The sequence below is a fragment of the Geodermatophilus sp. DSM 45219 genome, assembly GCF_900104025.1.
In the GTDB taxonomy this organism is placed as follows: domain Bacteria; phylum Actinomycetota; class Actinomycetes; order Mycobacteriales; family Geodermatophilaceae; genus Geodermatophilus.
The window spans coordinates 56710-113543 of sequence record NZ_FNIQ01000008.1; the positions used below are offsets into that span (position 1 = coordinate 56710).

The window sequence follows — 56834 nt, forward strand, 5'->3', positions numbered from 1 at the left end:
GGGCGGCGCGGGCCCCGGACTGCAGCGCGCCCTCCATGTACCCGAAGAACGGCATCCAGGTCTGCTCGCCCGCCAGGTACATGCGGCCGTGCGGCTCAGCCAGGGCCTGCCCAACCGTGGTGACCTCGCCCGGAGCGGGCACCGAGTACCCGGTCAGCACGCCCGGCGTATTCGGCCAGTCCACGAATCGTTCATCGACCGGCGCGTAGCCCGGAAAGATCGAGGCGAGCTGCGTCGGGTAGCTGCTTCGGTCACGGATAAATGTGCCGCCGGAGTAGACCGACAGCGCGAACTCCGCGTCAGGCGCAACAGGCTGACTATCAGTGCCCTCCCACACTGACCCGATGCCGTCCACGAGCGCATTGGGTGTGAGTCCTGAGTCGTCCCAGAACGCGGTGACGAAGCTGTTGAGGTACTTCACGGCCGGCCCGTGGGTCATAGTGCGTTCGGCGGGATCCCACTCGAGGTGGGAGGTGATGGACGGCCATGCCGTCGGCGGCACCGCAAGCACGAGATAGTCGCACGTCCCGGTGCCCGATGCGGTGGTGAAGTCGACTCGGTCCTCCCGGACCGCGATGTCGGTGACTGGATCGTTCAGGGTCACGTTGTCCGCGTCGATGTCGCCGACCAGCATGGCTGCCAGCTGATCGTTGCCGCCGCTGCAGCGGAAAGTTTCGGTGTAGTCCCAGTAGCCGCGCAAGCTCGTCGTCTCGTCGCAATCATCGACGCGGCCCGCGCTTACGAGCGCGAGCAGCCCGAGGTAGCTCTGCTGCGAGGGTGGCGCGCAGTTGTCGTTGCCTAGTTGAAAGTCAATGACCGAGCGAGTCAGCGAGCCGGCGGCCCCGAGTAACTCGTCGAGCCGCTCGGCGACGGTCATCGCGTCGAAGGCGGCGGCGCCTGGCGAGAGCCACGGATGTACTGGGTCGATGTCCTTCGCGTCCTGACCGATCACGTCGATGACGTCCAACAGTTCGTCGTACACCTGCTTCTTTTCATCGTGGGTGAGGTCGTGGTCTCCGATCCGTACTCGGGGGTCGGACTCGCTAACCTCGATGAGCTGCAATCCGAAGGTGTCGGCCAGGTCGTTCCACATGGGATGGTTCGCCCCGATCAGCTCGGCGCCCGCCTCGACAGTCCTGTTCGCAACAAAGTCCCGGTCGGTGCGCACCCGACCGCCGAGCCGCTCCGAGGCCTCGAGTACGGCGACCAGCACCCCACAGCGGTTCAGGTACCAGGCCGCGGAAAGTCCGGCGAACCCACCGCCCACGACGACGACATTGATGTCTTGCAATTCCTCGCTGGAGTGCACGGCCTCGAGGTCGAGGGCGTCGGGCATCAAGAAGGAGTCCCGCAGGGCCTGCCGCTTCGATCTGGACAGATCCGCGAGACTCGATCCCGATACCGCTGAACCGACGAGTCTGTTCAGTTGCTCGAACACGTGTGCCGCCATTGTCAGTACCTCCGGGCGTGGGTTGGCCGGAACTGAAGGCAGGGGACCTGACACGCCTTTCGCGCTTGGTCGAGGCGTTCTCACTCATTCAATGCGTGGCGAGGGCGTGCGGGTTCGAGCCGAGTAAAGGACTGATCGCTGCATCTGCGGGCACGTGCCCCGTGGGGTCCGCGGACGTGACGTCGACACGCTAAGCACAAAAGTGAGACACGCGCTGTCTCCCCCCATTTCGCTCGACGACGTCTACCCCGCAGGCACCCAGTGGAACAACTCATGGGCCCGGCGCGCTGCGCGGATCCGAGTCACGTCGACCGGCTCTGCCGGGACCGTCCTGCAGCGCCGTCTGCTCGGCCCCTGCGACTGGTACCCGCCGAATACGTGGACATACCCGGCGACGAGGACGGTGTTCGAACGAGGGTTCCGACGGTGTCACCAGGGTAAGAGGCTCCGGGGTCGAGCAACCGACCGCACCGTTTGAGCTCGTCCGTCGGTCAGGCGAGATGCGTTGGGAGGGTCGTAATGCTCCATGTCGATCGCGGCACGGGCTGGGTTCCCACCGCCGCTCCTCTGCTGTTGCTGCTGCTGATCGTCGGACTGGTGGGGGCAGGGTGCGGCGAGGACGAGGCCGAGCACGGCTCGCCGTTGAGTCCGAGCGTGGGCCGTCCGGATCTCGACAGCGTCGAGGGGCAGGTCGGTGACCTGCGGCTGCTGCACGTGTACATCGCCTCGCCGGGTGAGCGGGGCAGCACCCACACGCCCGAAGGCGGCGCGGAGCTGCTGCTGACGGTGGCCAACGACGGCGACGCCGACGACACGCTATCCGCTGTCAGCAGCGAGGAGGCCGCCGAGGTCGTCCTCCGCCAGGGCGGGGAGGCCGCGACGTCGTCGATCGACGTGCCGGTGCCGGCCGGCGGGGTGGCGGACCTGCAGGACGTGGCCGGCCCGCACCTGGAGCTGACCGGGCTCAGAGAGGAGCTGCGCAGCGGGACCAGCGTGGAGATCACCTTCACCTTCACCGGCGCCGGGTCGGTGACGCTGCAGGTGCCGGTGGCGACCTACGACCCGGCGGCGGTCTCCAGCACGCCGGCCGACCCGTCATGAGCCGTCCGGACTCTTCGCCCCGGGACACACATGTCGACCGCACCCAGGGCTTTCCGCCGATCGAGGACTACGCGCTTCTCGCCGACGGGGAGACCATCGCCCTGGTGACCTCCCGCGGTGCGGTGGAGTGGCTGTGCGCGCCGCGGATGGACTCGCCGAGCCTGTTCGCCGCAGTCCTCGACCGCGACGCCGGCACCTTCACGCTGGCCCCCACGGAGACCTCGGTACCAGTCACCCGACGCTACCTGCCGGGCACGCTCGTGCTAGAGACGACGTACATGACAAGCTCCGGCTGGTTGACGGTGACCGACGCGCTGCTGGTCGCCCCCTGGGACGACGACGCCTGCGGCGACCTGCCGCCCTACCGCCGCGAGGCCTCAGGCCAGCGGGCCGCGCACGTCCTGCTGCGCACCGCCCGCTGCGAACATGGCAGTGTCGAGCTGAGCGTGGACTGCACCCCCGCCTTCGACTACGGCCGCCATGCGCCGGCCTGGCAGCTGGATCCCGCCACGCAAGGACAGGCGTCGGCGAGCGACCCCGTTTCAGGGCTCTCGCTGCGTCTGACCAGTGACCGGCCGCTACTGGCGGAGGGCGCCCGCGTGGGCTGGCGCACCGTCCTGACCGCCGGTGAGGAGGCCGTCGTTGCCCTGTCCTGGGCCGGCGCCGCACCACCTGGCTCGGTGGCCGAGGCACACGAGCGGCTTGAGTACACGGGCACGTACTGGCGAGACTGGCTGGCCGGCGGCACCTTTCCCGACCATCCCTGGCGGGCGCACATGCAGCGCAGCGCCCTGACGCTTAAGGGGCTGGTGTACGCGCCCACCGGCGCGATGGTCGCCGCAGCGACCACCTCCCTGCCCGAGGAGCTCGGCGGGCAGCGCAACTGGGACTACCGCTACACCTGGATCCGCGACGCCGCCTTCACGCTGTGGGGCCTGCACACGCTCGGGTTCACCGCGGAGGCGGGCGACTTCTTCGACTTCATCGCCGAGGTCGCCGGCGGGGAGACCGACCGACTGCAGATCATGTACGGCATCGGCGGCGAGCGGACGCTGACCGAGGTCGAGCTCGAGCACCTGTCCGGCTACGCCGGCTCCCGTCCGGTGCGGATCGGCAACGGCGCCTACGATCAGGCCCAGCACGACGTTTGGGGTATGGTGCTGGACTCCATCTACCTGCACACCACCGCCGTGGGCGCCCTGCCCGACCGGCTGTGGCCGCTGGTGGAACGGCAGGTCGAGCAGGCGCTGGTGCACTGGCGGCATCCCGATTCCGGCATCTGGGAGGTCCGCGGCGCGCTGCAGCACTTCACCTCCTCGAAGGTGCTCTGCTGGGTGGCCGCCGACCGCGGCGCCAAGCTGGCTGACCTCTGCGGCGCCACTGAGCAGGCCGCGCGCTGGCGCGCGGCCGCCGAGGAGATCCACGCCGACGTCTGCGCCTCCGGCGTCGATGAACGCGGCGTGTTCACCCAGTTCTACGGCAGCACCGCGCTGGACGCCTCGGCGCTGCTAATTCCGCTGATGGGCTTCCTGCCGCCCGAGGACCCGCGGGCGCGGGCCACCGTGCTGGCGATCGCCGACGAGCTCACCGAGGACGAGATGGTGCTGCGCTACCGGGTCGAGGAGACCGACGACGGCCTGTCCGGCGAGGAGGGCACCTTCGTCATCTGCTCGTTCTGGCTGGTCTCCGCGCTGGTGGAGATCGGCGAGACCGCCCGCGCCGACGACCTGTGCCGGCTGCTGCTGCACCACGCCAACGACCTGGGGCTGCTCGCCGAGGAGCTGGACGCGCACAGCGGCCGGCATTTGGGCAACACCCCGCAGGCATTCTCTCACCTGGCGCTGATCAACGCCGTCATGCACCTGATTCGGGCCGGCGGGGCCGCCCCCGGCCGCTTCAGCCCCATTGGCCGGCGCGGTCGCCCGTGAGCGGGCCGGCCGACTGGGGGGGTGGGGGCTACGCGAGCTGAGCGGATCACCCGGACGCCGGTCGGGCGGATCCGCGTCGGGCGGGTGCTCCTGCTCACGGTGATGGGGGTAGCGCTGTACCTGTTCGCGCCGCAAGTCACCGAGGTCTTCGCGTCCTGGCCGAAGCTGTCCGACATCGCCCCAGGGTGGTTCGCCGCCGTCGTCACCGGGCAGGTCGCCAGCCTCTGCTGCCTGCTCGTGCTGCAGCGGATGGCGCTGCGCACCACCGCCTGGTTCCCGGTGGCGACCGCCCAGCTGTCGGGCAACGCGTTCAGCCGGGTCGTGCCCGGCGGCGCGGCCGCCGGCGCGGCGCTGCAGTTCCGCATGCTCGGCCGCGCCGGCATCGAACCGGCCACCGCGGTCACCGGGCTGACCGCCTTCTCCGTGTTGCAGACCGCCAGCGTCCTCTTCCTGCCGGTGCTGGCCCTGCCCGCGGTGCTCACCGGCGTCTACGTACCCCGCACCCTGCTCCAGTCAGCCATCCTCGGTGGGGCCGTCTTCGTGCTGGTCGCCGCTCTCAGCGCGGCCGTGCTGGTCGCCGACCGGCCGCTGGTCGCCGCGGCCGGAGCCGTGCAGTCCCTGCGCAACCGGCTGGTCCGCCGCCGTCCGCCGTCAACGGGGCTGCCGCAGCGGTTGCTGCAGGAGCGCAACGCCGTGCGCGCGGTACTCGGCGCCGGCTGGTGGAAGGCGCTGCTGGCCGTGGCCGGCAAGCTCGGCTTCGACTACCTGTCCCTGCTGGCGGCCCTGGCCGCCAGCAGCAGCCGTCCGCACCCCTCGCTGGTGCTGCTGGTCTTCGCCTCCGCCCTGCTGTTGGGGATGATCCCCATCACCCCTGGCGGGCTCGGCTTCGTCGAGGCCGGCCTGTACGGAACCCTCACGCTCGCCGGCGTGGCCACCGGTCAGGCGGTCCTGGCCACGCTGATGTATAGGTTGGCCTCCTACTGGCTGCCCATCCTCGCCGGGCCGGTCGCCTACCTGCTCTTCCGCTCCCGATACGGACCCCGCCGGAAGGCCGGTGGGCTCGCCGGTAGCACGCCAGGGAGCGCGGCATGAGGCCGGTCGCCCGCGGGATCGTCTGGCTGGCGGTGTTCGTCGGGATCTGCCTGGCTCCGCTGGTGTTCGCGCTGGTGGGCACCAACCGGGCGGGACAGGGCTTTTGGACCGACTTCTCCGTCGCGCTCGGCTTTGTCGGGCTGGCGCTGATGGGGGTGGAGTTCGCGCTCGTCGCCCGCATCCGCGCGGTGGCTGAGCCGTTCGGCACCGACGCGGTGGTCCAGTTCCACCGGCACATCGGCTACATCGGACTGACCTTCGTCATGGTCCATGTGGCGCTGTCGGCGGACTGGGGCCTGGTCGCCGCCCTGTTCTCTCCGGACACGCCGTGGCGGGTCCGGTTCGGGGTGGCGGCGGCGCTCGCCCTGCTCGTCCTGGTAGCGACGTCGGTGTGGCGCCGGCGGCTGTGGCTGTCCTACGAGGCCTGGCAGCTGACGCACGCCGTCCTGGCGGTCGTTGCGGTCCTCGCCGCCCTGATTCATGTGTTGCTGGTCAATTATTACGTCGACAGCGTCGGGAAGCAGGTGCTCTGGGGCCTGATGTCGGCGACGTTCGTCGGGCTGCTGATCTGGGTGCGGATCTTGCGGCCGTTGCGGCTGCGCCGCCGGCCCTGGACCGTGGACCGGGTCGTCCCCGAGCCCGGAGGCACCACCGTCCTCGCCCTCCGCGCCGAGGGGCACGACGGACTGCAGTTCGCCCCGGGGCAGTTCGCCTGGATCACCGTCGGCCGGTCCCCGTTCACCGTCACCTCCCACCCCTTCTCCCTGGCCTCCAGCGCCGAGGACGGCGGCACGATCGCCGTCGCCATCAAGGCCGCCGGCGACTTCACCTCCACCGTGGGCGGGGTGGCACCGGGCACCACCGTCTACGTCGATGGCCCGCATGGGGCGTTCTCGATCGACCAGTACGAGGGTGCCGGGTACGTCCTGATCGCCGGCGGCGTCGGTCTCGCCCCGGCGATGAGCATGGTTCGGACGCTGGCCGATCGCGGCGACGTCCGGCCCGTGGTGCTCTTCGCCGCCAACAGGGACTGGGACAGTATCCCGTTCCGTGCGGAACTCGACGAGCTGACCGACCGGATGAACCTGCGGGTCGTGCACGTGCTCGAGCAGCCACCTTCGGATTGGACTGGGGAAACCGGGTACGTCACCGTCGACGTGCTGCGCCGCCACCTGCCTTCCGGGTACCGGCGGTTCCAGTTTTTCGCCTGCGGCCCCAACCCGATGCTCGACGCGATGGAAGCCGCTCTTCCCACGATCGGCGTGCCCGCCGACCGCATCCACACCGAACGGTTCGCCTGGGTCTGAACGCTTACGACGGAGGAACGACCATGCGCCACGCCTACATGGCTCGCATCACCCTCGGCGCCGGCCTGCTGTTGACCCTGGCCTGCCTGGCGTTTGCTGCCATCCAGAATTGAGCGGCCCCGGCGCAGCGGACCAAGACGCGGAGAGGTAGGACCGGTGCCCTCGACCCTGTTGCTCCTCAGTGCCGGCGGTGACCTGAGCAGGCGCTACCTTCTGCCGGCCCTCGCGCATCTGCAGCGCGCGGGCCGACTGCCCGACGCCCTCACCATCATCGGCGTCGGCCGTGAGGATGGGGACGATGACGCCTTCAGGCAGCAGGCTGCCGCTGCACTCGCCGAGCACGCCGCCGAGGTCGACTTCGCCCATCGGGCGGCGTTGTGCCGCCAGCTGCGGTATGTGGCCGCCGACGTCACCTCCGCCGAGGACCTGCGGCCGATCGTGCGGTGCGCCGACGGGCCAGTCCTCGTCTACCTCGCGCTCCCGCACACGCTCTTCGCGGCCACCGTCACAGCCCTGCTCGCCCTCGGCGGCGACTCGTTGACCGGCTTCGCCCTCGCTCTGATCCTCGGCACCATCGCCGGCACCATCTCCACGGTGTCGGTCGCCGTCCCGCTCACCGTGGCTTTGGACCGACGCTGGCCGCCGCGGCCCGAGGCTCCGGTCGCCGCCGGGCGGCGGACCTCCAGTCCGCGTCGCGAGGACGGCGCTGTGGTCTGACTGTTAGGTGAGCAAGGCCGTCCACCGGACCTGTGGGTCTGGAGCGCACCCAGTTACAAAATCATCACGGAGGACGACGCTCCGGTCGAGATGTCGAGCCTGCTCGTGGTCGAGGCATGCGCTCGGGGGGCCGCCGCCAGCCAGGAAGTCACCATCGGCGACGTCGCCCGCGTGGCCGACGTGGCGCCCTCCACGGCCAGTCGGCTCGTCGACCGAGCCCAATCGACCGGTCTCCTGCGTGTTCCGTCCACGCTTGACGCTCGAAGAACCGCGCTGATCCTCACCGCGGCCGGCGCGGGATTGCAGGCTCGCTCCATTCGGGCCCGGCTCGCCTGGTTGGCCGATCGGCTTGACGAGCTTTTCCGCCTCAGGCTGGAAAGACGGCGAGGGCGCGGACCGGGCGGAGGGCAGCCAATCGCCTCGACTGGTGGTGTTGTGTGCCAGCGTGTGTGCCACAGCATGGCGTTCACGGTCATCCAGCACCGTTCGCCCCCGACCGGCCTGCCTCGTTGACCTGCACATCCGTACGGGGGCGGACAACCGCGAACCGCACACCAGCGAACTCGCAATCTGGCGGTTGGTGATTCTGTCCTCGGCAGTAACGTAGCGACAGGTGGTCAATGGCCGGAGCGATACGCATCTCGACGATGGGCGACATCGACGACGGTCACCGTGTGGATGTCCTCGTCAATGCGGTAGATGACCCGGTAGGTGCCGCGGCGCGCGCTGTGCCGGTCCTCGAGCGGGGGACGAAGCCGCTTGCCGACCCGATGGGGGTTGTCCAGCAGCGGGCCGGTGATGAACTTATATGCGGCCGCGGCGACCGCCTCGGGCAGGTTCTCGGCGAGCTGGCGGCGGGCGGTCGGCGTGATCGCTAGGTCGTAGTCCGCCCGCTCCTCGGTCACGAACTGGAGCCGAGGCGCCGACGCATGGCCGCGTCCAGCTCCTCGCGCGTCTCCACATCGCCACGGGCCAGCTCGGTATCCGAGGCGTGCAATCGCCGCATCGTCTCGGCATCGGCCAGGATCTCGATCGTCTCCTCAAGCGACTCGAGATCCTCCGTCGCCACCAGGACGGCCGACGGCTTGCCGTGGACCGTCACGTAGACCCGCTCGTGCTGGCCGCTGACCCGGGCCACAAGGGCCGACAGGTGCGCCTTGGCGTCCGCGAGCGACAGAGTCGTCATGGTCGGAAGTATGACCAAATAGCCGTGCATCGTCCAGGTGAGCGCATCACGAGCCCCGAGGTGAGGAGGCCGTCCGATCGTCAGCTGCTCAGGCGGCGCTCAACGGTCGGTCAGGCGGCTGCCGTGTGGTGCCACCATGGTGGCCTGACGACGGTATTCATGGTCGTCCGCAGGAGTCCGCAGATGACAACGCAACCTTCTGACCTGCGCAAATGAACTCTGGCGTACCGCCCTGGACCCCACTCAGCCGCCCTGGCAGTGTGGGGGTCAGGGGTTCGAGTCCCCTCGGTTCCACCCGATGACCAGGCCGTTCTCCCTCTGCAGAGCGGCCTGAGTCATCCCTGGTCGTAGTCCGCCCACCCTCACCCGGCAGCAGCAGGCCGCCCATCCGGTCGGCGGCCTCGCGGGCCAGGGCCGGCATGACGTGGCTGTAGACGTCCATCGTCGTGCGCATCCGGCTGTGGCCGAGCAGCTCCATGACGACGCGCGGGCGGACGTTCTCGCCCAGCAGCAACGTGGCGGCGCTGTGCCGGCCGTCGTGCAGGCGGACGTGCCGGACGCCGGGGCACCGGAGCAGACGGGCCCAGTCGTCGTGGTCGGGCTTCCTGTCGACCGGCCGGCCGTTGGGCCGGGCGAAGGCCAGGTCCTCGTCCTGCCACTCGCAGCCGGCCAGCATCCGCTCCCCGAGCTGCGCGGCCTTCGGGCTCTTGCCCGCGCCGGGCAGGCCGGTCACGAGCAGCCGGGTGCGTCGGCGGGCCACGGCCGTCGGGGACACCGGGTCCTCGTCGTTGCCGGGGACGGTGACGCGCAGCTGTTCGGCGAGGTCGTCGACGACGAGGGGCTGGAGGTCCTCGTCGAGCACGGTGAGGTCCACCCGACCGGGCTCGGCCGCCAGCGCCGACCGGTACTGCTCCACGGCGGCTGTCCGGGCGCGGACGGCCGCCGCGGCCGGGCCGGCGCAGTCGGCGTACACCGGGACACCGCGGTCGACGAGCTCGCGCACCCAGGGGTCGACGTCACCGCCGTAGGCGTGTGGAACTGCCGCTCGAGGTGGGACAGGGCGGTCGCACCTTCTTCCGCCGGCACCACCGTTCCCTAGAGCAGGCTGGCGGCGACGTCGTGCCGGGGGCCTCCGTCGGCCGTCGTCAGTCCGGCGTCCGCGAGGCCGTTCCGCTCCACGGCCAGCACGAGTGCGGGGGACGGGTCGCTGACCCGCTGCCTCAGGTCCGCCGGAGCGCCGCGACCTGCTCGGGCGTCAGCGGCCGCGTCCGCCGCCCGTGCAGCAGCAGGTGGATGCGGGCGGTCTCCTCGAGCTCCTCGACGGCATCGGCGGCCGACGCGAGGTCGGCGGCGGAGACGACAGGCCCGTGGTTGGCCAGCAGCATGGCGTGCGACGTGCGGGCCGTCCGTTCCGCCAGCTCCGCGAGCGAGCGGTCGCCCGGAGCGTGGTACGGCAACAGCGGCAGCCGCCCCACCCGCATGACGTAGTAGGCCGTCAGGGCCGGCAGCACGTCGCGCGGGTCCAGGTCGGCCAGGCAGGACACCGCAGCCGCGTGGGTGCTGTGCGTGTGCACCACCGCGGCGTCCTGCGGCCGGGCCCGGTAGACGGCTGCGTGCAGGAACGCCTCCTTGGAGGGCCGTGGCCCGTCGAGGTGGCACCCCTGCAGGTCGACGAGGCTGAGCTGGTCGGTCGACAGCTGCCCGAGGTTCGACCCGGTCGGGGTCACCAGGAAGCCGCCGGGTACGCGCACGCTCAGGTTCCCCGTACGACCGGCGGTCAGGCCGCGGGCGAACAGCGACGCACCCAGCGCGACCACCTGCCCGCGCAGCTCCGGATGGTCCGCCACGTGCTCACCCCTCGTCTGCTCGGGGCTGCGGTGACCGCGTACCGAGCAGCAGGGCCAGCTCCTGGACCAGTTCGCGCACCCGTCCGAGTTCCTCGCCCCCGCCCGCTCCGGGCGGACGGGGCCCGACGTGCGCGTCCACGTCGAACACGGTGTCCGGCCGGTGCCAGGCGGTGAACCACTCGAGCCCGCGCCCGTACTGGTCCCGGGTCACCCCCTGCAGGAGGAGGACCGGCACGCCGACGCCCAGGTCCAGGTGGGTGGCCACGGCCTCGTCCGCGGGCACCGCCTGCAGCTGACGCGGTCCGCCCTGCGGCTCCACACCCCGGGCCCGCATCCAGTCGTGCAGGGAGCCGCCGTCGAGGTCCTCGGCCGACAGGTGCGGGAAGAGCTCCCTCGGCAACCACGTGCGCATGAACACCAGCGGCTCGTCCTCCACCCGCCGGATCCGCTCGAGGCGCCAGGTGTCGGTCACCCCGAGCGCGACGGCCGCGGCGGACGGAGCTTCGTCGACCGCCAGCCCGACGATCTCGGTGCGCAACTGGTGGCCACTGGCCTCCACCTGCTGGCGGAGGCCCCCGGCCTGGTCGGCGCGCCGCCGGTGCTCGGCGCGTGGTGCGACGACGCTGCCGCGGCCGCGCTGACGGACGATCAGTCCGAGGTCGGCGAGGTCGCCCAGCGCCTGCCGGACCACGCTCCGCGAGACGCCGTAGCGCGCCTGCAGCGCCTCCTCGGTCGGCAGCGGGGCTCCGGGCGGCAGGGAGTGGCTGTCGATCTGGTGCCGGAGCGCGTCGCGGATCTGCGCGTACAAGGGCACACCGGCGGTGCGGCCGAGCTCCGGCGGCGGCGGGACGTCGTCCGTGACCTCGGACGCCATGGACCCCTCGACGGACATCCCGCCCTCCTCCCGTTGAGCGCCGCGGCGACGCACCGGCGCCGTCCCTCCCAGCATCGTGCCCTGTCCGGCACAGGGGGTTGACGGCGTGGCGCACGTCACCTTACCTTCGTACGGATAAATTGTACGGACACATTGTCCGGACCCATGGAGGTCACCGTGAGCGATGTCCTGCGGACGAGCCCGTCCACGTTCCCCATGTTCGAGGCGATGCGGCGGGTCCCGGGCGGCCTGATGCTCATCCCGCTGACGCTCGGCGTTCTCATGAACACCTTCGCGCCGGACGCACTCGGGATCGGGGGCTTCACCACCGCCCTGTTCAAGGAGGGCGCCCTCGCCCTCATCGCCCTGCTGGTCCTGGCCACCGGGGCGTCCATCACCGGCACGCACAACGGCAAGGGCGCCGCCGGGACGACGCTGGTCGTCCTCCTCGCCAAGACCCTCATCCCCATCACGCTGTGCGTGGTCCTCGGACTCACGGTCGGCGTCGACGGGATCCTCGGCGTCTCGATCCTCGGGCTGATCGCCATCTTCGGGAACAGCAACGGCGCCATGTGGCTCGCCTTCGCCGGCGAGTACGGGGACGAACGGGACCGCGGCGCCTACGTCGCCAGCGCCTTCGACGACGGCCCCTTCCTCGCGCTGGTGTTCCTGGGCGCCTCGGGCCTGGCCGACATCCCCCTCCTGGCGCTGGTCGCCGCGCTGGTGCCCTTCCTCATCGGCCTGTTCATCGGCGCGGTGGACCGCGAGTGGACCAAGGTCCTGGACGCCGTGCCGAACGTCGTCATCCCGTTCATGTCCTTCGCGGTGGGTACCGGCATCGACCTGCGGACCGTCCTCACCGGGGGTGCCGCCGGCGCCGTCCTGGGTGTCGGCGTCGTCGTCCTCACCGGCGGGCTCACCTACCTCGGCTACCGGTTCCTGCTCCGCCGGGGCCGCGAGAGCGGCATCGGCTTCGCGGCCGGCACCACCGCCGGCAACGCGGTGGCCGTTCCCGCCGCCGTCGCCGCCGCGGACCCGAACTTCGCGCCCTTCGTCGCCTCCGCGTCCGCCCAGGCCGCCACGGCCGTCCTCGTCACGGCCCTGCTGGCCCCCACCGTCGCGGCCTGGGTCATGAAGCGGGCGGGAGCCCTCGAGCCCGTCCCCCTGCCCGTGGTCCCGCCGAAACCCCACCACGCGTGACCGCGCCATCCCACCCGCACCGATCGGAGGACCCCGACATGCGCGACCCCCGCCGTATCCGCTGCACCTACTACATCGAGGCCGTCGACGTCGCACGGGCCGCGGCCGCTCTCGCCGGCGAGCAGTCCAGCGGGACCTTCATCGCCGTCCCCGGAGAGTCCGACCGGATCCGCGAGCGCCATGCGGCCCAGGTCGTGGAGATCCGCGAGCTCGGCGAGTGCCCGCCCTCCCTGCCGTCGAGGCGCCGGCCGGAGCGGGTGACCGCGGCCGAGGTCGTCGTCGAGTTCCCGATGGAGAACACCGGTACCGACATCGCGACCCTGCTCACCGCGGTCGCCGGCAACCTCTTCGAGCTCGTCGACCTGTACGCCTGCCGGCTGCAGTCGATCGAGCTGCCCGACGAGTTCGTCGCGGCCCACCCCGGCCCCGCCTTCGGCGTGGCTGGCACCCGCAAGCTCATGGGCGTGCCGGACGGCGTGCTGATCGGCACGATCGTCAAGCCGAACGTCGGCCTGGTGGAGGACGAGTTCCGCGGCGTGGTGCGCGAACTGGCCCGCGCCTCGATCGACCTGGTCAAGGACGACGAGCTGATGACCGATCCGGCGTACCTCCCCCTGGAGACCCGCGTCCGCGTCGCGCTGGAGGAGATCCGCGACGCCGAGCAGGTCACCGGGCACCGGACGATGTACGCCTTCAACATCACCGGGGACCTCGCCGGCCTCCAGCGCCGCCACGACCTGGTGGTCGAGGCGGGCGGGAACTGCGTGATGCTCAACGTCCCGGTCATGGGCCTGCCGGCGCTCGCGTGGCTGCGCGGGTTCGCCCAGGTGCCGGTCCACGGCCACCGGGCCGGACTGGCCGCCTCGATGCGCTCTCCCGCCCTGGGGGTGGACTTCACGGTCTGGCAGCAGCTGGCCCGCCTGGCCGGCGCCGACCACGTCCACGCCAGCGGGCTGGGCAGCAAGTTCTACGAGCGGGACGAGCAGGTCGCGGCGAACATCCGCAGCCTGCAGGCGCCGCTGGGGACCACGATCGCCCCGCTGCCGACGCTGTCGTCCGGGCAGAACGTGCACACGCCGGGTCCGACGTTCGCGGCGGTGGGGTCGACCGACCTGCTCATGCTGGCCGGCGGTGGGATCGCCGCCCACCCGGACGGGCCGGCCGCCGGTGTCCGCAGCCTGCGCCAGGCGTGGACCGCGGCGGTGGGTGGGAACCCGTTGGCGGACGCGGCCGCGGCGCACGCGGCCCGTGGTGACTCCGCCCTCGCACACGCGCTGCAGACGTTCCCGGCAGGTGCCTGATGGCCCGCTTCGGGTTCCTCGCCGACGACCTGACGGGCGCCAGCGACGTCCTCGCGCAGGCGCACGCCCACGGGCTCGACGCCGTGCTGGTCCTCGACCCCGGACGGTCGGTGCCGGACGACGCCGACGTCGTGGGCATCGCCGGACCGGCCCGCTCGCTGGCCGGCGACGCACTCGACGAGGCGGTGCGGTCCGGTCTCGCCCCGCTGGCGTCCCTGGACCTGTCCGTGCTGCTCTACAAGGTCTGCTCCACGTTCGACTCCTCGCCCACCGTCGGCAGCATCGGGCGGGGCATCGAGCTCCTGCACGAGCGGTTCCCCGGGCACGGACCGGTGCCCGTCGTCCCCGCGCAGCCCGGCTTCGGTCGCTACACCGCCTTCAGCCAGCACTTCGGCGTCCACGCGGGGGAGGTGTACCGGCTGGACCGGCACCCGGTGATGGCACGTCACCCGTCCACGCCGATGCACGAGGCCGACCTGCGGCTGGTCCTGGCCGGACAGCTCACGAGCGGGCGCCCCGTCCCGGGCCTGCACCTGCCGGCCCATGCCGACGGCACCTTCGACGACCGGTGGGCGCAACTGCGCGAGGCGGCGGACGCCGAGGCCTTCGTCGTGGACGCCGTCGACGAGGCGCAGATGGACACCGTCGCCGAGGCCCTGCTCCGGGACCCTCGTCCCGCCGGACCGGCGCTCGTCGTCGGTTCCGGGGGCATCATGGCCGCGCTGGCCCGCCTCCGTGGCGGTGCCCCCCGCAGGCCGCCGGCTCCCACCGCCTCCCGTGGCCCGACGCTCGTCGTGTCGGCCTCGGCCTCCACCACGACCGCCGGCCAGATCGACGACGCCGTCCGGCACGGCTGGGTCGACGTCCCGATCCCGGCCGGGGACTTCGCCGGCGACGTCACACGGAGGCCGTGGTCGGCCGCCGTCGAGGCGGCCCTCCGGGCCGGCCGGGACGTCGTCGCTCACACCACGCAGGGACCGGACGACCCCCGGCTGAGCGCCGGCTCTGCCACCGCCGCCGCGGTGGGCGGCACCATCGGCCGGCTCGCCGGCGACCTGGCCCGCCGGGGACTGACCCGGGACGTCGTCGTCTGCGGCGGCGACACCTCCAGCCACGCCCTGCTGGCCATGGGCGTCAGCGAGCTGCGGGTCACCGAGCAGTTCGTCACCGCCGGACCCATCTGCACCACCGATGACGCGGCCACCGTCGCCGGCTGCCGCGTCCTGCTCAAGGGCGGCCAGGTCGGCCCCCCCGACCTGTTCCGCCGCTTCGCCGGCCTCGTCTGAGCCGCGCGGGACACCCCACCGATCGACCAGGAGGACACCATGAAGGCCGTCGTCAAGCACGCAGCCGAGCGCGGCATCCAGGTCCGCGAGGACTGGGCCGAGCCCGTCGCCGGCCCGGGGCAGGTGCTGCTCGAGGTGGCCGCCGCCTCGCTGTGCGGCACCGACCGGGAGCTCTACGAGTGGACGCCCTCGGCGCAGGCGTTCGACCTCACCCCGCCGGTGGTCCTCGGCCACGAGGGCTCCGGCACGGTGCTCGCCGTGGGCGCGGGCGTCGAGAACGTGGCCCCCGGCGACCGGGTGGCGCTGGAGAGCCACCTCATCTGCGGCCGCTGCTACCCGTGCCGGACCGGCAGCGCGCACACCTGCGAGCGGACCGGCATCCTCGGCATGCACATCGACGGCGTCTTTGCCGAACGAGTCGCCGTCCCGGCGGACATCTGCGTGCCGCTGCCCGGATCGGTGTCGCTCGAGACCGGTGCCCTGCTGGAGTCGGCCGGGGTGGCCATGCACGCCGTCCAGCGGTCCGGGTACGCCGTGGCCGGGCAGTACGTCCTTGTCAACGGCTGCGGGCCCGTGGGTCTGGTCATCGCGCAGATCGCCCTCGCCCTGGGAGCGGCGGCCGTCGTCGCCGTGGAACCCAACCCGTTCCGCCGGAAGCAGGCGGAGTCGATCGGCGCCCGGGTGCTCGACCCGTCGGACGACGTCGTCGGCGTGTGCCGCGACCTGGCCGGCCCGCGCGGCGGCTTCGACGTCGCCTTCGAGGTCTCCGGCGTGCGCGGAGTGCTGCCGCCGCTGCTGGCGGCGCTGCGGCGGGAGGCCACGCTCGTGACGGTCGGACACCCGAGCGAGCCGGCCGCGATCGACGTCGCGGCGTTCGTGAACAAGAAGGGCATCACCCTCCGCGGCATCTTCGGCCGCCGGCTCTGGGACACCTGGGAGCAGTTGCTTCTCCTGCTGCAGTCCGGTCGCATCGACCTGGACTGGCTGATCACCCACCGCCTGTCCCTCGACGAGGCAGAGGCCGCGGTCGAACTGCTCACCGGCGATGCCGGGAAGGTGCTGCTCGTCCCCGGCGCGAACCGACGGTGATCCGGCGGGGTCGGGCCGGTACCCCGCCGGCCCGACCCCGTCCGCGCTGACGCACCGGCTCGTGGTGGTCGCAGTTCCGCTGTGGCGCACCGGGCCGCGGTCGCCGGCTCCGCCTGCCCTCGGTGCCCGGCCCGGGCCGGAGCGGCGCTGGTCGACCGGACCTCCTCGCCGTCCAGCGCGTCGCCGTGCAGGGTGCAGGCGTCCACGGGCGGAGCGGGAGCCGAGGTGGTGGACTCGGCCCGTCGGACGGCCGGTGCAGCTGCGGAGGTGGTGTCGTGCAGGTGCGGCCACGCGTGCTCGTCCTGCTCGTGGCGCTCGCCTCCGCCGTCGCCCAGGCCTTCGGTCGCTTCTCGTACGCGTTGCTGCTCCCGGCGATCAACCGCGACCTGCTGGGCTCGTACGCCGTCGCGGGGCTGGTCGCCACGGCCAACGTCACCGCGTACCTGCTCGGGACCCTGGCCGTGAGCACCCTCTCCCGCCGCGCTCGGCCGGCCGCGCTCATCCAGGCCGGCCTGGCCTGCAGCGCGCTCGGCCTCGCGCTGCTCACCCGGGCCGACGGTGCGGGGCAGCTGTCCGTCGGACTCACCCTGACCGGCATCGGCGGCGCCTTCATCTGGGTGCCGGCTCCCGGGCTCGCCGGCTCGGTCGTCCGCCCGTCGCGCCGCGGGGCCGCGATCGGCGTCGCGGGCTCCGGGATCGGCGCAGGGATCGTGTTCGCCAGCGCCCTGACCTGGGGTCTGCAGGCCCAGGGCGGTGATGCCTCCTGGCGCACGGTCTACCTGGTCGAGACGGCGATCGCGCTGGTCGCGCTCGTCCTGCTCCTGCTCCTGCTCCGGCCCGCGCCGCACCGCGACGACGACGCGCCCGTGCGCGCCGCCGCCCTGCGACGGGTCCCCGGCTGGATCGGTCTGACGAGCGGCTACGCGGCTTACGGCTTGGCCTACTCCGTCTACACCAGCTACCTGGTGACCGCGCTCGAGGACGACGCCGGCTTCTCGGCCGGCCACGCCTCGGCGGTCTACACCCTGGTCGGCATCGGCCTGACCGTCGGCGGCGTCCTGCTGGGACCGCTGTCCGACCGGTGGGGTCGCGGCGCCACGCTGGTCGGCGGCTACCTGGCCATGGCAGGGGCGATCCTGCTCGTGCCGCTGGGCCTGGAACCCCTGGCCTCGGTGTCGGCCCTGCTGTTCGGCCTGATGATGTCCGGGCTGCCGGCGGTCATCGCCGCCCACCTGTCGGACTTCCTGACCCCGCGGGAGTTCGCCGGGGCCTTCGGTCGCTGCACCCTGGCCTTCGGGCTCGCGCAGCTGTGCGGTCCTCCGCTCGGTGGCTTCCTCGCCGAGACGACGGGCGGCTTCCTCGTCCCCTTCCTCCTCGCCGGACTCGTCGCGGCGATCGGCGCCGGCGTCAGCCTCGACGTCCTCCGCGCCACGTCCACCCGCCGCCAGCCGAACGGCGTCCGCTCCTGATCCGCACGGACGGTCGACGTGCCGTCCAGTGCCGCCGACAGCGGCGGATCAGGTCGCGTCGAAGAGGGTCACCTCGTCCGGCTGGGCGGTGAACGGGTTGGCCCACTCCGACGGCGTGCCGGTGATCGGCTGGGCGTCGGTCACGACCACGAACGGCGTGCCCGGGTAGACGGCCAGCACCCGCGAGGTCGAGGACAGCGTCTCGGTGTGCTCGACCAGCTCACCCCGGCGCAGGGAACGCGTCGTCCGCCGGCCGGACAGCTCCTCACCGACCGAGGCGACCCACTGGGCGCCGTCCTGGCGGAAGGTGATCGACCGGACCCGCCGGCCCGGGGGAGCGGGCTCGCACCCGGCGAACTCGGCGAGCGCGTCGTAGAGCCGCTCCGCCTGCTCGTCGTCGCTCGCCCGCGGGATGAAGAACGCAGTCACGGGCGCAGTCTCACCGTCGCTACCGACGGGAGCGCGCGGGTGGTGGTCGCCGTACCAGTACCACCGCTGCGGTTGTTGCTCGGCGCACCCGCTGTGAGAGTGGCTCCCCGTGGACGGCATCGCGACCCTGAGTGCGTTCGTCGGGCGCTGGTTCGCGCTCATCGTCGTCGTGGCCGGCGGCATCGCACTCGCGACCCCGGACACCTTCGCCGGGGGCGGCGCGCTGGTGCCGTACCTGCTGATGGTGATCATGCTCGGCATGGGCATGACCCTGCGGGCGACCGACTTCGCGATCGTGGCGCGGCGGCCCTGGGCGCTCCTGCTCGGCGTCGCGGCGCAGTACGTCGTGATGCCCGGGGTGGCGTGGCTGCTGACCCAGGCGCTCAGCCTCCCGGCCGCCGTCGCCGCCGGGGTGATCCTGGTCGGGGCCGCGCCCGGCGGGACGGCGTCCAACGTGATGGTCTACCTGGCCAAGGGCGACACGGCCCTGTCCGTCGCGATGACGTCGGTGTCGACCCTGCTCGCGCCCCTGCTGACCCCGCTGCTGGTGCTGTGGCTGGCGGGGGAGTACCTGCCCGTGGACGCCGGGGGCCTGTTCACCTCGATCGTGCAGATCGTCCTGGTGCCGGTGCTGCTCGGGCTGGTCCTGCGGCTCGTCGTCCCGCGGGTGGTCGAGCGGGTCCTGCCGGCCCTGCCGCTGGTCTCGGTCGTCGGCATCACCGCGGTCGTGGTCGTCGTCGTGGCCGGCAGCGCGGACACGATCACGTCGGTCGGGCTCGTGGTCGTGCTCGCGGTGGTCCTGCACAACGGCCTCGGCCTGGCCCTCGGGTACGGCATCGCCCGTGTCACGGGCATGGACGTCTCGGCCCGGCGGGCCATCAGCATCGAGGTCGGCATGCAGAACTCGGGGCTGGCCGCGGGGCTCGCCACGGTGCACTTCAGCCCCGCGGCCGCGCTGCCGGCGGCGGTCTTCTCGGTCTGGCACAACGTGTCCGGGTCCCTGCTGGCCGGCCACTGGGCGCGCAGGGACCCCGCCGCCGGCCGGGTCGACGGCCGGGACGGGGTGCTGGTGCGGGAGACGGAGCGGTGAGGGCGGCCGGTCAGGCGGACTGCGAGCGCCGCGTCTCGGTGCGGTGCGTCCTGTTGTGCACCCACAGCACCAGGCAGCGCAGCGCCGCGTAGCCCTCCGCGGAGGCGTAGCCCTGCTCGAAGCGGGCCGCCTCGACGAGCTCGTCGCTGTCGACGGTCCCACCGGCGGCGAAGCGGTCGAGCACCTCGCCGGTCAGCGACGTGCTGCGGAACAGGCGGGCGATGCCGAGGGCCACCGAGTCGGACACCGTGAGGCTGAACGGCGGGTGCGCCATCGCCGCCCGGCGGTCCAGCAGCTGGGCGACCTCGCTGTAGACCTGGACGTCGGTGGCCGGCATCCCGCGAGCGGCGATGTTCAACGGAGGCTCCTCGCTGGTCGGTCCGTTCCTCTCGGTCAGGACATCGGCCGTGCGGAGCCGGTACTGAACCGGAACCCGGCCTCGCCCTCCCTCCGAGGGGGCGAGGCCCGTTGCGGTCAGGGCAACCGGATGGGCACCACGGGTCCGGGGGCGTGCGCCTGGGGTGGGACGTCGCCGCGACCCAGGCCCAGCGGGTCGGCGTCCTCACCGCGGTCGAGCACGTAGCAGGCGGCGATCACGCCGGCGCGGTCCTCCCGGATCGCCCCGATGATCTGACCGAGGCTCTCCCGGACGCAGTAGTGGGCCCCGTCGGTCGTGATGACGACGGTGTCCGCGCCCGCCTCGACCCGCTCGATGTGGTCGGGGTCCAGGCGGCAGTACTCGCCGGTGCGACGGGTGAGGCCGATCATCGCGGTCCTCCTGCTGGGCGGGGCATCGGGCCCCGGGGGCTGCCTCGGTGGTGAGGTGCCCGTACCTTCGGCGCCGACCGCGGACCGGTTGAGCCCGGACCGCGCAGTCCGCCCCGTCGGGGTGAGCCCCCACGGGAGCCCCGTGCCCGCCTCCGAGCGACTGGCCTGGGCCGCCGGGGTGGTGGCGGCGCGGGCGGGGGAGCGGGTGCTGGAGGCGGGCTGCGGCCACGGCGTCCTGGTGTCCCTGCTCGCCGACCGCGGGTGCACGGTGCTCGGTGCCGACCTGGGCGCGGGCCCCTTCGACGTGGTCGTGTCCTCCAACCTGCGGGCCTTCCACGACCCCCGGGAGGAGGCGGCCCGGGACGTCGTCGACCGGGTCCTCGCGCCCGACGGCCGGGTCGTCGTCGCCTCCTCCGTGATGACGCCGGGTGCCGACGCCGCCGTCGTCGGCACGGTGGCCCGGCTGGCCGCCGGCCGCGGGCTCGCTGTCGCGGTCGTCCACCACGGCGCGACGGCGCCGATGGCGTCGGCGGCGGTCGAGCTGCGCCGCGGAGGCCGGGGCCAGGCTCCCCCCTCCGGGTGAGGCCGCGGGGTCGCGCTCAAGACGGCCCCGGCCACCGTCGATCACCCGGTCAGGTGACGCCCGGCCTCCCGGTGGGCGTCGATCCCGAAGCGAGGAGGAGACGTCGTGTCCGAGCAGTCCGTGCTCGTCGTCGAGGACACCGAGGAGATCAGGGAGCTGGTCTGCACGGTCCTGCGCCGGGCGGGGATGGACGTCCGCGCGGTCGCGTCCGGCGCCGAGGCGCTGGCCGAGGTCCGCCGGGCCGCACCGGACGTCGTCGTCCTCGACCTGGGCCTCCCGGACGCCGACGGCACCGAGGTGTGCCGGCAGATCCGCGCCGAGAGCGAGTGCTACGTCCTCATGCTCACCGCGCGCGCCGAGGAGGTCGACCTGCTCATCGGGCTGGCCGTGGGCGCCGACGGGTACATGGCCAAGCCGTTCTCGCCGCGCGAGCTGGTCGCCCGGGTGCAGGCCATGCTGCGCCGGCCCCGCGTCCCCGCCCCGCGCCCCGCGCCGGTGGAGGAGTCGGTGCTGCGGCTGGCCGAGCTCGAGGTGGACGAGGACAGCCGCGAGGTCCGGGTGGACGGCGCCGTCGTCGACCTGACCCGCACCGAGTTCGACCTGCTCGCCGCGCTGGCCTCCCGGCCCGGTCGGGTGCTGCAGCGCGAGACGCTGCTGCGCGAGGTCTGGCAGACCGACTGGGAGGGCAGCGTCCGCCTGGTCGAGGCGCACATGTCCAACCTGCGCCGCAAGCTGCAGGCCGCCGGCCTGAGCTCGCCGGAGATCCGGACGGTGCGCGGGGTGGGCTACCGGCTCGTCGCCTGAGGACCCTCGGCTCCTGGACGGGCCGCAGTCGCGCGGAGCACCCGGGGGACGTCAGGCCGGCGGCAGGTGGGCGACGCTGGCGGCTATCCCGGTGAGGTGCACCAGCCGCAGCAGCTCCGAACGGCGGAACGCCGGACCGCCCGAGCGGCCGATCACCACCGCCGTCCCCGGGCCGAACGGGGTGGCCATCATCTCCAGCGCCATCTCCCGCCAGCGCTCGGGCAGCCAGTCGGCCTCGCTGGGCAGCAGCCGTGGCCCCGTCAGCGGCATCCAGGGCAGCGTCATCCCGTCGAAGGTCGGCGCCGCGTCCGACGCGGCGAGCACCTCGCACGGTGCGGACCCGGTGAGCACCACGGCCCACCCGCTGTGGAACACCCGCGGCAGCTCGGCCGCCAGCAGTTTCACCGCGAGGGCGGGCGGGCCGGGCGTGGCGGCCCGGGCCAGTGCCTCCAGCAGCTCCAGCTCGCGGTGGGTGTCCAGCGGCCCGTGGAACGGGCGCAGCGACTCCACGTGCACGCCGGGCACGGTCTGCGCGGCGGTGATCAGGCTGTCGGGCAGCCGGTCGGGGGGGAGGTCGACCACGATGTCGTCGACCGCGACGTCCCCTCCGCGCTCCAGCACGTCGACCGACACGATGTCGATGCCCGCCTCGCCCAGCGCCGTGGCCACGGCGCCGAGGATGCCGGGGCGGTCCGGCACGACCAGCCGCAGGAGATGGGACACGGTTCCTCCGTGCTCGGGGGGGACGGGCCGATCTCCGTCGATCGCGGGCCGCGACAGCTTCCCCCATCGACGGCCCGGCGGTCGAGCGGCCGCTCCGGCCGACCGGCTCGGCGGGCCCCCCACGTACAGTGGCTGGGTTCCGAACGTCGTGACGAGCGTCCTCCGCGGCGCCGACGGAGTGGAGTCCCGCCCCAGCATGAGCACCCCCTCCCCGCAGGAGACCGACGCCGTCGTCCCCGAGCCGCAGGCCCCCGCCGCGCTCGGCCGGGAGGGCACCGCCGGACTCGGCCGTGATGACGTAGCGCACCTGGCCCGGCTCGCCCGGCTGGCCCTCACCGACGAGGAGCTGGACCACTTCGCCGGCCAGCTGTCCGCGGTGCTCGACGCGGTGGCCGAGGTCGGGAAGGCCGACGTCGACGACGTCCCGCCGATGACCCACGCGGTGCCGCTGACCAACGTCGCGCGCGAGGACGTCGTCATCCCGAGCCTGCCGCGGGACGTCGTCCTGGCGCAGGCGCCGGCGGCGGAGGACGACCGCTTCCGCGTGCCGCAGATCCTGGGGGAGGAGGAGTGAGCACCCTCGACCCGACGTCCCTGGACGTCCCGGCGATCCAGGCGCTGCTGGCGGCCGGCGCGACCGCCGTCGACGTCACCCAGGCCTACCTCGACCGGATCGATGCGGTCGACGGTGGGCTCGGCGCGTACCTGCACGTGGCCGGCGAGGCCGCGCTGGCCCGCGCCGCCGAGGTGGACGCCGCCCGGGCCGCGGGCGGGGAGCTCGGCCCGCTGGCCGGGCTGCCGGTCGCGCTCAAGGACGTCTTCGTCACCGAGGGCGTGCCCACGACCAGCGGGTCGAGGATCCTCGAGGGCTGGCGCCCGCCGTACGACGCCACCGTCGCAGCAAGGCTCAAGGCCGCCGGCACGGTGGTGCTCGGCAAGACCAACATGGACGAGTTCGCGATGGGCTCCTCCACCGAGAACTCCGCCTACCGGCCGACCCGCAACCCGTGGGACCCCGACCGGATCCCCGGCGGCTCCTCGGGCGGCTCCTCGGCGGCGGTCGCCGGCGGGCTGGCCCCCTGGGCGCTGGGCACCGACACCGGCGGCTCGATCCGCCAGCCGGCCGCCATGACCGGGCTGGTCGGGCACAAGCCGACCTACGGCGGGGTCTCCCGCTACGGCCTCATCGCCTTCTCCTCCAGCCTGGACCAGGCCGGCCCGATGGCGCGCACGGTGCTCGACGCCGCGGTCCTGCACGAGGCGATCGGCGGGTACGACCCGCGCGACTCCACCAGCATCGACGCGCCCGTGCCGGTGCTCGTGAAGGCGACCGGGGAGGGCGCCCGCGGCGAGCTGGCCGGTCTGCGGGTCGGCGTCGTCCGCGAGCTCGGCGGCGACGGGCACACCGACGGCTACGACGCCGGCGTCCTGGACCGGGTGCGCGAGACCGTCGAGCTCCTCGCGGGCATGGGCGCAGAGGTGCGCGAGGTGTCCTGCCCGGCGTTCGACCTGGCGCTGCCCGCCTACTACCTGATCGCGCCCAGCGAGGCGTCGTCCAACCTCGCCCGCTTCGAGGGCATGCGGTTCGGCCTGCGGGTGGGGGACGACGGCAGCCACTCCCTCGAGGAGGTCATGTCGCTGACCCGAGAACAGGGCTTCGGCCCCGAGGTCAAGCGACGCATCGTGCTCGGCACCTACGCCCTGTCGGCCGGCTACTACGACGCCTACTACGGGCAGGCGCAGAAGGTGCGCTCGCTGATCACCCGCGACTTCACCGCCGCGTTCGACGACGTCGACGTGCTGGTCAGCCCGACCAGCCCGACGGTGGCCTGGCCGATCGGCGCGCGCGTCGACGACCCGCTGGCGATGTACGCCGCCGACCTGTGCACCCTGCCGGCCAGCCTCGCCGGGCTGCCGGCGATCTCGGTGCCCTGCGGGCTGTCCGAGGGGCTGCCGGTCGGGTTCCAGGTCATGGCGCCGGCGCTGGCCGACGACCGCTGCTACCGGGTCGCCGCCGCGGTCGAGGCCGCACTGGACGCCGCCCGCGGCGCCCGCTTCCTCGACCAGCTCACCGACCGGACGGGGGCCCCGGCGTGAACGGCGCGCTCAAGGCCGCGTGGGGCCTCACCGCGTTCGTCGTCCTGGTGGGGCTGATCGGCTGGATCGCCACCGGCGAGGCATTCTTCGCCGTCTTCATCGTCCTGGGCGTGCTCACCGCCGTCGGCGCCGTGGTGACCGGCCGCTCCGTCCGCAAGGAGAACGACTCCCGATGAGCGACACCCTCGTCGAGTTCGACGAGCTCCTCACCCGCTACGAGCCGGTCATCGGCCTGGAGACCCACGTCGAGCTGGGCACCGCGTCGAAGATGTTCTGCGGCTGCTCGACCACCTTCGGCGCCGAGCCCAACACCCAGACCTGCCCGGTCTGCCTGGGCCTGCCGGGCTCGCTGCCGGTGGCCAACGCCGCCGCCATCGAGGCGACGATCCGCATCGGCCTGGCGCTGGGCTGCCGGATCGCCTCCTGGTGCCGCTTCGCCCGGAAGAACTACTTCTACCCGGACATCCCCAAGGGCTTCCAGACCAGCCAGTACGACGAGCCGCTGTGCACCGCCGGCCACCTGGACGTCGAGGTGGACGGCGAGACGTACCGCGTGGAGATCGAGCGGGTGCACCTGGAGGAGGACACCGGCAAGAACCTGCACGTCGGCGGGTCCACCGGGCGCATCCACGGCGCCTCGCACTCGCTGGTCGACTTCAACCGCGCCGGCATCCCGCTGGTCGAGATCGTCACCCGGCCCATCCCGGGCGCCGGCGCCAAGGCCCCCGAGGTCGCCCGCGCCTACGTCACCGAGCTGCGCGAGATCCTGCTGGCGCTCGGCGTCTCGGAGGTCCGGATGGAGCAGGGCAACCTGCGCTCGGACGTGAACACCTCGCTGAACCCGATCGGCGACCTGGAGTGGGGGACCCGCACCGAGACCAAGAACGTCAACTCGCTGCGCAGCGTCGAGCGGGCGGTCCGGTACGAGATGCGCCGGCAGGCCGCCGTCCTGGACGCCGGGAGCCGGGTGTTCCAGGAGACCCGGCACTTCCACGAGGACACCGGCAGCACCTCGCCGGGGCGGAGCAAGGAGGAGGCGACCGACTACCGGTACTTCCCCGAGCCCGACCTGGTGCCGGTCGCGCCGGACGCCGCGTGGGTGGCGGAGCTCGCCGCCGGGCTGCCCGAGCTGCCCGCCGCCCGCCGCGTGCGGCTCCTGGAGGAGTGGGGCCTGCCGGCCACCGAGATGGCCTGGCTGGTGAACGCCGGGGCGCTCGGCCTGGTCAGTGACACGGTGGCCGCCGGGGCCACGCCCGCCGACGCCCGCAAGTGGTGGCTCGGTGAGCTGGCCCGTCGCGCCAACGACGCCGGTGTGGAGCTCACCGAGCTGGCCGTGACGCCGCAGCAGGTCGCCGAGCTGACCCGCCTGGTCGCCGAGGGCACGGTCAACGACCAGCTCGCCCGGCAGGCGCTCGACGGCGTGCTGGCCGGCGAGGGCGACCCGAAGCAGGTCGTCGAGGCCCGCGGGTTGGCCGTGATGGGGGAGTCCGACGAGCTGGTCGCCGCCGTCGAGGCCGCGATCGCCGGGGCGCCGGACGTCGTCGCCAAGGTGCAGGGCGGCAAGGTCCAGGCGCTCGGCGCGCTCGTCGGCGCGGTCATGAAGGCCACCCGCGGCAAGGCCGACGCCGCGACGGTGAAGCGGATGCTCGAGGAACGCGTGGTCAGTAGCTGAGCAGTCGAGCCGGGTACGGCACCCGGCTGGGGTGGACCGGTCGCGGGGGCCCGGAGGGTCTCCCGACCGGGACACGGGCAGCGGCTCCGCGCGACGGGGGGACGGCACGTGGCCGCGGTGTCGGCCGGTAGGCCGACGATGTCACAGCGGGGAGTCGGACGCCCCGCCCGGCGGGAAGACGCGGAGCACCCGGTCGTCGTCGGCGACCGGGGTGCCGACGCCGTCCCTGTTCGACGTGGTGATCCACAGCGCGCCCTCGGTGTCGAGGACGACGGTGCGCAGCCGGCCGTAGCGGTCGGTGAGGAACTCGGACGGCTCGTCGGCCAGCGCGCCGGACCCGTCGAGCGGCACCGAGTGCACGCGGCGACCGTCGAGCGAGCCGAGGAACACCGTGCGCCCGGCGACCGCGCAGCCGCCGAGCCCACCCTCCTCGGCGGGGAACTCCACGACCGGGCCGGTGCTCTCCGCGCCGGCGGTCGGCCAGCCGGCGTCCCCGCCCTCGGTGACCAGGTCCAGCTCGTCGGTCCCGGTCGCCGACGCGTCGGTGGCGAACAGCGCCTGCTCCCCGCCCAGGCACAGCGCGGGGACGTCGGCGTGGCCGGTGGCGTAGACCGGGCCGGCACCCTCCACCGGGCGGCCGAAGACGTCGATCCGGAGCACCTTGCCGCCCAGCGAGGCGCGGTCCTGGGCCAGCGCGGGGTCGCCGGTGTCGCCGGTGCCCACGAACAGCGAGCCGTCGGGGGCGAACACCAGCCCGCCGCCGTTGTGGGTCTCGCCGCGCGGGATGCCGGTCAGCACCGGGTTGGGCGTGCCGCCCATCGGGAAGCGGACCACCCGGTTGTCGGTGGCCGTGGAGACGTAGGCGTAGAACAGCCCGTCCTCGGCGAAGGTGGGTGAGAGGGCCAGGCCGAGCAGGCCGCCGTCCCCGGCAGTGTCGATGCCGGGCAGCGTCATGAGCTCCCGGGCGGGGGAGCGGTCCGGGAAGACCTGCAGCAGTCGCCCGGAGTCCCGCTCGCCGACGACCGCGCTGCCGTCGGGCAGCACGACCAGGCCGGTGGGGACGGTCAGGCCCGAGGCGACCACGTTCGGGTCGCCGGCCTCCTCGTCGGCCTCGGGGTCGGCCGGGTCGCCGGGACCGGGTGCCTGCGGGGTCTCCGTGGGCGGGCCCACCTGCGGCGGCGGGCCCTCCGGCTGCGGCCGGAACGGCCCGGCCGGCTCGTAGCCGTCGCCGCCGCACGCGGTCAGGACGGCGGCCAGCAGGGCGGCGCCGGCCAGCCCCCGTCCCCGTCGCACCCGCTGCCGGCTCACCCCACGAACAGTACGTGCGGGCAGCGACCGCGGGCCGGGTCCCGGGTGCCTACGGGGGCGTCTCCCCGGGGCCGGCGGGCGCCGGGATGCGGCCGCCGGAGAGGGCGGCCAGCCGGGGCAGGTCGCGGGCCCGTAGCGCCGGCAACCGCAGCTCGGTGCCGCGGGTGGTGACCAGCCACAGGGCACCGCGCTCGGCGACGCGGATGCCCGCCACTTCCGCCCACGGCACCCGCCGGGCGCCCACCAGGGAGCGCACGGTGACACCGCCGTCGCCGAGGTCCACCCCGGCGCGCAGCACCCACGCCGCGGCCAGCCCGGGGACGAGCAGGAACACCGGCGTCCAGGAGGCCGCGGACGCCAGCGGCACCACGCAGATCGCCAGGACGACCACCGGCAGCAGCGCCACCCGGCTCGTCCGCAGTCGCGCCGTCCCCACGTCCGCACATCCTCCCAGACCGGCTCAGGCCGACAGCCGTGCCAGCCGGCCGGCCGCGTCCCCGCCCTCGGCCGCCGTGTACACGACCAGGTGCAGGCCCGGGGCGTCGGCCGGGGTGAGCTGGTGGTGCTCGAGCAGCAGCGTGCCGACCTGCGGGTGCTCGAAGCGCCGTTCCGAGGAGCTGAACCGGTCGACGTCGTGGCTGGCCCAGCCGGCCCGGAAGTGCGGGCTCGCCGCCTCCAGCCGGGCGACGAGGTCGACCACCTCCGGGTCGGCCAGCCGCGGCCCCACCTCGGCGCGGAACTGGGTGAGGAACCGGCGGCTGTCGGTCGTCCAGTCGCCCAGCAGCTCGCGGACGGCGGGGTCGGTGAAGACCAGCCAGAGCAGGTTCCGCTCGGCCGGCGGGACGGCGGCCACCCCTGGGTAGAGCCGCTCGTAGGCGCGGTTCCAGCCGGTGATGGTCCAGCCCGCGGTGATCGCGTAGGCGGGGGAGGGGCCGAGCGCGTCGAGCAGCCGCTGCACGTGCGCGGGCATCCCGTCGGCGGCCCCGGCCGGGGCGGCGCCGTGCCCGGCCAGCCGCAGCACGTACTCGTGCTCGGCCGGTGACATCCGCAGCGTGCGGGCCAGCGCGTCGACCACCTGCCGCGACGGGTGGATGTCGCGGCCCTGCTCCAGCCACGTGTACCAGGTGTGGCTCACGCCGGAGAGCAGCGCGACCTCCTCGCGCCGCAGCCCCGGCGTCCGCCGCGCACCCCCCGCCGGCACCCCCGCCACGCGCGGGTCGACCTGGCGGCGGCGGGAGCGCAGGAACTCCGCGAGCTCGCGTCGGGCGGTGGCGGACACGGCGGCTCCTCGGTGGTGGTGTCCGTACCAGTATCAGCCGTCTCTGGGCGGGTCCTGCCGACCGGCCTAGCATCGCCGGACGTGACCACCGTGGAGGAACCGCGCACCAGCGCCGACGTCAAGCCCCGCAGCCGCGAGGTGACCGACGGCATCACCCGCGCACCGGCCCGCGCGATGCTGCGCGCGGTGGGGATGGGCGACGACGACTGGGAGAAGCCGCAGATCGGCGTCGCCTCGTCGTGGAACGAGATCACCCCCTGCAACCTCTCCCTGGACCGGCTGGCCAAGCGGGCCAAGGAGGGGGTGCACGCCGCCGGCGGCTTCCCGCTCGAGTTCGGCACCATCTCGGTCTCCGACGGCATCTCCATGGGCCACGAGGGGATGCGCGCCTCGCTGGTCTCCCGCGAGGTCATCGCCGACTCGGTCGAGACCGTCGTGTTCGCCGAGCGGCTCGACGGCACCGTGCTGCTCGCCGGCTGCGACAAGTCGCTGCCCGGCATGCTCATGGCCGCGGCCCGCCTCGACCTGGCCAGCGTCTTCGTCTACTCGGGCTCGACGCTGCCCGGCAGGCTCGGCGACCGCGACGACCTCACGATCATCGACGTCTTCGAGGGCGTGGGGGCCTGTGCCCGCGGGCTGATCAGCCGCGACGACCTCGACGCGATCGAGAAGGCCGCCTGCCCGGGCGAGGGCTCCTGCGGCGGCATGTACACCGCCAACACCATGGCCAGCGTCGCGGAGGCCCTCGGCATGGCCCTGCCCGGCAGCGCCGCCCCGCCGGCTCCCGACAGCCGGCGTGACGCCGTGGCGATCGCCTCCGGCGAGGCCGTGGTCAACCTGCTGCGCCACGGCATCACCGCCCGCCAGATCATGACCAAGGAGGCGTTCGAGAACGCGATCACCGTCGTCATGGCGCTCGGTGGCTCCACCAACGCCGTCTTGCACCTGCTGGCCATCGCGCACGAGGCGCAGGTCGACCTGACCCTCGAGGACTTCAACCGGATCGGCGACCGCACGCCGCACCTGGCCGACGTCAAGCCCTTCGGCCGCTTCGTCATGACCGACATCGACCGCGTCGGCGGCGTGCCGGTCGTGCTGCGGGCACTGCTCGACGCCGGGCTGCTGCACGGCGACGTGCTGACCGTGACCGGGAAGACGATGGCGGAGAACCTGGCCGAGATCGCCCCGCCGGACCTCGACGGCACGATCGTCCACGCGATGAGCGACCCCATCCACAAGACCGGCGGGCTGACGATCCTCCGGGGATCGCTGTCGCCCGAGGGTGCCGTGGTGAAGTCCGCCGGCTTCGACGCCGACGTCTTCGAGGGCACCGCCCGCGTCTTCGACGGCGAGCAGGGCGCCATGGACGCCGTCACCGAGGGCACCCTGCAGCCCGGCGACGTCGTGGTGATCCGCTACGAGGGCCCCAGGGGCGGCCCGGGCATGCGCGAGATGCTCGCCGTCACCAGCGCGATCAAGGGTGCGGGCCTGGGCAAGGACGTCCTGCTGCTCACCGACGGCCGGTTCTCCGGGGGGACGACGGGGCTGTGCGTCGGCCACGTGGCGCCCGAGGCCACCGACGGCGGCCCGATCGCCTTCGTGCGGGACGGCGACCGGATCCGGCTGGACCTGGCCCGCCGCGCCCTCGACCTGCTGGTCGACGACGAGGAGCTGGCCCGCCGCCGCGAGGGCTGGACGCCGCTGCCCGCGCGCTACACCACCGGCGTCCTCGGCAAGTACGCCAAGCTGGTGAGCTCCGCCGCGCAGGGCGCGGTCTGCGGCTGAAGAAGGACCACCCTTCCCCCCACGCCTCGCGAGCTCGGCGCGGGACCCTGAAGGGTGGCCGTTCCAGTCGGTCACCCGCCCCCCGAACGGGTGAGGGCCGGGCCCGCACCGGTGTCGTGACCCCACCGGCCTGCCGAACACCCCCGTGTGGACAGGCTGAGGTGGTGGCTGCTCGGCAGCGCGGTGCCGGTGGGCGCCGCCTGCGCGGTCGCCGCGGGCGTGTCCGGCGCGGAGGCCGTCGGCGACCTCGCGCTCGCCGCGCTCGGCGTCGCCACCGCCGCGGTGACGTGGGCCGCCGGGCGGTCCAAGCAGCCGGGCTGGCGCGGCTGGCGGCTGATCGCCGCGGCACCGCTGCTGCCGGTGATCGGCCTGCTCGCGGTCACCGTCGTCGCCCCGGCCGACCCGGTGGAGCAGGTCGCCCTGCGCTGGCTGCCCACCGTCCCCGCGTACGTGCTCGTCGTCGCCGGCATCCTCACCCTCGTCGCACCCTCCCGGCTGCGGCGCGGCGCCCGTCCGGCCGTCGAGCTGGCGCTCTTCCTCATCGCCTGCGTGCTCGTCGTGCAGGTGCTGGTGCTCGGTCCCGAGCTCGACTGGCTGGACCTGACCCCCAGCGGCCGGGCCGTCCTCGCCGCCGCCGTCGTCGCCACCTCGGCCGCCATGGCCGCCGCGCTGCTGCTGCTCGGCGCCATCGAGAGCCGCCGCCAGCCCATGGCGCTGGTGCTGCTGGCCGCGACCGCCGTGCTGGCCTCCGGTCGCGCGCTGGTCACCTCCGCGACGCTGACCGGCGAGGAGGCCATCGGCGACCTCGGCCGCTTCCTGGTCGCCGGCGGGATGGTGCTGCTCGGCGCGGCCGTCCTGCTCGACCCGGGCCCGTGCCCCGACGCCGGCCCGCCGCCGTGCAGCGGCCGCTCCACGGAGTTGCGCCAGCTGCTGCCGCACCTGGCGATGACCGTCGCCTGTCTCGGCGCGGCCGCGGTGTCCCTCGCCGGCCACCGCATCAGCCCCGTGATCGCGATCGGCGGCTCGGTGTGCGCCGGCCTGGCCGTGCTGCACCGGTGGATGACCGCCCGCGAGGAGCAGCGGGTGGGCGCCCGGCTGCGGCGCAGCGAGGCCTACTTCCGGTCACTGGTCGCCGCGAGCGGCGACGCCGTCCTCATCCTCGACCGCGGCCTGCGGGTCACCTGGTCCTCGCCGACGCTCGGGACCACGCTCGGGGACCCCGACGCGGCCCCGGTGGGCGCCGACCTGCTCGACCTGGTGCACCCGGACGACGTGGCGTCGGTGGTCGCGGCCCTGCGGCCCGACGGCGGGGACGCCGCCCCGTCCGGGGTGCTGGCGCTGCGGCTGCGGCACGCGGACGGCAGCTGGCGGCACCTGGAGGCCGGCGTCTCCGACCTGCGCACGGACGCCGTCGTGGGTGCGGTCGTGCTGCACTGCCGCGACACCACCGAGCGGGTCGAGCGGGAGCGGACCCTCGAGCAGCTGGCCTTCACCGACCCCGTCACCGGGCTGCCCAACCGGGCCGGCTGCGAGCGCAGGCTGGCCGACGTCCTGGTCGCGGGCGGGCCGTGCCGCAGCCTGCTGCTCATCGAGCTCGACGGCCTCGACGAGGTGCGCGAGGACGCCGGCCGCGACGTCGTCACCGCGGTGCTGGTCGAGATCGGCCGGCGGCTGCGGGCCACGGTGCGCAGCGGCGACCTGGTCAGCCGGGTCGGCGGTGGCGCCTTCGCCGTCCTGGCAGAGGGCGCGCCGCACGCGGTCGACCTGCTGGCCGACCGCTGCCTGTCGGTGATCGAGCAGCCGCTGGACACCCCCGCGGGGGTCTTCGACCTCAACGCCGGGATCGGCGTCGTGGAGGTGGGTGCCGCGGACTCGGTGGGCGACCTGATGGTCCGCGCCGAGCTCGCCGTGCGGGCCGCGGCGAGCTCCGGGACCGGCAGCGCGCTGCGCTACCGGCCGGCCCTCGGCAGCGCCGCCGAGCGGCGGGCCCGGCTGCGCGAGGACCTCCCGGGCGCCTGGGACCGGGGTGAGCTGTCGGTGCTCTTCCAGCCCGTGGTCTCGCTCGGCGAGCAGCGGGCGACCGGCGTCGAGGCGCTGCTGCGCTGGCAGCACCCCGAGCTCGGCGAGGTGCCCCCCGCGGAGTTCGTGCCGATCGCCGAGCGCGCCGGGGTGATCGGGGAGCTGCAGCGCTGGGCGCTGGAGACCGCCGCCACCGCCGCGCTGACCCTGCCGCACACCGGCGAGCCGCTGCGGCTGGGCGTCAACATCTCCGCCTCGCACGTCGCCGCCCGGACCCTCGTGCGCGACGTCGCCGCGGTGCTCCAGTCGACCGGGCTGCCGCCCGAGCGGCTGATCCTGGAGATCACCGAGGCGACCCTGATGTCCGAGGGCGAGCACGTGGCCGTGGACGTCGAGGCGCTGCGGCTCATGGGGGTGCACGTCGCGCTGGACGACTTCGGCACCGGCCGTTCCTCGCTGGCGCACCTGACCCGGCTGCCCATCGACGTGCTCAAGCTGGACCACGCGTTCGTGCTGCGGGTCGACCGCGACCCCAAGGCGCGGGCGCTGTGCGAGTCGGTCGTCGCGATCGCCGCCGCCCTCGGGCTGGACGTGGTGGCCGAGGGCGTGGAGACCCCTGCCCAGCTCGGCGCGCTGCGCGCGGCCGGCTGCGGGTTCGCGCAGGGCTTCCTGCTGGCCCGGCCGATGCGCCCCGCGGACCTGGCCGGCGTGCTCGACGACGGTGCCGGCCTGCTGTGGCCCGGTCTGGTCGGATTCCGCTGATGCCCGCGGCCCCGACCCGGGCGCCCGGTGCCGTGCCGGTGCTGGCGCTGCTGGGCCTGCTCGCGGCCGTCACGGCCACCCTGGAGCTGACCGCCCACCCGCTCGCCGACACCCTCGTCCCCGCGTGCCTGGCCCTCGGGTCCGGGGCGACCGCGGTCGTCGCCCGCGGGGCGGCCGCCGGGCTGCCCGGCCGGTCCGGGCGCCCGTGGTGGGCGCTCGCGCTGGCCATGGCGCTGCTGGCCGTCGGCCAGGTCCTGGCCACCGTGCGCTCCGGCGCCGACCTGCAGTTCGGCGGCGCGGAGGACGTGCCGACGCTGCTGGCGGTCCCGGTCGCGGTCCTGGCCTCGGTCCGGCTGCGGCCCGCGCGGTCGCGGCGGTGGCCGGGCTCGCGGACCGTGCTGGACGGCGTCGTCGCCACGCTGGCCGTCGCCGTCCTGGGCCACCTGCTGCTGCGTGACCTCCTGGCGGGCGTGCAGGGCGCGGCCGACGGGCTCATCGCGGTCGGGTACCCGGCCGTCGGCGCGGTGCTGGTGGGGGTGGGGCTGATCACCGTCACCGCGGTCAGCGGCGTCCGCCGGGTCACCGCAGGGTGGCTGCTGGCCGCCTCGGTGCTGATGGTCGTGGTGGCGTTCGGCGGCGCGCTCGGCCGGACGCTGGACAGCACCACCGCCATCGTCGTCACCGAGCAGGCCTGGCTGGCCATGCTCGGCGCGTCGGTGCTGGCCGTGCGCTGCGACCCCGGCCAACCGGCCACGCCCGACCACGACCGGCCCACCGTCCCGCTGCGCGGCCTGGTGCTGGTCTCGGGCGTCGCCTCCGGCGTCCTGTTCGTGCTGGTCGCCGGCGTGCTGACCGGGCGGCCGATCGACCACGCGGAGGCCGCCGGGGGAGCGGTGCTGGTCCTGCTCACCTCGCTGCGCACCCTCCTGTGGGCGGTCGACGGCCACCGCCTCACCCGGCGCCTCGCCCGCACCGAGGGGTACTTCCGCGCCCTGGTCGACAGCGGCGACGCGGTCACCGTGGTGGTCGACGGCGTGGGCCGGATCGGCTGGGCGTCGGGGCCCGTGGAGGCGCAGCTGGGCTGGACCGACGCCGAGCTCGCCGGCCGGGGCCTCGCCGGCCTGCTCGACGACGGGGACCGCGACCTGGTCCAGCGGGTCGCCGAGGCCGTCCGCGCCGGCTCGACCCTGGGCGTGCTGCCGGCGACGGTGCGGCTGCGGACCCGTGACGGCAGCTGGCGAGACGTCGACGTCACCGGCGCCGCGCGGGCCGGTGCCGCACCCGCGGGGGTCTCCGGCCCGGCCGCGCGCAGCGGCCTGGTGCTGCACCTGCGCGACGTCACCGACCGCAGCTCCAGCCGGCGCGAGCTGGAGCGGATGGCCTACACCGACTTCCTCACCGGGCTGCCCAACCGCGCCCGCTTCATGGCCGCGCTGGCCGGTGTCGCCGGCGGGTCGGCCTCCGGCTGCCTGCTGCTGGTCGACCTCGACGGCTTCAAGGCGGTCAACGACGTCGCCGGGCACGACGCCGGCGACCGGCTGCTGTGCGAGGTGGCCGAGACGCTGCGCGGCGCTGCTCGGGAGGGCGACGTCGTCGCCCGGCTCGGCGGTGACGAGTTCGCGGTGCTGGTGCGGGCCGGCCGCGAGGAGGCGACCGCGCTCGCCGAGCGGCTGGTCGTGCTGCTCGACCGCGAGCACCGCCCGCCCGCGCCCGACGGCAGCGTCCACGGCGGGTTGGTGCTGCCGGTGTCCGGCAGCGTCGGCGTGGCCGAGCTGCACCCCGGCGGGGACCCGGCCGAGGCGGTGCGCCGCGCCGACCTCGCCCTGCGGGCGGCCAAGGCCGCCGGCAAGAACTGCGTGCGCACCACCGGGGAGGCCCTGGACCGCGTGGTCGACCGGCGGGCGCGGCTGGCCCGCGAGCTGCCGGACGCCGTCGCCGGCGGCGGGCTGTCCCTGGTCCTGCAGCCCGTCGTGGGGGTGCAGGAGCGCCGGGTGCTGGGTCTGGAGGCCCTGGTCCGCTGGCGGCACCCCGTGCTCGGCGACGTCCCGCCGGAGGAGTTCGTCGGCCTGGCCGAGGACGAGGGCCTGATCGTGCCGTTGCAGCGCTGGGTGCTCGGCGAGGCGTGCGCCGCGCTGGCGCCGCTGCTGGCCGCCGGGCACGACCTGCAGCTGGGCGTCAACGTCTCCGTCCGGCACCTGCAGGCCGGCTGCCTGGCCGCCGACGTCGCCCGGGTGCTGGCCGCCACCGGCGTCCCGGCGCACCGGCTGATGGTGGAGATCACCGAATCGGTGCTCGTCGACGCCGAGGACCGGGTCGAGCGGGAGCTCGCCGCCCTGCGCCGGGCCGGCTGCCTGGTGTCCATCGACGACTTCGGCACGGGCCACTCGACGCTGGCCCGGCTGTCGCGGCTGCCCGTCGACGTCCTGAAGCTGGACTGCGAGTTCGTCGCGCACATCGAGTCCGACCCGCGCAGCGCCGCCGTCGTCGCCAGCGTCGTGGAGCTGGGCCGCACGCTCGGCATGGACGTCGTGGCCGAGGGCGTGGAGACGCCGGGACAGCTGGCCGAGCTGCGCCGGCTGGGCTGCCGCTTCCTGCAGGGCTTCCTGCTGGGCCGCCCGGTGCCCGTCGAGGAGCTGCCCGCGGTGCTCGCGGCGCCGTACGAGGACGTGCTGGACGGCGACCGCCGGGTTTCCCACGTCTGACGACACGTCGTCCCATGTAATGGGACGGCCTGGTTGACGACCGGCCTGGTCGGGGCGCACAGTGGCGTCGTGCGCCTGCTCCTCGTAATCGCCTAGCGCGTCGATCGTTCCGACCGACGCGCTGACCCCTCTGTGCCCGCAGGCACGAGGGGTCTTTCGTTTGCGGGCCCCGAACTCTCTCCCGGACGCCGCCGGCCCGCACCCCCGCAGGCACCCGCGCCGCACCGACCGACGGCCCCGACCAGGGGCCGGCACGAGGCCCAGACACAGGCAAGGCCAGGAGACGCCATGACCAGCACCACCCCGGGTGGGTCCGCCACCCGTGAGGCCGCCGAAGCGCTGACCGGGGTCGAGACGACCGCCCGCTCGGTCGAGGAGGCCGCCGCCGAGCCGCACACCGGCATCACCGGGGCGCAGAGCCTCGTGCGGTCGCTCGAGGCGGTCGGCGTCGAGGTGGTCTTCGGCATCCCGGGCGGCGCGATCCTGCCCGCCTACGACCCGCTGTTCGATTCGAGGGTCCGGCACGTCCTGGTCCGCCACGAGCAGGGCGCCGGGCACGCCGCCCAGGGCTACGCCCAGGCCACCGGCCGGGTCGGCGTCTGCATGGCCACCTCCGGACCGGGCGCGACCAACCTGGTCACCCCGCTGGCGGACGCCTACATGGACTCGGTCCCGATCGTGGCCATCACCGGCCAGGTCCCGACCGCGGCGATCGGCACGGACGCCTTCCAGGAGGCCGACATCCGCGGCATCACGATGCCGATCACCAAGCACAACTTCCTGGTCACCGACGCCCGCGAGATCCCGCAGCGGATCGCCGAGGCCTTCCACCTGGCCTCCACCGGCCGCCCCGGCCCGGTCCTGGTCGACATCCCCAAGGACGTCCTGCAGGCGACCACCGACTTCTCCTGGCCGCCGCGGCTGGACCTGCCCGGCTACAAGCCGACCACCCGGCCGCACGGCAAGCAGGTCCGCGAGGCCGCCGCGCTCATCGCCGCCGCCCGCCGGCCGGTGCTCTACGTCGGCGGCGGGGTCCTCAAGGCGCAGGCGACCGCCGAGCTGGCCGAGCTCGTCGAGCTGACCGGTGCTCCCGTGGTCACCACGCTGATGGCCCGCGGCGCCTTCCCGGACAGCCACCCGCAGAACCTGGGCATGCCCGGCATGCACGGCAACGTCACCGCGGTGACGTCGCTGCAGAAGGCCGACCTGCTGGTGGCGCTGGGCGCCCGCTTCGACGACCGGGTGACCGGCCAGCTGTCGAGCTTCGCCCCGCACGCCAAGGTCGTGCACGCCGACATCGACCCGGCCGAGATCGGCAAGAACCGCAAGGCCGACGTGCCGATCGTCGGCGACGCGCGGGAGACCATCGCCGAGCTGGTCACCGCGCTGCGCGGTGAGCACGAGGCCGGCCGCACCCCGGACCTGTCGGCCTGGTGGACGCAGCTGGACCGGTGGCGGCAGACCTACCCGCTGGGTTACGACTGGCCCGAGGACGGCTCGCTGTCGCCGCAGTACGTCGTCGAGCGGCTGGGCGCCCTCGCCGGGCCGGACGCGATCTACGCGTCCGGCGTCGGCCAGCACCAGATGTGGGCCGCGCAGTTCATCAAGTACGAGAAGCCGGGCACCTGGCTCAACAGCGGTGGGCTGGGGACGATGGGCTACGCCGTCCCCGCGGCCATGGGCGCCAAGTACGGCGCCCCCGACACCACGGTGTGGGCGATCGACGGCGACGGCTGCTTCCAGATGACCAACCAGGAGCTGGCCACCTGCGCCATCGAGGGCATCCCGGTGAAGGTCGCCGTCATCAACAACGGCAATCTCGGCATGGTCCGCCAGTGGCAGACGCTGTTCTACGAGGGCCGCTACTCCAACACCAAGCTGCACGCGCAGAACGCCGACGGCACGCCCAAGCCGGTGCGCATCCCCGACTTCGTCGCGCTGGCCGAGGCGCTCGGCTGCGTCGGCCTGCGCTGCGAGTCCAAGGACGACGTCGACGCGGTGATCGAGAAGGCGATGGCGATCAACGACGCCCCGGTGGTCATCGACTTCGTCGTCGGCGCCGACGCCCAGGTCTGGCCGATGGTCGCCGCGGGCGCCAGCAACGACGACATCCTGGCCGCGCGCGACCTGCGCCCGGTCTTCGGCGACGGACAGGTGTAAGGACCCCCTCCCTCCCCACCACCTCGCTCCGCTCGGTGTCGGGCCCCTGGGAGGGGGCCGCGGCTGGTGGCGATGCGAATCGAAAGGAACGTTGGGTAGCAATGTCACGCCACACGTTGTCGGTCCTGGTCGAGAACAAGTCCGGCGTCCTGGCCCGCGTCTCGGCGCTGTTCAGCCGGCGCGGCTTCAACATCGAGTCGCTGGCCGTCGGGCCGACGGAGAACCCGGACCTGTCCCGGATGACGATCGTCGTCGACGCGGAGAGCCAGCCGCTGGAGCAGATCACCAAGCAGCTGAACAAGCTGATCGAGGTGATCAAGATCGTCGAGCTGGACTCCACGGCGGCGGTCCAGCGCGAGCTGCTGCTGGTCAAGGTCCGCGCGCCGATGGCCGACCGCACCCAGGTGCTGCAGACCGCCGACCTCTTCCGCGCCCACGTCGTCGACGTCAACACCGACACCGTGACCCTGGAGGCGACCGGCACCCCGGACAAGCTCCAGGCCCTGCTCGCCGTCCTCGCCCCGCTGGGGATCAAGGAGATGGCGCAGTCGGGCACGGTCGCCCTGGGCCGGGGTCCGCGCTCCATGTCCGGCGCCGGTACCTTGCGCCCCGTCGAGCGCACCGCCTGAGACGCCCCACCCGTCACCGAGCTTTATCGCGATAAAGCACGACCCGCCGAAGGAGCACCTACCGCATGGCCGCCGAGATCTTCTACGACGACGACGCCGACCTGTCGATCGTCCAGGGGCGCACCGTCGCCGTCCTGGGCTACGGCAGCCAGGGGCACGCGCACGCGCTGTCGCTGCGCGACTCGGGGGTCGACGTCCGCGTCGGCCTCCCGGAGGGCAGCAAGAGCCGGGCCAAGGCCGAGGCCGAGGGCCTGCGGGTCGTCACGCCGGCCGAGGCGGCCGCCGAGGCCGACCTGGTCATGATCCTGGCGCCGGACCACGTGCAGCGGTCGCTGTACGCCGAGTCGGTCGAGCCCAACCTGCAGGACGGCGACGCGCTGTTCTTCGGCCACGGTTTCAACATCCGGTTCGGCTACATCAAGCCCCCGGCCGGCGTCGACGTCGCCATGGTCGCCCCCAAGGGTCCCGGCCACCTGGTGCGCCGCGAGTTCGAGAACGGCAAGGGCGTGCCCTGCCTCGTGGCCGTGGAGCAGGACGCCAGCGGCTCGGCGCTGCAGCTCGCGCTGTCCTACGCCAAGGCCATCGGCGGCACCCGCGCCGGCGTGATCAGGACGACGTTCGCCGAGGAGACCGAGACCGACCTGTTCGGCGAGCAGGCCGTTCTCTGCGGCGGCATGTCGGCCCTGGTCACCGCAGGTTTCGAGACCCTCACCGAGGCCGGCTACCAGCCCGAGATCGCCTACTTCGAGTGCCTCCACGAGCTGAAGCTCATCGTCGACCTGATGTACGAGGGTGGCATCGCCAAGCAGCGCTGGTCGGTGTCCGACACTGCCGAGTACGGCGACTACACCTCGGGCCCGAAGGTCATCGACGCCCGCGTCAAGGAGACGATGGGCGAGGTCCTCGCCGCGATCAAGGACGGCTCGTGGGCTGCGGCCTTCATCGCCGACCAGGACGCCGGCGCGCCGGACTTCAAGCGCCGCCGGTCCGAGGCCGAGGCGCACCCGATCGAGGAGACCGGGCGCCAGCTGCGCGGCCTGATGAGCTGGGTGTCGGCGTCCGACGACTACACCGGCACCGCCGCGCGGAGCTGAGGCAGGACTCCCTCCCGGGCCAGTACGTCGCCAGGGCCCCGCAGCCGACCGGCTGCGGGGCCCTGCGCGTCGTGGGCTCAGGCGCCGCGGTGGGCGGTGAACCACTCCCGGGACGGCGCCTGCAGCAGCAGCACGATCGCGCCCACGGCGAGCAGCAGCAGGAGCGCGGGCAGGAAGCTCACGCCCTGGCCCTGCAGGACGCCGACGACGACCCCGGTCAGCGCGACGACCGCGGTCACCGCCGAGGCGGCGATCAGCGGCCGGCGGTCCCGGCCGCGCAGGACCGAGACCGCGCCCCACAGGCTCGCGGCGGTCAGTGCGAGGTAGAGGACGCCGAAGAGCGCCAGCAGACCGGCCTGACCGCTGAAGCTGAACGACACCAGCGCCACCAGGAACAGCAGCGTGGCCTGCGCGAAGCCGGCGACACCCGCCATGAGGACGTGCGGCGGCCGTGGCTCGCCGTCGGGACGACCGGTGGTGGGCACGGGTGCCCCCTCGCCGGTCACCGGGCGCGCCGCGCGCGGTGCGCGGCGTAGAACTGCGCGGCCGGCCGCAGGCAGAGCAGCACGACGATCGCCACGGCGCCGAGGAAGGGCACCAGGGCGAACAGCACCTCCCCGCCGCCGACCTCGCCGGTCGAGAGCCCGGTCAGGATGCTGAACAGGAACAGCGCCGTCACCGCCACGGCGATCCCGCCGCCCACCAGCAGCAGCACGCGGCTGCGGCCGGTCAGGGCCCGCACCGACCCCCAGATCACCAGCACCGTCCAGACCAGCGCCGCGATCCCCGCGCCGATGGCGAAGGCCAGCGCGACGTCGGTGACCTCGCCGAGCTCGCCTGCGTCCACGTCGGCCAGGGTCGGGTCGCTCGCGATCACGTCCTCGAGGACGGTCCCGAGGAGCGCGCCGCCGAGCAGGAAGGCCAGCGACATCAGGGCGCCCAGCGCGCCGAACACGAAGCCGAGCACCGAGGCCACCACCACCGGCGTGGGCCGGGCCGGCACCGGTGACTGGCCGTAGGGGCCGTACTGGCCGTACTGGCCCTGCGGGTACTGGCCGTACTGGCCCTGCGGTGCGTACTGCCCGTAGCCGCCCGGCTGGCCGTACTGCGGCTGCCCGTACTGGGGGTACCCCGACTGCCCGCCGGCCCCGTACCCGGGCTGCTGCCCGTACTGGGGCGCGGGCTGCCCGGCCCGCGGGTCCGCGCCCGGGCGCGGCTCGTCGTCGTGGGTGCTCATGGTCTCCTCCGTCGGCGTCGGCGTCCGCCGACCGTCTCGCGGGCCAGGATCGTCGTCCCGCCCGTACCCGGGCAAGCGACCCCACCCCCCGGTGGGTGCGCGCTGCGCCGGGGACGGGGCTGGTCGGGCCCGCGGCTGCGAGCGCCCTAGGCTGTGCTCCCGTGACCACGACCGCGCCCGTCGTCCTGATCGCCGAGGAACTCGCTCCCAGCGTGCTGGAGGTGCTGGGGCGCGACGTCGAGATCCGCCACGTGGACGGCGCCGACCGGGCCGCGCTGCTGCCGGCGCTCGGCGAGGCGTCCGCGGTGATGATCCGCAGCGCCACGACGATCGACGCCGAGGCGCTGGCCGCGGCACCGCGGCTCAAGGTGGTCGCCCGGGCCGGCATCGGCCTGGACAACGTCGACGTGTCCGCCGCGACCGAGCGCGGCGTCATGGTCGTCAACGCGCCGACGTCGAACATCGTGAGCGCGGCCGAGCACGCGGTGGCGCTGCTGCTGGCCGCCGCCCGGCACATCCCCGCGGCCGACGCGTCGCTGCGCGAGGGCACCTGGAAGCGCTCGAGGTTCACCGGCGTCGAGGTCACCGACAAGGTCGTCGGCGTGGTCGGCCTGGGCCGGATCGGTCAGCTGGTGGCCCAGCGGCTGGCCGCCTTCGACGTCACGCTGGTCGCCTACGACCCCTACATCCAGCCGGGCCGCGCGGCCCAGCTCGGCGTCCGCATGGTGTCGCTGGAGGAGCTGCTCCGCGAGGCGGACTTCATCACGATCCACCTCCCCAAGACGCCGGAGACCCTGGGCCTCATCGGCGCCGCGGAGCTCGCCACCGCCAAGCGCGGCGTGATCGTCGTCAACGCCGCCCGCGGCGGGCTGGTCGACGAGGCCGCGCTGGCCGACGCGCTGGCGTCGGGCCAGGTCGGCGCCGCCGGCATCGACGTCTACGCCAAGGAGCCGTGCACCGACAGCCCGCTGTTCGGGCTGCCGAACACCGTCGTCACCCCGCACCTGGGCGCCTCGACGACCGAGGCGCAGGACAAGGCCGGCACCGCGGTGGCGCACTCGGTGCGGCTGGCGCTGCAGGGCGAGTTCGTGCCCGACGCCGTCAACGTGCAGGCCGGCGGGGTCGTCGCGCCCGACGTCCGCCCGGGTCTCCCGCTGGCCGAGAAGCTGGGCCGGGTGTTCACCGCCGTCGCCGGCGGGCTGGCCCAGTCGGTCACCGTCGAGGTCCGCGGCAAGATCGCCGAGTTCGACGACTCGGTGCTGCAGCTCGCCGTCCTCAAGGGCGTGTTCTCCGACGTGGTCGAGGAGCAGGTCACCTACGTCAACGCCCCGCTGTTCGCCGAGCAGCGCGGCCTGGAGGTCTCGCTCACCAGCGACGTGGAGAGCCCGGACTACCGCAACCTGATCAGCGTCCGCGGCGCGATGGCCGACGGCACCGAGGTGACCGTCTCCGGCACCCTGTTCGGCAAGAACCAGGTGCCCAAGCTGGTCGAGGTCAACGGCTTCGACATGGACCTCGACGCATCGGGCTACCTGCTGTTCTTCGTCTACACCGACCGGCCCGGCGTCGTCGGCACCGTCGGCGCGGCGCTCGGCGAGGCCGGCATCAACATCGCCGGCGCGCAGGTCAGCCGCACCACCCGCGGCGGCGAGGCGCTCATGGCGGTCACCGTCGACAGCCCGGTCCCGGCCGAGCTGCTCGGTGACATCGCCGGCCGGATCGGCGCGCGCGAGGCCCGGTCCGCGGACCTCACCCCGCGCTGACCTAGGGTCACACCCCATGCGCCTGGCAGTGATCCCCGGAGACGGCATCGGCTCGGAGGTGGTGGCCGAGGGTCTCAAGGTCCTCCGCGCGGTCGCCCCCGACGTCGAGAGCACCCCCTACGACCTCGGTGCCGCGCGCTGGCAGCGCACCGGCGAGCTGCTGCCGGACACGGTGCTCGACGAGCTGCGCGGCCACGACGCCATCCTGCTCGGCGCGATCGGCGACCCGAGCGTGTCGCCGGGCATCCTCGAGCGCGGGCTGCTGCTGCGGCTGCGCTTCGAGCTCGACCACCACGTCAACCTGCGCCCGGCGCGGCTGTTCGACGGCGTCCGCAGCCCGCTGGCCGAGCCCGGGCCCATCGACATGCTCTGCGTGCGGGAGGGCACCGAGGGCCCCTACGTCGGCAACGGCGGGGTCCTGCGCCGCGACACACCGCACGAGGTCGCCACCGAGGTCAGCCTCAACACCGCCTTCGGCGTGGAGCGGGTCGTCCGCTACGCGTTCGAGCGGGCGCTGGCCCGCCCGCGCCGGCACCTCACGCTGATCCACAAGACCAACGTGCTCACCCACGCCGGGTCGCTGTGGTCGCGCACCGTCGAGGAGGTCTCCGCGGAGTTCCCCGAGGTCACCGTCGCCTACCAGCACGTCGACGCGGCCTCGATGTTCTTCGTGACCGACCCGGGCCGCTTCGACGTCCTGGTCACCGACAACCTGTTCGGCGACATCGTCACCGACCTGGCCGCGGCGGTCACCGGCGGCATCGGGCTGGCCGCCAGCGGCAACCTCGACGCCTCGGGCACCAACCCGAGCATGTTCGAGCCGGTGCACGGCTCGGCGCCCGACATCGCGGGGCAGGGCGTGGCCGACCCGACGGCCACGGTGCTGTCGGTGGGCCTGCTGCTCGACCACCTCGGCCGCGCCGACCAGGCCCGCAAGGTCAACGCCGCGGTCGCCTTCGACCTGTCCACCCGCGACCCGCACGGCCCGGTGCGCACCCAGCAGGTCGGCGACCGGCTCGCCGCGCTCGCCGGCGGCTGAGGGAGGACCACCCCGCACCCCGCCGTCCCCCGCACCTGCCGGGGACGGCGGGGTGCGTGCTGTACTAGGGGAGATGTCCCGCCCCTGCTCGATCCTCATCGCCTAGCGCGCAGCCGGCTCCCCGACTGCGCGCAGACCTCCCGTTCCCGGGGGGTCTTTTTCGTGCGCGGGGCGAGTGCGCCGACCTCCGGAGATCCCCATGCAGACCGCCACCGACTTCCACGTCTTCGACACCACGCTGCGCGACGGCGCCCAGCGCGAGGGCGTGAGCTACTCGGTCGCCGACAAGCTCGCCGTCGCGCGGCTGCTCGACGAGATCGGCGTCGGCTTCATCGAGGGCGGCTGGCCCGGTGCGCTGCCCAAGGACACCGAGTTCTTCGCCCGCGCCCGCACCGAGCTCAAGCTGCGGCACGCCCAGCTCGTCGCCTTCGGGGCCACCCGCAAGGCCGGCGTCCGGGTCGAGGACGACGCCCAGGTGCGCGCGCTGCTGGACGCGGAGACCCCGGTCGTCTGCCTGGTCGCGAAGTCCGACGTCCGGCACGTGCGCGAGGCGCTGCGGACGACGCTCGAGGAGAACCTGGCCATGGTGCGCGACACGGTCGCGTTCCTTGTCTCCCACGGGCGGCGGGTGTTCGTCGACTGCGAGCACTTCTTCGACGGGCACGCCGCCGACCCCGCCTACGGCGTCGAGGTGCTGCGGACCGCGTTCGCCGCGGGCGCCGAGGTCGGCGTCCTGTGCGACACCAACGGCGGGATGCTGCCGATGGGCGTGGGCCGGGTCGTGGCCGACGTCCGCGCGCGGGTGGACGGCAGGCTCGGCATCCACTGCCAGGACGACACCGGCTGCGCCGTCGCCAACACCCTCGCCGCCGTCGAGGCCGGGGTCACCCACGTGCAGGGGACGGCGAACGGCTACGGCGAGCGCGCCGGCAACGCCGACACCTTCTCCCTGATCGGCAACCTGGTCACCAAGATGGGTCTGCCGGTCGTGCCCGAGGGGTGCCTGCCCGAGCTCCAGCGGGTGAGCCACGCCATCGCGGAGCTGGCCAACATCGCGCCGGACGACCACCAGCCGTTCGTCGGGGCGTCCGCGTTCGCGCACAAGGCCGGCCTGCACGCCAGCGCGATCAAGGTCAGCCCGGAGCTGTACAACCACCTCGACCCGGCGGTCGTCGGCAACGACATGCGCATCCTGGTCACGGAGATGGCCGGGCGGGCGTCGGTCGAGCTCAAGGGCCGCGAGCTCGGCGTCGACCTCGACGGGCACGCCGACGTCATCGGCCGGGTCGTCGACCGGGTCAAGGTGCTCGAGGCCGACGGCTGGTCGTTCGAGGCCGCCGACGCCTCCTTCGAGCTGCTGCTGCGCGCGGAGCTGCCCGACGCCCCGGCGCCGCTGTTCGAGCTGGAGAGCTACCGCACCTCCGTCGAGCACTGGGGCAACGGCGACGTGGTCAGCGAGGCCACCGTGAAGGTGCACGTCGACGGCGAGCGGATCATCTCCACCGGCGAGGGCAACGGCCCGGTCAACGCCCTGGACGTCGCGCTGCGCCAGGCCCTGGTCAGCCGGTACCCGCAGCTGGCCGACGTCTCGCTGGCCGACTACAAGGTCCGCATCCTCGGCTGGAAGGGCGGCACCAGCGCCACCACCCGGGTGCTCATCGACAGCACCGACGGGGTGGGGGAGTGGACCACCGTCGGCGTCCACGCCAACATCGTCGAGGCCTCCTGGCACGCCCTGGTCGACGCCCTCACCTACGCCGTCCGCAGCCGCTGACCCGGACGGCGGCACGGTGCAGGTCCTGGGGGTCGCTCCGGCGACGACCCTGACCGTCGACCTCGCGGCCCGGCGGCTGCACGAACGCCCGACCACGTTCGAGGACTGGGCCGTCGACGGCGTCCCGCTGCGGCGTCTGGTGGCCGACCGGTGGGGCGTGGACGACCTGCCGATCGAGATGAGCCGGCTCTGGCCGGAGGACCCCTCCGCCGCCGTGGCAAGCCTCCGGGCCCTCCTCGGCGAGGGGCCGGCCGACTTCGAGGACGGGCGGGGGGCGCTGCTCGTGTGCCCGACCGACCAGGACGTGAGCTGCCGTGCGCTCGGGGCCCGGGTCCTGATCGGGGAGGGGACGGTCGAGTGGCGGGACGTGGGCTGGCAGGTCGACGTCGAGCCGTTCGTCCCGGCGCCGGACGAGTACGGGCCACTCCTGCAGTTCCGGTTCGACCGGGCGCAGTACGAGCGGCTCCTGCGTCAGCTGCTCACCGCCTACGAGCGCCGGGGGTCCGAGCAGGCGGCCGCGCTCCCGGAGCCCGCACCCGAGCGACCCCGCTGGTGCCGACGGTTCCTGCGCTGAGCGGGTGGTGTGCACCTGTGGCGCGTTCCCGGCCGGGAACGCGCCACAGGTGCACACTGCTCCGCTGTCAGTGCCGGTACTCGTCGAGGCGCCACCACATCGCCAGCGCCATGGCGGGGAGCATCAGCACGTGCCCGGCGGTGAACAGGGACGACCCGGACACCGCACCGGCCCAGTAGGGGACCAGCAGGACGGCGAAGGGGACGTACATCGCCGCCGACATCTCCGCGATCGCCGGCCACGAGTGGCCGCGGAACCGCATCCAGGCGGCCATCGCGATCGCCATGTTGGTGGCCATGACCATGGCGTGAACGTCGACCCGGTCGTCCAGGCCGGGCCAGAGCAGCGCCTCGAGCGGGCCCAGGACCACCATCCCGACCACCATCGCGACGACCATCTCGAGGTAGTGGCGGACGAGGTGCCAGGTGTGCCGCCCGCGGCTGCGGGTGTGCTGGGGAGGGGTCTGCGTCGTCATGCCGCAGAGCGTCGGGTCCGGCGCCGTCCCTGCCAGGTGCCGGAGGTCACGATCACCGGTCACGGTCCGACGTGACCGGTGCTCACAGCAGGTCGAGGGCGCGGGCGCGCAGCGCCGCCTGGGTGCGGTCGCGGGCGCCGAGCTTGCCCAGCACGTTGGTCACGTGGTTCTTGACCGTGCCCTCGGCCAGGAACAGCGCCGTCGCGATCTCCCGGTTGGTGCGCCCGTCGGCCAGCAGGCGCAGGACGTCGAGCTCCCGGTCCGACAGCGGCACGACCAGCGGCTGTGGCCGGGACCGCGGGGCGTCGTCCAGCTGCGCGAAGCGGGCCACCACCTTGGCCGCGACCGACGGCTGGAGCACCGACTCCCCGCGCGCGGCGGACAGCACCGCCTCGACGAGCCGGTCGGAGGACACGTCCTTGAGCAGGTAGCCCAGCGCACCGGCCCGCAGCGCGGCGAACACGTCCTCGTCGTCGTCGAACGTCGTCAGCGCCAGCACCCGGACCCCCGGCTGCTCCACCCGCAGGCGTCGGGTCGCGGCGATGCCGTCGAGCACGGGCATGTGCAGGTCCATGAGCACGACGTCGGGCTGCAGCCGGGTCGCCCGCTCCAGCGCCTGCTGCCCGTCGCCGGCCTCGCCCACCACCTGGACCTCGGGCCGGGCGCCCAGCAGGGTGACCAGCGCCTCGCGGAACAGCGCCTGGTCGTCCACCACGAGCACGCGGACGGCGCTCACCCGGGCACCTCGACCCGCAGCTCCGTGCCGCCGCCCGGGACCGACGCCACGCTCAGGTGCCCGCCGGCGCGCGCCGCGCGCTCCCGCAGCCCGACCAGGCCGAAGGCGTGCGCGTCCTCCCCGCATCGCGGCGTCGGCAGGCCGCGGCCGTCGTCCCGGACCGTGAGCCGCACCGTGCCGTCCTCGCCGTAGGTCAGGGTGACCCGCGCCGAGGCCGCCCCCGCGTGCTTGCGGACGTTGGTCAGCCCCTCCTGCGCCGACCGGAAGAGGGACTCCTCGGCCTCCGCCGGCAGCCGCCGCTCGGTCCCGACGACCTCGAGGCCGGCCGGGACGCCGGCCGCGGAGGCCTCGGCGACCAGGGCCTGCAGGGCGGTGCGCAGCGGCGGTGCCGTCCGGGGCTCGCGCAGCGTGGCCACCGACCGGCGGACCTCGGCCAGCGCCTCGCTCGCCTGCGCCTGCGCCTTGGCCAGGACGCCGTCGGCACGGGCGGGGTCCGACGACAGCACCGCCCGCGCAGCCTGGACCTGCATCTGCACGACGGTCAGGTGGTGGCCGAGGCCGTCGTGGATGTCACGCGCCAGCCGGTTGCGCTCGCGCGTGGTCGCCAGCTCCTCGGCCTGCGCGGCGTACCCGCGCAGCCGTTCGTTGGCCTCCGCCAGCTCGGCGCGCGCCCGCTGCGCCTGCTGCAGGAGCGCGGTGACGACGGCGGTGAACACCGCCGCGCCGAGCAGCCCCAGCGCGTTGCGGGCGAAGTCGGCCCAGCCCATCCCCAGGTGGACCAGCGGGACGATCGCGGTGACCACCGCCGCCGCCGGCAACGGGAGCAGCAGCACGCACTGGCTGACCAGCACGAGCAGCAGCAGCGTCGCGCCGACCCCGGCATGGGCCTCGCCGAACAGGAGCGCGCCGAGCGGCAGCTGGAGGCACACGTGGGCGGCGGTCAGCCAGTACCGGCGGGGAACGGGCTGACCGGCCAGCCACGGGAGCGCCACCAGGGCGTGCGCGGCGTACGTCACCGCGAGGGCGACGGCGAGCAGCGGGTCGGGGTCGTCGGTCGCCTCGACGGCGACCGTGAGCAGGGCCAGGACGGTCAGCACCGCCAGGGCGCGGTTCACGGTGGTCACTCTCGCGCCGCCGGCGCGCCGAGGTCAACGACACCGTCGACCCACCGGTCGACACCGCGGCCAGGTGCCCCTTCCCGCGGCGGGGAGGGGCACCTGACGCGTGTCCAGGGGCCGGAGCCCGTCAGCCCCTGGGCTGCACCTCGCCCATCGGGCCGAAGCCGCTCACCTCGGGGGCGTCGATGTAGATGATCTGCGGCTGCTCCGCGACCAGGTCGGACATCCAGTCGAAGGCGGCCTTGGCGTGCGGGGTGGCCACGTGCGAGGCGCCGGCGTCGGAGTCCCGGAAGCCCTCGATGCAGACGAAGGTGTTCGGGTCCTCCACGCTGCGGGACCACTCGAAGAAGAGGCTGCCCTCCTCGGCGTTCACGTTGCGGGCGTACTCGTCGGCCTTGGCCCGGAACTCGTCGATCCGGTCGGGGCGGACGGGGAACTTGATGACGATCAGGATCACGGGGGTCTCCTCTTCTCGGGTTTCCTCGGGGTCAGAGCGGGTCGAGCCGGGTGCGCAGCAGGCAGAACGGGTTGCCCTCGGGGTCGGCGAGCACGTGCCAGCTCTCGTCACCGGACTGGCCGACGTCCGCCCGGGTGGCGCCGAGGGCGAGCAGCCGCCCGAGTTCGGCGTCCTGGTCCCGGTCGGTCGCGTTGACGTCCAGGTGCAGCCGCGGCTTCCCCGGCGAGGGCCGGTCGACCGGTGCGAACACCAGGGTGGGGGCGGCGCCGCCGGAGCCGGCCTCCGGGCCGACCTCGACCGCCCCGTCCTCGTCGCGGCCGAGCACCCGGTAGCCCAGGACCTCGGCCCACCACGAGGCCAGCGCCTCGGGGTCGCGGCTGTCGACGACGATCTCGCTGAGCCGGCACGCCATGCTGTGACCGTAGGGCCCGACCGGCGCGCCCGCGGCGCGAGGCCCGGAGGTCAGTAGCCTCGGGGTGTGCGCATCGTCCGTTTTGCCTCGCCCTCGGGCATGTCCTTCGGTGTCCTCGACGGCGACGGCCAGGTCGCCCAGATCGAGGGCCACCCGTTCGGGACCATCTCCTTCACCGGCCAGCGGTTCGCCCAGGCCGACGTGCGGCTGCTGTCGCCGATCCTCCCGAGCAAGGTGGTCTGCGTCGGCAAGAACTACGCCGACCACGTCAAGGAGATGAACACCGGGGACGCCCCGGCGCAGCCGCTGCTGTTCCTCAAGCCGTCGACGACGGTCATCGGCCCCGGCGACGCCATCCGCGTGCCACCGGGCAGCACGAACGTGCACCACGAGGTGGAGCTGGCGGTCGTCATCGGCGCCCGCGGCGCGCGGAACCTGACCCCGGAGCAGGTCCCGGGCAGCGTGTTCGGCTACACGATCGCCAACGACGTCACCGAGCGGGACATGCAGAAGAGCGACGGGCAGTGGACCCGCGCCAAGGGCTTCGACTCCTTCTGCCCGCTGGGCCCGTGGATCGAGACCGACCTGGCGGGCCTCGGCAAGGACCCCGCCGACCTGGCGGTCACCTGCACCGTGGACGGCGAGCTGCGCCAGTCCGGCCGCACCAGCCAGCTGCTGTTCGACGTCCCGACGCTGGTCTCCTACGTCTCCCAGGTGATGACCCTGCTGCCCGGGGACGTCGTGCTCACCGGCACCCCCGCCGGCGTCGGGCCGATCCGCCCCGGCCAGCAGGTCGAGTGCAGCATCGAGGGGCTCGGGACGCTGACCAACGGCGTCTCCGGCGCCGACACGGCCTCCACCGCGGGTGGCGCACGATGACGTCTCCCACCGACCCGCCCTCCGCGACCGGTGTGCGCACCCGCTTCTGCCCGTCGCCGACGGGCATGGTGCACGTCGGCCTGCTGCGCACCGCGCTGTTCAACTGGGCGCACGCCCGGCACACCGGCGGCGCCTTCGTGGTCCGCATCGAGGACACCGACGCCGCCCGCGACTCCGAGGAGTCCTACCGGCACCTGCTGGACAGCCTGCGCTGGCTGGGCCTGGACTGGGACGAGGGCCCCGAGGTCGGCGGCCCGCACGGCCCCTACCGGCAGTCCGAGCGGCACGACGTCTACCGGGACGTCGCCCAGCGGCTGCTCGCGGCCGGGCACGCCTACGAGTCGTTCTCGACCAACGAGGAGGTCGAGGCCCGCCGGCTGGCCGCCGGGCAGGACCCCAAGCTCGGCTACGACAACGCCGACCGGTTCCTGACCGACGAGCAGAAGGCCGCCTTCCGCGCCGAGGGCCGCGAGCCCGTGCTGCGGCTGCGGATGCCCGACGAGGACCTCGCCTGGACCGACCTGGTCCGCGGCGAGATCCGCTTCGCCGCGGGCTCGGTGCCCGACTTCGTCGTCGTCCGGGCCAACGGGGCGCCGCTGTACCCGTTCGTCAACCCGGTGGACGACGCCCTGATGGGCATCACCGACGTCCTGCGCGGGGAGGACCTGCTGCCCTCCACCCCGCGCCAGCTGGCGCTCTACGCCGCGCTCACCGACATCGGCGTCGCGACCGGTACCCCGCGCTTCGGCCACCTGCCGTACGTGACCGGCGAGGGCAGCAAGAAGCTGTCCAAGCGCGACCCGCAGTCCAACGTCGACGTCTACCGCGAGCGCGGTTTCCTGCCCGAGGGCTTCGCCAACTACCTCGCGCTGCTGGGCTGGTCGATCGCCGAGGACCGGGACGTGTTCTCGGTGCCGGAGATGGTCGAGGCCTTCGACGTCACGCGGGTCAGCGCCAACCCGGCCCGCTTCGACGTCCGGAAGGCCGAGGCGATCAACGCCACCCACCTGCGCGCGCTGCCGGTGGAGGACTTCATCGAGCGCGTCACGCCGTTCCTCGCCCGCGCCGGGCTGGTCGGCGAGCCGCCGACGCCCGAGCAGCAGCAGACCCTGGCCGCCATCGCGCCGCTGGCCCAGGAGCGGATGATCGTGCTCTCCGACGCCGTGGGACTGCTCGGCTTCCTGTTCACCGACGACGTCGAGCTCGACCCCGCGGCCGCGGCGAAGCAGCTGGCCGGCCCGGACGCGGCCGAGGTGCTCGCCGCCGCCGACACCGCCCTGCGGGCACTGCCCGACTGGACGACGGCCGGCATCGAGACCGCGCTCAAGGAGGCCCTGGTCGAGGGACTCGGCCGCAAGCCGCGCCAGGCGTTCGGGCCGGTCCGGGTCGCGGTCAGCGGGCGCACGGTGTCCCCGCCGCTGTACGAGTCGATGGAGCTGCTCGGCCGTGAGCGCACCCTGTCCCGCCTCACCGCGGCCCGGTCCACCGTCCCCGGGTGACCGGATGAGCGCGGCGGCTCCTCCCGGATGGCCCCCGGCGGACGAGGAGCCCTACACCGGGCCGCCGCCGACCGGGCCCTACGGTGCGCCGCGGTACGTGCCGGGGGCGCTGCACGGGATGCACCCGGCACCGGGCCCGGTGCCCTGGCCGCTCGGGCCGGTGCCGCTGCAGCCCGGCCCGCACACCGTCCCGCCCGGGGCGCCTCGGACCCTCCCGCCCGTCCCGGCGCCCGGCGTCGAGCCCTGGCAGCTGGCGCCGCCGGACCGGTGGCCGGCGCCCGGACCGGTCCACCCACCACCGGGCCTGCGGTGGGAGCCGCCGCCGGGCACCCCGCCGCACGACGAGCCCGTCGAGTACCTGCAGGTCATGCGGACCCGCGACTGGCGCTGGTGGCGGCCATTGCTCGGGCTCTTCCTGTTCACGGTCGTCTACCTGGTCGCGACCGTGCTGGTCTTCCTGGCCGGCTTCGCCGTCGGGCTGTTCCCCGACCCGACCACGATCGACCCGACCGACCTCACCGACCCCGGCCTGCTGCTGCTCACCAACGTCTCGCTGATGGTCGCGATCCCGTGCGTGTGGCTGGCGTGGGCGGCCGCGCACGGCAAGGCGATCGACTGGTCGTCGTCGGTGCTGGCCCGGCTGCGCTGGCGCCTGCTGGCGCCCTACACGCTCATGGCCCTGCCCACTTTGGGGTTGGCCATCGCCGCCAGCCTGGGCCTGTACGTGCTCGTCGAGGGCTGGGAGGTCACCGGCCCGGTGCCCGGCTACGGCTGGCTGCTGCTCGTGGTCGTGCTGACCACCCCGCTGCAGTCGGCCGCCGAGGAGTACCTGTTCCGCGGCTACCTCAGCCAGGCGGTCGCGGCGTGGGTCGGCCGGCCGCGGGCGGGGGCGGTGGTCGCCGGGGTGCTGACCGCTGCGCTGTTCTCCGCGGCCCACCTGCCGCCGGACGTCTGGTCCTTCCTCGACCGGTTCGCCTTCGGGCTCGCGGCGTCGGCCGTCGTCTGGCTGACCGGCGGCCTCGAGGCGGCGATCGTGCTGCACGCGGTCAACAACGTGGTGGTCTTCACGCTGGCCGGCGGGCTGGGGGAGGGCGTGGCCACCGACGCCGTCCCGGCCGGCACCGGCGTGGTCGTCGTGCTCGTCGACCTGCTGGCCATGGGCGGCTACGTGGCGCTGGTCGCCCGCTCCCGCCGGCGGCTGCGCCCGGAGTTGCTGACCGCGGCGCTGGACCTGCGAGGACCGTCACCCCGGGGGGTGCCCGGACCACCGCCGGGCATCGGGTATGGTGTTACCCGGCGCCGCGAGGCGCAGCACGGCCCTTGGGGTATGGGGTAATTGGCAGCCCGACGGTTTCTGGTTCCGTTAGTCTAGGTTCGAGTCCTGGTACCCCAGCGAGGAAGCCTGGTTCCTCAGCACCACTTGCACCACCTGCACGGCCCCGTCGTCTAGCGGCCCAGGACGCCGCCCTCTCACGGCGGTAGCGAGGGTTCGAATCCCTTCGGGGCTACAGCGAGCGAGAGCCCCCGGTCACCCGACCGGGGGCTCTCGTCGTCCGGGGACCCCGCCCCCGGTGCCCGGGCGCGGTGCGGCGCGTGGCAGACTGGGCGGTGCACGGCCCCGTCGTCTAGCGGCCCAGGACGCCGCCCTCTCACGGCGGTAGCGAGGGTTCGAATCCCTTCGGGGCTACAGCGAGCGAGAGCCCCCGGTCACCCGACCGGGGGCTCTCGTCGTCCCTCCGCCCGCCGGAGTGGCCCGGCTGCTGAGGCGGGTCTAGCGTCGGGACGCCGTTCACGCACAGTGACGAGCGGCGGGAAGGCAGGGCGCACCAGTGATCCGGACGAGTCGTCGGCTGGCCGACGGCCGGGAGATCCTCTACTTCGACGCCGGGGACGCCGCGCCACCGCGGACCGCCGAGGACCCGCGCGACCTCCCCGCGGTGAGCACCCGGTCGCAGCTGCGCTGGGATCCGCTGCTCGGCGAGTGGGTGGTGCTGGCCTCGCACCGGCAGACGCGGACCTTCCTGCCGCCGGCCGACCTCTGCCCGCTGTGCCCGACCCGGCCCGGCAAGGAGCCCACCGAGGTCCCCGAGACCGACTACGAGGTCGTCGTCTTCGAGAACCGCTTCCCGTCCCTGGCGACGGCGGTCGAGCGGGACGTCCCCGCGACCGCACCCGGCGCCCCGCTGACCGAGTTGCGCCCGGGCTTCGGCCGCTGCGAGGTCGTCGTCTTCACCAGCGAGCACGACCGGTCCTTCGCCACGCTCGGCGCCGACCGGGCCCGCCTGGTCGTCGACGTCTGGGCCGAGCGCACCGCGGAGCTGTCGGCGATCGAGGGCGTCGAGCAGGTCTACGTCTTCGAGAACTCCGGCGAGGAGATCGGGGTGACCCTCTCCCACCCGCACGGGCAGATCTACGCCTACCCGTTCGTGACGCCGCGGGTGGAGCGGGTGCTCGCCTCGGTCGAGCGGCACCGTCGGCAGACCGGCGGGGACCTGTTCGCCGACGTGCTGTCCGCCGAGCGCGCCGGGCCGCGCGTCGTCACCGCGAACGAGCACTGGACGGCGTTCGTGCCGGCCGCCGCGCGCTGGCCCTACGAGCTGCAGGTCTTCCCGCACCGCAGGGTGTCCGACCTGCCCGCCCTGACTGCTGCGGAGCGCGACGCGCTGGCCGCGGTCTACCTCGACGTGCTGGGCCGCTTCGCCCGCCGCTTCGACACCCCGATGCCCTACATCGCCTCCTGGAACCAGGCGCCGGTCACCCGCGGCCGCGAGGACTGGTGGCTGCACCTGCAGCTGTTCTCGCTGCGCCGGGCGCCCGGGAAGCTGAAGTACCTGGCCGGCTCGGAGTCCGGCATGGGCGCGTTCATCAGCGACACGACACCCGAGGACGTCGCCGAGCAGCTGCGCGACATGGGTGTGAGGACGACGGTCGAGTGAGCATCGCAGGGAGCGCCAGCGACCGAGGAGCGGAGCGAGCCCGGAGTCGAACGGAGGACCTCGTGAGCGCCGCGGACGCGGCCCGCCAGGCCTTCGCGGAGGCGTTCGGCGGGCAGCCCGAGGGCGTCTGGGCCGCACCGGGCCGGGTGAACGTGATCGGCGAGCACACCGACTACAACGACGGCTTCGTACTGCCGGTCGCCCTGCCCCACACCACCCGCGCCGCGGTCGCCCGCCGCGACGACGGGCTGGTCGTCCTGGTGTCCGCGCAGCACCCCGGCGACCGCGTCGAGGTGCCGGTCGCCGAGCTCGCCCCGGGACGCCCGGGCGGCTGGGCCGGCTACCCGGCCGGTGTCGTCGACGCGCTGCGGGACCGGGTGCCCGGCGGGGTGAGCGTGCTCGTCGACGGCGACGTCCCGGCGGGCATGGGCCTGTCGTCCTCGGCCGCCCTGTCCTGCTCGGTGGCCCTGGCGCTGCGCGACCTCACCGCCCCCGACCTCGCCACGGCCGACCTGGTCGACGTCGCCCGGCGGGCGGAGAACGACTTCGTCGGCGCCCCCACCGGGATCCTCGACCAGTCCGCATCGCTGCTCTGCACGGCCGGGCACGCGCTGTTCCTCGACACCCGCGACCGCAGCACCGAGCAGGTCCCGCTGGACCTGCGGGCAGCCGGGCTGGAGCTGCTCGTCGTCGACACCGGGACGACGCACGACCACGCGACCGGGGGCTACGGCGACCGCCGCCGCGAGTGCGAGCAGGCCGCCGAGCGGCTCGGGGTGCGCGCGCTGCGCGACGTCCCCGACGTCGCCGCGCTGGCCCCGCTGGACGACGGCACCCCCGAGGGCGGGGTGCTGGTGCGGCGCGCGCGGCACATCGTCACCGAGAACGCCCGGGTGCTCGAGGTCGTCGAGGTCCTGCGCGGGACCGCGGGCCCGGCGGCGATCGGGCCGCTGCTCACGGCCGGGCACGCCTCGCTGCGCGACGACTTCCAGATCTCCACCGTCGAGCTCGACACCGCCGTCGACACCGCCCTGGCGGCCGGTGCCACCGGCGCCCGGATGGTCGGCGGCGGGTTCGGCGGCAGCGCCGTCGTCCTCGTCGACACCGACCGGACCGACACCGTCGCGCGGGCGGTCGCCGACCGCTTCGCCCAGGAGGGCTTCGCCCCGCCCCGGGCCTTCGCGGTCGTCCCCTCGCAGGGCGCCCGGCGCCTGGCCTGACCCACTCCACCGACCCGGAGGTCCGCAGCCCGTGGACGCACTGCGTCTCGATGCCTCGTTCGTCGACTACCTGCTCGTCGCCGCCTACTTCGGTGTCGTGCTGCTCATCGGCTTCGCCGCCCGCCGGCGGGTGTCCGACAGCCTGGACTTCTTCCTGTCCGGGCGGTCGCTGCCGGCGTGGGTGACCGGGCTGGCGTTCATCTCGGCGAACCTCGGCGCGGTCGAGATCATCGGCATGTCCGCCAACGGCGCCCAGTACGGCTTCCCGACGATGCACTACTTCTGGATCGGCGCCGTCCCGGCGATGCTGTTCCTCGCCGTCGTGATGATGCCCTTCTACTACGGCTCCAAGGTGCGCAGCGTCCCGGAGTTCATGCGCCGCCGCTTCGGCACCGGGGCCCACCTGGTCAACGCGATCTCCTTCGCGCTGGCGCAGGTGCTCATCGCCGGCATCAACCTCTACCTGCTGGCCACCATCGTGGAGGCGCTGCTCGGCTGGCCGCTGTGGATCTCGCTGATCGTCGCCGCGGCCGTGGTGCTCAGCTACATCACCCTCGGCGGGCTGTCGGCGGCCATCTACAACGAGGTGCTGCAGTTCTTCGTCATCGTCGCGGCGCTGCTGCCGCTGACCCTCATCGGCCTGAACCGGGTGGGCGGCCTGAGCGGCTTCGTCGACGCGGTGACCGGGACGCCGGGCTACACCGACCCGCTCTCGACCTGGCCGGCCACCGACCTGTCCGGGTTCGAGAGCCCGGTCTGGTCGGTCCTCGGCATCGTCTTCGGCCTGGGCTTCGTGCTCTCCTTCGGCTACTGGACGACGAACTTCGTCGAGGTCCAGCGGGCGATGGCGACCAAGTCGATGTCCGCGGCCCGCAGCACCCCGGTCATCGGCGCCTTCCCGAAGATGTTCATCCCGTTCATCGTCGTCGTCCCGGGGATGATCGCCGCCGCGATCGTCCCGGAG

Annotated in this window: 53 protein-coding genes, 3 tRNA genes and 1 pseudogene (2 of these 57 only partly in view); 37 read left to right on the forward strand and 20 right to left on the reverse strand. The window is 73.9% G+C overall.

Annotation, left to right across the window (positions count from 1 at the left end; genetic code table 11):
• A protein-coding gene (locus BLR12_RS21705) for a flavin monoamine oxidase family protein (RefSeq protein ID WP_158548616.1) crosses the window boundary here: on the reverse strand, positions 1–1438 show its 5' portion. The gene continues 41 nt to the left of window position 1, outside the view; 1438 of the gene's 1479 nt are visible here — the first part of the coding sequence; its start codon is at positions 1436–1438; its stop codon lies beyond the left edge, outside the window.
• 531 nt (positions 1439–1969) lie between these two features.
• Between BLR12_RS21705 and BLR12_RS21710 the strand changes: the two genes are divergently transcribed.
• The 6 genes from BLR12_RS21710 to BLR12_RS25725 all read left to right on the forward strand — a co-directional run bounded on the left by BLR12_RS21710 (position 1970) and on the right by BLR12_RS25725 (position 8108).
• A complete protein-coding gene (locus BLR12_RS21710; protein ID WP_091382413.1) occupies positions 1970–2551 on the forward strand; it encodes a copper chaperone PCu(A)C in 582 nt (193 codons plus the stop codon).
• Positions 2548–4479, forward strand: a complete 1932-nt coding sequence (locus BLR12_RS21715; RefSeq protein WP_091382414.1) for a glycoside hydrolase family 15 protein — start codon at positions 2548–2550, stop codon at positions 4477–4479. The genes BLR12_RS21710 and BLR12_RS21715 overlap by 4 nt, the downstream gene beginning before the upstream one ends.
• 102 nt (positions 4480–4581) lie before the next feature.
• A complete protein-coding gene (locus BLR12_RS21720; protein ID WP_143018834.1) occupies positions 4582–5571 on the forward strand; it encodes a lysylphosphatidylglycerol synthase transmembrane domain-containing protein in 990 nt (329 codons plus the stop codon).
• Positions 5568–6878 carry a ferredoxin reductase family protein gene (locus tag BLR12_RS21725; protein WP_091382417.1) on the forward strand — a complete coding sequence of 437 codons (1311 nt, stop codon included), beginning with the start codon at positions 5568–5570 and terminating at the stop codon, positions 6876–6878. The genes BLR12_RS21720 and BLR12_RS21725 overlap by 4 nt, the downstream gene beginning before the upstream one ends.
• Positions 6879–7034: 156 nt before the next feature.
• Complete coding sequence (locus BLR12_RS21730; RefSeq protein ID WP_158548612.1) at positions 7035–7595, forward strand: hypothetical protein; 561 nt, start codon at positions 7035–7037, stop codon at positions 7593–7595.
• A 90-nt stretch (positions 7596–7685) separates the two neighbouring features.
• On the forward strand, positions 7686–8108 hold the full coding sequence (locus BLR12_RS25725; RefSeq protein ID WP_113839307.1) for a MarR family winged helix-turn-helix transcriptional regulator: 423 nt from the start codon (positions 7686–7688) through the stop codon (positions 8106–8108).
• A gap of 104 nt (positions 8109–8212) precedes the next feature.
• On the opposite strand, the gene BLR12_RS21735 is transcribed toward BLR12_RS25725, so the two are convergent.
• The 5 genes from BLR12_RS21735 to BLR12_RS21755 all read right to left on the reverse strand — a co-directional run bounded on the left by BLR12_RS21735 (position 8213) and on the right by BLR12_RS21755 (position 11520).
• Positions 8213–8500, reverse strand: coding sequence for a type II toxin-antitoxin system RelE family toxin (locus BLR12_RS21735; protein WP_091382421.1), 288 nt, complete (start codon positions 8498–8500; stop codon positions 8213–8215).
• Positions 8497–8781 carry a type II toxin-antitoxin system Phd/YefM family antitoxin gene (locus BLR12_RS21740; RefSeq protein ID WP_176832633.1) on the reverse strand — a complete coding sequence of 95 codons (285 nt, stop codon included), beginning with the start codon at positions 8779–8781 and terminating at the stop codon, positions 8497–8499. Before BLR12_RS21740 ends, BLR12_RS21735 begins: the two co-directional genes overlap by 4 nt.
• Positions 8782–8938: 157 nt before the next feature.
• On the reverse strand, positions 8939–9784 hold the full coding sequence (locus tag BLR12_RS24930) for a tyrosine-type recombinase/integrase (RefSeq protein ID WP_218120784.1): 846 nt from the start codon (positions 9782–9784) through the stop codon (positions 8939–8941).
• A 217-nt stretch (positions 9785–10001) separates the two neighbouring features.
• A complete protein-coding gene (gene otnC / locus BLR12_RS21750; protein WP_091382424.1) occupies positions 10002–10628 on the reverse strand; it encodes a 3-oxo-tetronate 4-phosphate decarboxylase in 627 nt (208 codons plus the stop codon).
• 4 nt (positions 10629–10632) lie between these two features.
• The gene (locus BLR12_RS21755) at positions 10633–11520 is read right to left on the reverse strand and encodes a GntR family transcriptional regulator (RefSeq protein ID WP_091382425.1); all 888 of its coding nucleotides are present in this window, start codon (positions 11518–11520) and stop codon (positions 10633–10635) included.
• 159 nt (positions 11521–11679) lie between these two features.
• On the opposite strand from BLR12_RS21755, the gene BLR12_RS21760 reads away from it, so the two are divergent.
• From BLR12_RS21760 to BLR12_RS21780, 5 genes are all read left to right on the forward strand, one after another.
• Positions 11680–12702, forward strand: a complete 1023-nt coding sequence (locus BLR12_RS21760) for a 2-keto-3-deoxygluconate permease (RefSeq protein ID WP_218120785.1) — start codon at positions 11680–11682, stop codon at positions 12700–12702.
• Positions 12703–12740: 38 nt separating this feature from the next.
• Complete coding sequence (locus tag BLR12_RS21765) at positions 12741–14003, forward strand: RuBisCO large subunit C-terminal-like domain-containing protein (RefSeq protein WP_091382429.1); 1263 nt, start codon at positions 12741–12743, stop codon at positions 14001–14003.
• Positions 14003–15289: a four-carbon acid sugar kinase family protein gene (locus tag BLR12_RS21770; RefSeq protein ID WP_091382431.1), complete on the forward strand. Its 1287-nt coding sequence runs from the start codon at positions 14003–14005 to the stop codon at positions 15287–15289. Before BLR12_RS21765 ends, BLR12_RS21770 begins: the two co-directional genes overlap by 1 nt.
• A gap of 39 nt (positions 15290–15328) precedes the next feature.
• Complete coding sequence (locus BLR12_RS21775; protein ID WP_091382432.1) at positions 15329–16378, forward strand: alcohol dehydrogenase catalytic domain-containing protein; 1050 nt, start codon at positions 15329–15331, stop codon at positions 16376–16378.
• 275 nt (positions 16379–16653) lie between these two features.
• Positions 16654–17847 carry an MFS transporter gene (locus BLR12_RS21780; protein WP_176832634.1) on the forward strand — a complete coding sequence of 398 codons (1194 nt, stop codon included), beginning with the start codon at positions 16654–16656 and terminating at the stop codon, positions 17845–17847.
• A gap of 48 nt (positions 17848–17895) precedes the next feature.
• Here the strand turns inward: BLR12_RS21780 and BLR12_RS21785 are convergent, their stop codons facing one another.
• Positions 17896–18276, reverse strand: a complete 381-nt coding sequence (locus BLR12_RS21785; RefSeq protein ID WP_091382436.1) for a hypothetical protein — start codon at positions 18274–18276, stop codon at positions 17896–17898.
• Between the two features lie 109 nt (positions 18277–18385).
• Between BLR12_RS21785 and BLR12_RS21790 the strand changes: the two genes are divergently transcribed.
• Positions 18386–19366 (forward strand): bile acid:sodium symporter family protein, encoded by a 981-nt coding sequence (locus BLR12_RS21790; protein ID WP_091382437.1) that lies wholly within the window; start codon positions 18386–18388, stop codon positions 19364–19366.
• A gap of 10 nt (positions 19367–19376) precedes the next feature.
• Here the strand turns inward: BLR12_RS21790 and BLR12_RS21795 are convergent, their stop codons facing one another.
• Both BLR12_RS21795 and BLR12_RS21800 read right to left on the reverse strand, forming a co-directional pair.
• Positions 19377–19724 (reverse strand): hypothetical protein, encoded by a 348-nt coding sequence (locus tag BLR12_RS21795; RefSeq protein WP_255363699.1) that lies wholly within the window; start codon positions 19722–19724, stop codon positions 19377–19379.
• A 116-nt stretch (positions 19725–19840) separates the two neighbouring features.
• Positions 19841–20134, reverse strand: coding sequence for a flagellar FlbD family protein (locus BLR12_RS21800; RefSeq protein ID WP_091382441.1), 294 nt, complete (start codon positions 20132–20134; stop codon positions 19841–19843).
• Positions 20135–20276: 142 nt separating this feature from the next.
• Here BLR12_RS21800 and BLR12_RS21805 point away from each other — a divergent pair, with 142 nt between their 5' ends.
• Entirely contained in the window at positions 20277–20717 is a 441-nt protein-coding gene (locus BLR12_RS21805) for a methyltransferase domain-containing protein (protein WP_091382443.1), read from the forward strand.
• Between the two features lie 105 nt (positions 20718–20822).
• Positions 20823–21521 (forward strand): response regulator transcription factor, encoded by a 699-nt coding sequence (locus BLR12_RS21810; protein WP_091382444.1) that lies wholly within the window; start codon positions 20823–20825, stop codon positions 21519–21521.
• A 51-nt stretch (positions 21522–21572) separates the two neighbouring features.
• Here BLR12_RS21810 and BLR12_RS21815 read toward each other — a convergent pair whose 3' ends face one another.
• Positions 21573–22244 (reverse strand): ACT domain-containing protein, encoded by a 672-nt coding sequence (locus BLR12_RS21815; protein WP_091382446.1) that lies wholly within the window; start codon positions 22242–22244, stop codon positions 21573–21575.
• Between the two features lie 280 nt (positions 22245–22524).
• On the opposite strand from BLR12_RS21815, the pseudogene gatC reads away from it, so the two are divergent.
• From gatC to gatB, 4 genes and pseudogenes are all read left to right on the forward strand, one after another.
• A pseudogene (gatC, locus tag BLR12_RS21820) lies at positions 22525–22818 on the forward strand (Asp-tRNA(Asn)/Glu-tRNA(Gln) amidotransferase subunit GatC); the annotation flags it as partial.
• A gap of 20 nt (positions 22819–22838) precedes the next feature.
• Positions 22839–24341 carry an Asp-tRNA(Asn)/Glu-tRNA(Gln) amidotransferase subunit GatA gene (gene gatA, locus BLR12_RS21825; protein WP_176832647.1) on the forward strand — a complete coding sequence of 501 codons (1503 nt, stop codon included), beginning with the start codon at positions 22839–22841 and terminating at the stop codon, positions 24339–24341.
• Complete coding sequence (locus BLR12_RS21830; RefSeq protein WP_091382449.1) at positions 24338–24517, forward strand: hypothetical protein; 180 nt, start codon at positions 24338–24340, stop codon at positions 24515–24517. Before gatA ends, BLR12_RS21830 begins: the two co-directional genes overlap by 4 nt.
• Complete coding sequence (gene gatB, locus BLR12_RS21835) at positions 24514–26013, forward strand: Asp-tRNA(Asn)/Glu-tRNA(Gln) amidotransferase subunit GatB (RefSeq protein WP_091382451.1); 1500 nt, start codon at positions 24514–24516, stop codon at positions 26011–26013. Before BLR12_RS21830 ends, gatB begins: the two co-directional genes overlap by 4 nt.
• Positions 26014–26154: 141 nt before the next feature.
• Here gatB and BLR12_RS21840 read toward each other — a convergent pair whose 3' ends face one another.
• The 3 genes from BLR12_RS21840 to BLR12_RS21850 are packed head-to-tail and all read right to left on the reverse strand — an operon-like array spanning position 26155 to position 28600.
• Positions 26155–27321 (reverse strand): PQQ-dependent sugar dehydrogenase, encoded by a 1167-nt coding sequence (locus tag BLR12_RS21840; RefSeq protein ID WP_091382453.1) that lies wholly within the window; start codon positions 27319–27321, stop codon positions 26155–26157.
• Positions 27322–27370: 49 nt separating this feature from the next.
• Entirely contained in the window at positions 27371–27757 is a 387-nt protein-coding gene (locus tag BLR12_RS21845; protein ID WP_091382455.1) for a PH domain-containing protein, read from the reverse strand.
• Between the two features lie 24 nt (positions 27758–27781).
• Positions 27782–28600 (reverse strand): helix-turn-helix transcriptional regulator, encoded by an 819-nt coding sequence (locus tag BLR12_RS21850; protein WP_091382457.1) that lies wholly within the window; start codon positions 28598–28600, stop codon positions 27782–27784.
• 81 nt (positions 28601–28681) lie between these two features.
• Here BLR12_RS21850 and ilvD point away from each other — a divergent pair, with 81 nt between their 5' ends.
• The 6 genes from ilvD to ilvC all read left to right on the forward strand — a co-directional run bounded on the left by ilvD (position 28682) and on the right by ilvC (position 39751).
• Positions 28682–30385, forward strand: coding sequence for a dihydroxy-acid dehydratase (gene ilvD / locus BLR12_RS21855; protein WP_091382459.1), 1704 nt, complete (start codon positions 28682–28684; stop codon positions 30383–30385).
• 147 nt (positions 30386–30532) lie between these two features.
• Complete coding sequence (locus BLR12_RS21860; RefSeq protein ID WP_091382461.1) at positions 30533–33166, forward strand: putative bifunctional diguanylate cyclase/phosphodiesterase; 2634 nt, start codon at positions 30533–30535, stop codon at positions 33164–33166.
• Complete coding sequence (locus BLR12_RS21865) at positions 33166–35868, forward strand: putative bifunctional diguanylate cyclase/phosphodiesterase (protein ID WP_091382462.1); 2703 nt, start codon at positions 33166–33168, stop codon at positions 35866–35868. Before BLR12_RS21860 ends, BLR12_RS21865 begins: the two co-directional genes overlap by 1 nt.
• 288 nt (positions 35869–36156) lie before the next feature.
• Entirely contained in the window at positions 36157–38028 is a 1872-nt protein-coding gene (locus BLR12_RS21870; RefSeq protein WP_091382465.1) for an acetolactate synthase large subunit, read from the forward strand.
• Between the two features lie 101 nt (positions 38029–38129).
• Entirely contained in the window at positions 38130–38657 is a 528-nt protein-coding gene (gene ilvN / locus BLR12_RS21875) for an acetolactate synthase small subunit (RefSeq protein WP_091382467.1), read from the forward strand.
• Positions 38658–38722: 65 nt separating this feature from the next.
• Entirely contained in the window at positions 38723–39751 is a 1029-nt protein-coding gene (gene ilvC, locus BLR12_RS21880; RefSeq protein WP_091382469.1) for a ketol-acid reductoisomerase, read from the forward strand.
• A 77-nt stretch (positions 39752–39828) separates the two neighbouring features.
• Here the strand turns inward: ilvC and BLR12_RS21885 are convergent, their stop codons facing one another.
• Together BLR12_RS21885 and BLR12_RS24740 are read right to left on the reverse strand one after the other, a co-directional pair.
• A complete protein-coding gene (locus BLR12_RS21885; RefSeq protein ID WP_091382471.1) occupies positions 39829–40236 on the reverse strand; it encodes a hypothetical protein in 408 nt (135 codons plus the stop codon).
• 17 nt (positions 40237–40253) lie between these two features.
• Entirely contained in the window at positions 40254–40988 is a 735-nt protein-coding gene (locus BLR12_RS24740) for a resistance to Congo red protein (protein WP_176832635.1), read from the reverse strand.
• A 161-nt stretch (positions 40989–41149) separates the two neighbouring features.
• Between BLR12_RS24740 and serA the strand changes: the two genes are divergently transcribed.
• From serA to BLR12_RS21910, 4 genes are all read left to right on the forward strand, one after another.
• On the forward strand, positions 41150–42751 hold the full coding sequence (serA, locus tag BLR12_RS21895; RefSeq protein WP_091382472.1) for a phosphoglycerate dehydrogenase: 1602 nt from the start codon (positions 41150–41152) through the stop codon (positions 42749–42751).
• Positions 42752–42767: 16 nt separating this feature from the next.
• Positions 42768–43790, forward strand: coding sequence for a 3-isopropylmalate dehydrogenase (locus BLR12_RS21900; RefSeq protein ID WP_091382474.1), 1023 nt, complete (start codon positions 42768–42770; stop codon positions 43788–43790).
• Positions 43791–43989: 199 nt separating this feature from the next.
• Positions 43990–45564, forward strand: coding sequence for a citramalate synthase (gene cimA / locus BLR12_RS21905; RefSeq protein ID WP_091382476.1), 1575 nt, complete (start codon positions 43990–43992; stop codon positions 45562–45564).
• Positions 45565–45580: 16 nt separating this feature from the next.
• Positions 45581–46138 carry a hypothetical protein gene (locus BLR12_RS21910; RefSeq protein WP_176832636.1) on the forward strand — a complete coding sequence of 186 codons (558 nt, stop codon included), beginning with the start codon at positions 45581–45583 and terminating at the stop codon, positions 46136–46138.
• Between the two features lie 67 nt (positions 46139–46205).
• Here the strand turns inward: BLR12_RS21910 and BLR12_RS21915 are convergent, their stop codons facing one another.
• From BLR12_RS21915 to BLR12_RS21935, 5 genes are all read right to left on the reverse strand, one after another.
• Positions 46206–46613: a hypothetical protein gene (locus BLR12_RS21915; RefSeq protein ID WP_091382673.1), complete on the reverse strand. Its 408-nt coding sequence runs from the start codon at positions 46611–46613 to the stop codon at positions 46206–46208.
• 82 nt (positions 46614–46695) lie between these two features.
• A complete protein-coding gene (locus BLR12_RS21920) occupies positions 46696–47349 on the reverse strand; it encodes a response regulator (protein ID WP_091382478.1) in 654 nt (217 codons plus the stop codon).
• On the reverse strand, positions 47346–48464 hold the full coding sequence (locus BLR12_RS21925) for a sensor histidine kinase (RefSeq protein ID WP_091382675.1): 1119 nt from the start codon (positions 48462–48464) through the stop codon (positions 47346–47348). Before BLR12_RS21925 ends, BLR12_RS21920 begins: the two co-directional genes overlap by 4 nt.
• A gap of 130 nt (positions 48465–48594) precedes the next feature.
• Positions 48595–48924, reverse strand: a complete 330-nt coding sequence (locus BLR12_RS21930; protein ID WP_091382480.1) for a putative quinol monooxygenase — start codon at positions 48922–48924, stop codon at positions 48595–48597.
• Between the two features lie 31 nt (positions 48925–48955).
• On the reverse strand, positions 48956–49336 hold the full coding sequence (locus BLR12_RS21935) for a VOC family protein (protein WP_091382482.1): 381 nt from the start codon (positions 49334–49336) through the stop codon (positions 48956–48958).
• Positions 49337–49402: 66 nt separating this feature from the next.
• Between BLR12_RS21935 and BLR12_RS21940 the strand changes: the two genes are divergently transcribed.
• From BLR12_RS21940 to BLR12_RS21980, 9 genes are all read left to right on the forward strand, one after another.
• Positions 49403–50215, forward strand: coding sequence for a fumarylacetoacetate hydrolase family protein (locus tag BLR12_RS21940; protein ID WP_091382484.1), 813 nt, complete (start codon positions 49403–49405; stop codon positions 50213–50215).
• Positions 50212–51714 carry a glutamate--tRNA ligase gene (gene gltX, locus BLR12_RS21945; RefSeq protein ID WP_091382487.1) on the forward strand — a complete coding sequence of 501 codons (1503 nt, stop codon included), beginning with the start codon at positions 50212–50214 and terminating at the stop codon, positions 51712–51714. Before BLR12_RS21940 ends, gltX begins: the two co-directional genes overlap by 4 nt.
• A gap of 4 nt (positions 51715–51718) precedes the next feature.
• Positions 51719–53050 (forward strand): CPBP family intramembrane glutamic endopeptidase, encoded by a 1332-nt coding sequence (locus BLR12_RS21950; protein WP_091382488.1) that lies wholly within the window; start codon positions 51719–51721, stop codon positions 53048–53050.
• Positions 53036–53107, forward strand: a tRNA-Gln gene (locus tag BLR12_RS21955). The genes BLR12_RS21950 and BLR12_RS21955 overlap by 15 nt, the downstream gene beginning before the upstream one ends.
• Positions 53108–53149: 42 nt before the next feature.
• Positions 53150–53222 (forward strand) — tRNA-Glu (locus tag BLR12_RS21960).
• 106 nt (positions 53223–53328) lie between these two features.
• Positions 53329–53401: transfer RNA gene (locus tag BLR12_RS21965), tRNA-Glu, on the forward strand.
• 142 nt (positions 53402–53543) lie between these two features.
• Positions 53544–54650, forward strand: a complete 1107-nt coding sequence (galT, locus tag BLR12_RS21970) for a galactose-1-phosphate uridylyltransferase (protein WP_091382490.1) — start codon at positions 53544–53546, stop codon at positions 54648–54650.
• Positions 54651–54712: 62 nt separating this feature from the next.
• Complete coding sequence (gene galK / locus BLR12_RS21975; protein ID WP_091382492.1) at positions 54713–55870, forward strand: galactokinase; 1158 nt, start codon at positions 54713–54715, stop codon at positions 55868–55870.
• Positions 55871–55901: 31 nt separating this feature from the next.
• Positions 55902–56834: the 5' portion of a sodium:solute symporter family protein gene (locus BLR12_RS21980; RefSeq protein WP_091382494.1), read on the forward strand. The gene runs 732 nt beyond the window's last position; 933 of the gene's 1665 nt are visible here — the first part of the coding sequence; its start codon is at positions 55902–55904; its stop codon lies beyond the right edge, outside the window.

Bases quoted from the DNA above. Each gene is read 5' to 3' on its own strand.
- BLR12_RS21710 (WP_091382413.1), top strand. From the start codon at position 1,970: ATGCTCCATGTCGATCGCGGCACGGGCTGGGTTCCCACCGCCGCTCCT.
- BLR12_RS21715 (WP_091382414.1), top strand. From the start codon at position 2,548: ATGAGCCGTCCGGACTCTTCGCCCCGGGACACACATGTCGACCGCACC.
- BLR12_RS21720 (WP_143018834.1), top strand. From the start codon at position 4,582: ATGGGGGTAGCGCTGTACCTGTTCGCGCCGCAAGTCACCGAGGTCTTC.
- BLR12_RS21725 (WP_091382417.1), top strand. From the start codon at position 5,568: ATGAGGCCGGTCGCCCGCGGGATCGTCTGGCTGGCGGTGTTCGTCGGG.
- BLR12_RS25725 (WP_113839307.1), top strand. From the start codon at position 7,686: ATGTCGAGCCTGCTCGTGGTCGAGGCATGCGCTCGGGGGGCCGCCGCC.
- BLR12_RS21740 (WP_176832633.1), bottom strand. From the start codon at position 8,781: ATGACGACTCTGTCGCTCGCGGACGCCAAGGCGCACCTGTCGGCCCTT.
- BLR12_RS21755 (WP_091382425.1), bottom strand. From the start codon at position 11,520: ATGTCCGTCGAGGGGTCCATGGCGTCCGAGGTCACGGACGACGTCCCG.
- BLR12_RS21765 (WP_091382429.1), top strand. From the start codon at position 12,741: ATGCGCGACCCCCGCCGTATCCGCTGCACCTACTACATCGAGGCCGTC.
- BLR12_RS21770 (WP_091382431.1), top strand. From the start codon at position 14,003: ATGGCCCGCTTCGGGTTCCTCGCCGACGACCTGACGGGCGCCAGCGAC.
- BLR12_RS21775 (WP_091382432.1), top strand. From the start codon at position 15,329: ATGAAGGCCGTCGTCAAGCACGCAGCCGAGCGCGGCATCCAGGTCCGC.
- BLR12_RS21800 (WP_091382441.1), bottom strand. From the start codon at position 20,134: ATGATCGGCCTCACCCGTCGCACCGGCGAGTACTGCCGCCTGGACCCC.
- gatB (WP_091382451.1), top strand. From the start codon at position 24,514: ATGAGCGACACCCTCGTCGAGTTCGACGAGCTCCTCACCCGCTACGAG.
- BLR12_RS21865 (WP_091382462.1), top strand. From the start codon at position 33,166: ATGCCCGCGGCCCCGACCCGGGCGCCCGGTGCCGTGCCGGTGCTGGCG.
- BLR12_RS21870 (WP_091382465.1), top strand. From the start codon at position 36,157: ATGACCAGCACCACCCCGGGTGGGTCCGCCACCCGTGAGGCCGCCGAA.
- ilvN (WP_091382467.1), top strand. From the start codon at position 38,130: ATGTCACGCCACACGTTGTCGGTCCTGGTCGAGAACAAGTCCGGCGTC.
- ilvC (WP_091382469.1), top strand. From the start codon at position 38,723: ATGGCCGCCGAGATCTTCTACGACGACGACGCCGACCTGTCGATCGTC.
- BLR12_RS24740 (WP_176832635.1), bottom strand. From the start codon at position 40,988: ATGAGCACCCACGACGACGAGCCGCGCCCGGGCGCGGACCCGCGGGCC.
- BLR12_RS21900 (WP_091382474.1), top strand. From the start codon at position 42,768: ATGCGCCTGGCAGTGATCCCCGGAGACGGCATCGGCTCGGAGGTGGTG.
- cimA (WP_091382476.1), top strand. From the start codon at position 43,990: ATGCAGACCGCCACCGACTTCCACGTCTTCGACACCACGCTGCGCGAC.
- BLR12_RS21915 (WP_091382673.1), bottom strand. From the start codon at position 46,613: ATGACGACGCAGACCCCTCCCCAGCACACCCGCAGCCGCGGGCGGCAC.
- BLR12_RS21935 (WP_091382482.1), bottom strand. From the start codon at position 49,336: ATGGCGTGCCGGCTCAGCGAGATCGTCGTCGACAGCCGCGACCCCGAG.
- gltX (WP_091382487.1), top strand. From the start codon at position 50,212: ATGACGTCTCCCACCGACCCGCCCTCCGCGACCGGTGTGCGCACCCGC.
- BLR12_RS21950 (WP_091382488.1), top strand. From the start codon at position 51,719: ATGAGCGCGGCGGCTCCTCCCGGATGGCCCCCGGCGGACGAGGAGCCC.